Raw genomic sequence first — 55,680 nt, forward strand, 5'->3', positions numbered from 1 at the left:
GGACCTCGGCGAAGGCGACCGGACGCGCCGCGTCCCCCGTGGGAATCAGTCTTCGCATGCCGGGAATGGAACCCCCGCGCCCGTGCCGGGATCCAACAACGAACCGGCGTGATCCACAACCGTTGGTTGTCACCTATGGTGAGGGGCATGGATCTGGACGGAGCGCAGCTACGCGCCTTCGTGCGCGCCGCCGAGGAAGGGCACTTCGGACGGGCGGCGGGGACGCTCGCCATCTCCCAGCAGGCGCTGTCGAAGCGGATCGCCCGGCTGGAATCCCTGCTCGGCACCGAGCTGTTCGACCGCGGGGGCGGCGGAGTACGCCTCACCGAGGCCGGCCGGCGCTTCCTGGGACCGGCCCGGCAGACCCTGGCCGCGGCTGACGCGGCGGTGGCGGCGGCGGTGGGGGAGGACCGGCCGCTGCGGGTGGACGTGTGGGGGCACCTGTACGCGCCGATGCGGACGTTGGCCCAGGTAGCCGGTACCGGTACCGCCGAGGGGCCCGGGCAGGCCGAACGGGCCGCACCTGTCGGCGATCTGGTACTGGGCCACGGGCGTGATCTCCCGTCGGTGACGGCGGCACTGCTGCACGGCGACATCGACGCGGCCTTCGGCCGGGTCCACCCCCCGTTGCACACCGGACTGGCACACCGCCTGGTCCGCCTCGAACCGGTGGACGCCGTCCTCAGCGCGGACCACCCCCTCGCGGCCGAACCCGCCGTGCGTCCGGACCAGTTGCGCGGCAGCCTGCTCTGGGCGCCCGGTCCGCTGGACCGCCTGGACTTCCTCCACCAGTTCGCCGACCGGTTCGCGATCCGGAACAGTGCCACGAGCGTCAACCTGGGCCTCGCCCACTTCCTCGCCGAGGTGGCGGCCGAGCCGCACCGCTTCTCGCTGCTCCCCGCCGACGTGCCCCTGCCGGACGTCCCCGGGTTGCGCTCCGTACCGCTCGTCCGGCCCACGCCGCTGTACGCCTGGTCACTGCTGTGGCGCACCGGCACCCGGCACCGGGGGCTGCACGACCTCATCGCCGCCTGCGCCGAGCGGGCGGGACACAGCCGGTGGCTGGAGTACGACCCCGCCCGCGACTGGCTGCCCGAACCGCAGGCGCCCTGTCATGCCGTGTGACCCGGGGCGGGGCGCGCTTGCCGGTGTCCGCCGGGCGATGGCCTCGGTCACCTGCTCGACCGCCGGGCGATGGACTCGGCCACCGGCTCGATCGCCGTACGAGGCGAGGCACCGCAGGCGTCGTGGGACGGGCTCGGCAACGAGGAGTTCCCGGGCCAGGGGCTGTGGCTCCGCTCATGCGGCTCCGCGCGGGAGCCGGGTCACGGTTCCGGAGCCGGCGGCACGACCGTGGTGACGGAAGGCGAAGGACTGGCCCACCTCAAGGGCGACGGTCCGTTCGAGCGCGACCGTCACCGCGCCCTGGTGCAGCGGCTGGAGCGCCTCCGTGTCCTCGATCGACGTGACCACGCCCGACACCACGGCGGTGCGGACGTGGAACTGGAGCCGCTCACCCGTGCGTACTTCGGCGCCCCCGTGTACTTCGGGCAGCAGGATGATGTCCGCGGCGAAGCCGGCGTGCGCGGCGACCGAGCCCGGTGCCGCGAGCACCTGTCCCTGCTCGACCGCTCCCGCCGTCACACCGCGCAGCAGCAGTCCCACGTTCATGCCCGCGCACGCCTCGTCCATGGGCGGCTCGCCCGCGTCGATGCCGGTGACGTGCGCCGTCGCGCCGTCGAAGCCGACGAGTTCCACCTCGTCGCCCTCGCGCACCCGACCCCGCTCGATCCGGCCCGTCGGCATGATCAGCCGGCCCCGGCGGAACACGTCCTCGACAGGCATCAGGAACGGTTTCTCCACGGCACTCACCGATGCTCCCCCTCACGGCCCTGCGGACCGGTCTCGTTTGACATGGAGCGCACTCCAGTACCTAGCGTCCCAGGTGAACGGTCCGACGAGTGCAGGAGGCAGCAGCATGACCGACGTCCCCACCCGGTACCTGGGCGAACTGGCGGTCTCCGCGCAGGGGCTCGGCTGCATGGGCATGAGCCACGGGTACGGCGCCGCGGACGACGCGCAGTCGGTCGCGACGCTGCGCCACGCCCTGGACCTCGGGGTCACCCTCCTCGACACCGCCGACTTCTACGGCGCCGGGCACAACGAGGAGTTGATCGGGCGGGCCGTCGCCGACAGGCGTGACGAAGTGGTGCTGGCGACCAAGTTCGGCTTCGCCAACCGCCTGGGCGAGCCCACCCTGATCCGCGGCGACGCCGCCTATGTGCGCCAGGCGTGCGAGGCATCCCTGCGCCGGCTCGGGGTCGACCACATCGACCTCTACTACCAGCACCGGGTCGATCCGCGGGTACCGATCGAGGAGACCGTCGGGGCCATGGCCGAGCTGGTGTGGGCCGGCAAGGTGCGGTACCTGGGGCTGTCCGAGGCCGGCGCGGAAACCGTCCGGCGGGCGCACGCGGTCCACCCGATCTCCGCGCTGCAGAGCGAGTGGTCGCTGTGGACCCGGGACCTGGAGGCGGAGACCGTCCCGGTCTGCCGCGAACTCGGCATCGGTCTGGTCCCCTTCTCACCGCTCGGGCGCGGCTTTCTGACCGGCCGTTACAGCTCGGTCGCCGGGCTGGCGGAGACCGACGTACGGCGCGGCCAGCCGCGGTTCGCCGACGGCAACCTCGAACGGAACCTGGCGATCGTGGCCAAGCTGGAGGAGCTGGCCGCCGCCAGGTCCGTCACGGTCGGCCAGCTCGCCCTGGCCTGGTTGCAGCACCGGGGTGACGACGTGGTGCCGATCCCCGGCACCCGGCGGCAGCGGTACCTGGAGGAGAACCTGGCGGCGCTGGACGTCGAGCTGTCCGCCGAGGACATCGCCGCGATCGAGGCCGCGGCCCCGCCCGAGCTCATCGCGGGCAGCCGTTACGACGCGACCAGCCTCACCTTCGTCAACCGCTGACCCCGGCAGGGCCGGGTGCTGCCGGGCGGCGCCGCTCGCGCGCGGGACGCGCCGGTGGCCGCACCCGCCCGCTCACCGACCCACGGCGGCGCCGAACCACCGGGACAGGTGGTCGAGCAGATCCCGCTGGTCCTCGCCGACCCAGGCCACATGGCCGTCCGGCCGCAGCAGGACCGCGGGCACGTCCAGTTCCTCGCTGACGTCGGCGACATGGTCGACCCGGTCCGCCCAGCCCGCCGCCGAGAGCCGGCCCGTCTGGTCGAGCAGCAGGCCCCGGCCGCCGTGCATCAGCCCGTAGAGGCGGCCCCGCTTCAGCGGGACGTCCCGCAGACGCCGGCCGAGCAGGTCGTGCCCCTCCCCGAGGTCGTAGCGGACGTCGACGGCGGTGATGATCCCGGTGACGTACCGGTTCACCTCCTCGAAGTCCATCAGCCTGCCGAACAGTTCCCGCAGCGCGGTCGCACCCGGGTCGGTCCCCAACAGCGTCATCTGCGCACGGGTGTTGTCCAGTACGGCGGCGCCCACCGGATGCCGTTCGGCGTGGTAGCTGTCCAGCAGGCCCTCCGGCGCCCAGCCGGCCACCTCGGCGGCCAGTTTCCAGCCGAGGTTGAACGCGTCCTGGACGCCGAGGCTGAGCCCCTGCCCCCCGGTCGGCGGGTGGATGTGCGCCGCGTCGCCGGCCAGCAGCACCCGGCCGACCCGGTAGCGCTCGGCCTGCCGGGTGGCGTCACCGAACCGGGACAGCCAACGCGGTGTGTGTGCCCCGAAGTCGGTGCCCGCGACCGCCCGCAGCCGTGCCTTGAACTCCTCCAGGGTCGGCGCGGTCGTACGGTCCTCGGCCACCCCCTCGGCGGGGACGCCGATGCGGTACACCCCCTTGTTCCCGTCCACGTCGGGAATGGCGCCGAACCGGAGCTGGGTCTTTTGGACCTCCGCGACGACGGCGGCGATCGTCTCCGGATCCTCGGTCACCTCCATGGCACCCAGCAGCGTCTCGACCTTGGAGGGCTCACCGGGGAAGCCGACGCCGAGCAGCTTGCGCACCGTACTGCGGCCGCCGTCGCAGCCGACGAGGTACCGCGAGCGCAGCTGCGTGCCGTCGGCCAGTTCGGCCGTCACCCCGTTCGCGTCCTGGCTCAGCCCGACCACCTCCTGGCCGCGCCGGATCTCGGCCCCGGCTTCCAGGGCACGCTCGTTCAGCAGCCGCTCGGTGGCCTGCTGCGAGATGGCGAGGCCGTACGGGTGGGCCGTGTCCAGCCGTTCCGGCCACGGCTTGATGACACCGCCGAAGAGCCCGCCGACGCGGAACTTCTCACCGGCCGCCAGGAACCGGTCGAGCAGGCCGCGCTGGTCCATGATCTCCACGCTGCGCGCGTGCAGACCGCGCCCGCGGAACTGCGCGGCCGGCTCGGTCAGCTTCTCCAGCACGACCACGTGTACGCCGTGCAGCCGCAGTTCGCAGGCCAGCATCAAGCCGGTCGGTCCGCCGCCGACCACCAGCACGTCGATCATCAAGGCCCCCCATTTCCGCAGGTTCTGGTCGAGGCCGGAGATTCTGCAACACCACGGGGGCCTTGCCGCAAGGCCCCCCGTGCGCTATATGTTGAGAGTGGCAAGGAGTGGGTGACCTCCTTGCCTTTGTCATGTGGGCCGAGTCATATATGCCGGGTCATGTGTGCCGGCTTCTCCCACCCGGGCCGGGCCCCGTCGCCTCAGCGTTGGAGACGGACGGTGAAGTGCCGCTCGGTGGCGCCCGCGGGAACGGTACGGACGAATCCCCGGGCGGTGCTGTAGGCGCCCGAGCCGCCGGTGATGCCGACGTCGACGGAGGACGGGGCGGGCAGGTGCAGCAGCGATTGCGCGCTGAACTGCCCCTCGGGAAGCGCGAAGGTGCCGATGCACTGGAGGGCGGCCGGGCTGACCCGGGTGAAGGTGCAGACCGAACTGTGATCGCCCACCTTCTCGCCGTCGCGGTAGAGGTCCTCGTGCACGATCCGCTGATCGCCCACGCTGATGCCCGGTTCGCCCAGATCGACGTCCCCGGACGAGGTCTGCTGGCCGACCAGTTCGAAGGTTGTCGCGTGCGGCCTCGCGACGGTCGCGTCCGCCGACGCCGACGGTGCGAGCGCCGCACCGCCGGCGACGGCCACGGCGGCTCCGGCGGCGGCCAGCAGGTAGCGCGCCCTGCGTGTTCCGGTGATGTCCGGCATCTGTGTGCTCTTTCTGTTCAGGGGACTGTGAAGTGGGGCCGACCGCCCCGGCAGGGGCGGCGGAGTCAGGCGGTGGCGAACGCGCGCCGCCGTGCCCGGCGGCCACGCGGGACGAGGAGCACCGCGGCGACGACGGCCCACAGGGCCAGCGTCATGACGGGTCCTGCCGCGTGCGCGCCGTGGAAGTAGCTGAGGTCGGCGATGGCGCGGACCGCGGCGCCGGGTGGCAGCAGCGCGGAGACGGCCCGGGCCGCGGCGGGCAGCAGGTCCGCCCCGATGGTGGCACCGCTGGTGGCGTTGCCGACGGTGAGGAGCAGGAGGGTGGCGACCGGCAGCCCGATGGGGCCGAGGTAGGTGCCGAGCAGCTTGGTGGTGAAGGCGGCCGCCGCCGCGAGCAGGGCGAGGGTGGCGATCAGTGGGACGACCGGTGCCGGAACCGCTCCCAGCACCGGCCCCGCGATGATCGCGGCCACGGTGCCGATGGCCGCGGAGGCGCCGGTCAGCAGCCAGAACCGGTGGCGCAGACGGAGGAGACCGGCCAGGCCGACGGCGTTCGAGCCGAGCACGAAACCGGCCAGGGTGACGCCGAAGGCCAGGTAGAAGCCGGCCAGCCCGCGGGCGTCGTAGTGGGCCAGCGGCCGGACGTCCTCGGTGCTGACGCGCATGCCCGCCCCCTGGGCGTAGGCGCCGACGAGGGACTTCACGGCGGCTGTGGTGGACGTGCCGTTGGCCCCCGCCACCTCCAGGCGCAGCTCGCCCGGACCGTCGCTGCTGAGCGCGGCGACGACGTCGTGGTGCTCCAGGGCCCGGCGGGCCGCGTCGGCGTCGGCGGCGGGGCGCACCTCGACGCTGTCGCCGAGTGCCCGGTGCATCTCGCCCGGCAGGTCGGTACCGGCGACGGCGAGGGGGACGTGGTGCGGCTGCGGGTCGCGCTGGAGCCCCACGTAGCAGCTGACGAAGGCCGCAACGACGATCAGGGCGATGAGGGCCGGTTGCAGCCAGGCTCTGACCGGCGGCCGACGGTGGACGGCGGTGTGACCGGCCGGGGCGGGGGTTTCCATGATGAGGCTCTCTGACGGTGGGTCGGGGAGTGTGCGGGGGCATGTATGGGGCCGCACAGGGCGCGACCTGGCTTACGAGCATATGCTCCTATTTTGGTGGTGGCAAGAGCGGAGACCCTGTCAGGGGCGGGGAACGGGCGCGAGACCGTCGAGACGTCGGGGAACGACCACCGGGCACGCATCGCCGCGGTGACGCCGGCCGGACGTGCGGTGACCGTTCCCGTCGTGCCGCCGTTCCCGCAGTGCCGCCGTGCCGCCGTGCCGCAGTGCCGCCGTGCCGCCGTGCCGCTGTGCAGACGTGCCGCCACGGCCACGGCGGCTCAGTGCGGATGCGGATGCGGAGGGGAGTGGTCGTCGGAGTGGTCGTGGCCGGCAGGGCGCTGGGCCAGCGCTCCGGCGCGCGCGGTGACCTCCTCCGGTGTCACGGCGCACAGGCCGGTGAGGACGTCCTCCAGGGCGGCGAGCCAGAGCCGGTAGTAGTCGTAGGGCTCGTCCGGCGCCGCCGTGGACTCCCAGGCGGTGATCCGGGCGACCAGCGCGGCCTGGAACTCGGGCCAGGTGAACGCGCCCGCCTCGTACAGGCTGACGGCCATGCCGAAGGCGCGGCTCTCCCACGGCTCGGCGAACACCAGCTCGCCGTTGGAGCGCGGCGGTGCGGCCGGCCCCTCGATCTCCAGCGGCGCGCTCACGGTGCCGCCACCTTCGCCACGCCGACCATCGCGTCCCGCGTCACCAGAGGCACGAGCTCCTCCTCGGACAGGTGCTCGGTTCCGGCCGGACGCTCGGGCAGCACGAGCCAGCGGACCTCGGCGGTGGAGTCGTGGACGGTGATGCGGACGTCGTCGTCCAGGTCGAGTCCCATCTCGGACAGTACGGTGCGCGGTTCCTTGACCACGCGCGAACGGTAGGCGGGGTCCTTGTACCAGCTCGGCGGCAGGCCCAGCACCGGCCACGGGTAGCAGGAACACAGCGTGCACACCACCACGTGGTGGGTGGTCGCCGTGTTCTCCACCACCACGATGTGCTCACCCTGCGCCCCGGAGAAGCCCAGCTCCTTGATGGCCGCCGTGCCGTCCTTGAGCAGCCGGCGCCGGTACTCCGGGTCCGTCCACGCCTTCGCGACGACCTTGGCGCCGTTGAGCGGACCGACCTGGGTCTCGTAGGTGGTGATGATCCCGTCCATCACCTTCGGGTCGATCAGACCCCGCTCCGTGAGCAGCTGCTCCAGCGCCTCCGTGCGCAGGGAGGGGGGAAGGCGGTCGCCCGTTCCGCTGGTGGTGGTCATGAGGTTCGCTCCAGATAGCTCTCGTACATCTCGACGGTGAGGGCGAAGGGTGCGGCGTCGGCGCCCCACAGCTCGCGCGAGTCGAACCGCACGGAGTAGACGTGCTGCGGGTTCTCGCCGAGGAAGTGCGCGTTGGTGTCCGGCAGCACGGAGGCGGGCTGGACGCGCTCGACGACACCGACGTGTCCGCGCACGTAGGCCGGCAGCCGGGTGTGGCCGGGCACTGGCATGTCCCTGGTGCGCACCCGCTCTCCGGCGGTGAAGGCCGGGTCGGTGTCGACGGTGCGCAGCGAGCCGGCGCCTACCGGCGCCGCGGTCGGCGCGTAGTCGGGCCGCGGGGCCGGGACGGGCGGCTCCTCGACGTGCTCGCCCCGCAGATTGCGGGCGCGGGCGTCGATCGCGTCCGGAGCCAGGGTGGCGCTTTCGGTGAGCATCAGCTCCGCGCCGTTGAGCCAGCGCCCGTAGTAGCCGTCGTCCAGGTAGGCGGCCCGGTCGAGGCGCTCCATGGCATGGCGGAAGGCGTCCGCGTTGTAGCCGCCGCACGCGATGCGGCTGGCAAGGAGCGCCAGGGCGAACGCCCGGCCCTGCCAGGGTTGTTCGAAGACCGGTTCATCGGCCCTCGGTGGGTGAAGGGGGCCCCATCCCGGGGTGCCCCCCATATCGGCGATGCCGTCCATGGGTGACCTCTCGTGCATATGCCTGATAAGGGCCATTTTCGATCACATTGGGGCGAATGGCTCGATCGGCGAGGTGCGAACCCCGGTGAATCCGCCGCGGGGTGCCGTGCGCGGGGAGCGGCGGGTGGCCCGCTCGCCCAGCAGGCCGAACGTGGCGCCGAGCGTCGCCCGCAGCGCCGGCAGGGCGAGGGCGACGGCGGTGACGGCGACGGCGGCGTCACGCGGCCGACGACCCGCCACCGCCATGGAGTCGCCGGCTGCGGGACAGGGGTGGATGCGGCATGGGGGCTCCTTCGTGGGGGCCTCGGGGCAGCGGTGCCAGGTTCATCACCGGGTCGGCTCTGTGCCCGTGCCCGCGTCACCGTTGCGGCTCGGCGAGCCGCAGCAGAACGTCACACAGCACACCCGGTGACTCGGAAGGGACGCACAGGCGCACATGGCCGGCGGCGCGGACGACCGACAGGGCCGGGTCCGGGGCCGTGTCCTGCGGGGAAGGGTCCGGCCGGAGGGTCACCGACCTGCCGCGGGCGTCGAGCGACCACCGCCCCGTGCCCGCTAGCCCCGCGCCCGACGGCGTACCGACCGGCGCACCGGCCGCCGGGAAACGGCCACTCGGCGGCGAACTCGACCTGCCCGCCCCCGTCGCCCTCCGCCCTCAAGGTGCCGAGGAGCGCCGAGCGGGAGGGGGCGGTTGAACCAGGGCTTGGCGTCGTGCGCGGCGACGGCACGCCAAGGCCATGGCGCCGGCCGCCGCGGCGGCCACGCCCGCGAACACCGCGCGACGCCGCCACCGCACCGGTCGCCGCTCCTCCTCACGCACCGTGCCGCCGCTCTCCCGCACCAGTCGGTCTCCGATCCCTGCCGTGGCGATCACCGATCCGGCCGGACGGGGTGCGCGCAAGCCGCTCCCCAGGGCCGGTGGCGGTGGCGGCGGAGTGGTCTCCTGCGGGCGTGCGTTCGCCGGTTTCCGGAAAAACTGCCCCCAGCGTGGTAACAGCTGTTACCGTCGAGGTATGGCGAAGACACAGCTGGGCGCGCGCGTCGATGAGGAGATCGCGGAACTGGCCCGGGCCCGGGCCAGGGACCGCGGCCTGAGCGTCGGCGACTACATCGCCTCCCTCGTACGGGACGACACCGGCGGACTGCGGCAGCGCGGCATGGACGCGGCCCGCCGGTTCCTCGACGAGCACCAGGCCGTCTTCGACGCGGCCGAGGACGCGGACCGGGGCACCCCGGGCGTGCACGCGGCCTGATGGAGCTGTACATCGACGTCCCCTGGATCCTTGAGGTCGCGGAGCTGGCCGGGGCGCGGGACCCGGCCCCCGAGGACTACGGCGTGCCGGTGGCCGCTGTCGCCTGCCACCGCGCGGAACTGCTGGAGCGACCCGTCTACGACGGTCCTTTCGCCCGGGCCGCCGCCCTGGTGCACATCCTGGGGCGCTGCCGCTGGCTGGAGCGCTCCAACATGGCCGTCGCGGCGGCGACGGGCGTGATGTACCTGGAAGCCTCCGGCATCCCGGTCAAGCCCACCCGCGACGACGCCGTGGCCCTGCGCGACCTCCTGCGGGATCCCCAGTGCACCGCACCGGGGATCGCCGCCCTGCTGCGCACCTGGCCCCGGGCGACCTGACCGCCACGTCCGCCCGTCGCGTTCAGGACCACATCGCCTGGGCGATGGCGGCGCCGATGAACGCGGCACCGAGGCCGGTCACCACGCTGGCGATCACGTTGGCGGCGGCGAAGAACCTGGCGCCGCTCTCGGCCAGCCGCAGCGTCTCGTAGGAGAACGTCGAGTACGTGGTCAGGGCGCCGCAGAACCCGGTGCCGAGCAGAAGGTGCACCGAGTGGGAGGCGGCGCCGTAGGTCACGGCACCGGACAGCACGCCCAGGACCAGGCAGCCGGTCACGTTGACGACGAACGTGCCCCAGGGGAAGACGGTGCCGTGCCGGGCCTGTACGGCGCGGTCGGTCAGGTACCGCAGCGGCGCTCCGACCACGGCACCGGCGATGACGAGGAGCCAGTTCACTTCGCCTGCTTCTCCCTGTCCTGTCGGACGTAGTGGATGACCTCGCACTCGTCGAGGATCACCAGCCCCTCCGTGACCAGTTCGTCCAGTCGGGGAAGGAAGGCGCGGACGCGGGCCGCGTCGTCCACGATGACGATCGCCACGGGCAGGTCCTCGCTGAGCGACAGAAGGCGGCTGGTGTGGATCAGGGAGGAGGCGCCATAGCCCTCGATGCCCTTGAAGGCGCTCGCGCCGGCCAGCCCGGCCTCGTGCGCGCGGTGGATGATCTCGTTGTAGAGCGGCTTGTGATGGAAGGTCTCGCCCTCGCTGACGAAGATGGTCAGGCGGAGCGCGGAGCCGTGCAGCCGTGTCACTTCGTCCTCCTCGTCCTCCACGAGATCAGGCCGCGGGTGGCCGCTGCCGCGAGCCACACGGCCGCGAGCGCGGCGAACAGGGTGGCGGCCAGGTACGCCAGGCCGGTGCGGGCATGGCCGCCCTGCACCAGTTGGTGGATGTCGACGCTGTAGGTGGAGAAGGTCGTGAAGCCGCCCAGGACGCCGGTGCCGAAGAAGGGGCGCACCAGCCGGTGCGCGGCCCACACGTCCGTGATGACGACCATGAAGGCACCGATCACCGCGCAGCCGGCCGCGTTCACCACCAGGGTGGTCCAGGGGAAGGTGCCGGGTGCGGTCGGCCAGAGCAGGGAGGCGCCGTAGCGGGCCATGGCCCCCAGCGCGCCGCCGGCCGCGACGACCGCGATCACGGGCGCCTGCCCGTCGGCGAGTCCGCGGCGTCGCGTGGGCGCCGACGGTGTGACGCCGGGAACCGTGGGCTCCGTGGTCTGATCGCGGGGAGCTGTCATGGACGCGCGTCTCCTACTCGTGCGGCCGCCCGGCATGCGGGCGCGTGCGCTCACAAGCAGGGACTGTCGGCGGCGTCGATGCCGCGGTTCGGGTGCGGCGAGCCCCACCGCCGCGCGACCGCCTGTTCCGGGCTGCCGTCGGTGACCAGGGTAACCGGGGGCACGGAGCACCGTCGCGCCGGCTGCCGTGGAGCGGCGTCGGGGGGTCAGCAGAGGTCGAGCGCCGCCCGCAGGTTGTGCTCGGCGATGCCCGCCATCGTCGCCCGGTCGGGAAAGTCCCCGTCGAGCAGCCGCAGCGGCCCCGCCGTCAGCGAGAGCCGCTGCGCCAGCAGGTAGAGCGCGAGCCGGTCCCCGTCCAGGCCGGCCACCGCCAGCGGCCCGTACGCGTCGCCCAGGCGGATCCGCAGGAAGACGTGCTCCCATTCGATGTCGAAGTACATCGTGCCCTCGATGTCGATCACCACGGGGTGGCCGTCCGCGTCGACCAGCACGTGGTCGGGTCCCAGCTCGCCGTGGACGACCGCGTACCGCTGGCGGGGCCGCACCGCGCCCGCCAGGTCCCGCAGCCGCTCCTCCAGCCGGACGCGGGCCGCGTCGATCCGCGGATCACGCGAGGCGGCCTCCGCGAGGTCCCGCAGCGCGCGGGCGAGGACGACCCCCTCGCACGACGTCCCGCGTGACGTCCCCCCGCCGTCGACCACGGCCACTTTGCCGTAACCGGGCGCCCGGTGACGCCGCATCGCCTCCAGCGCCTCCCCGAGCCGGTCCAGGACCGGGGCGGCGGCGCGGGGGTCGCGCGCCATGAGGTGCTGGAGGTTCTCCCCCCGGACGTCCTCCACGACCGCGAGATCGGACGGGCCGTGCACGCCGGCCCGCTTGGTCAGGCGGATCGCCGGGACACGGACGCCGAGCGCGTCCAGCCGCGCGTGCGCGGCCTCGAACAGGTCCAGCCCGAGACCGGGCGAGAACGGGTCGGTGAGGTCGTCGTCGCCCGGGGCCGCCGGCCAGTAGTTCTCGCCGTGGTCCCACACATACGCGACCGCCGTCGACGCGTCGTCCATCACCAGCCGGTACACGCCCTTCTTGCTGCCGCCCGCGAGCCGCTCGACCGCCTCCAGCCGTCGCCCACCGCCCAGCGCGGCCCGCGCCGCACCTGCCAACCGCTCGCGCGTCACTGCCCTGGGTGCCACGTCCCGCCCGTCCCTCCGTCACGTCAACTCGCGCACTGTACGGGAGCGTTGGAAGCGTGGCGACTCGGAGAGGAGGACGCGCGCCCTCTCGCCTAAAATGGACCGGCAAGTCCAGAGTGTGGGGTGGAGGAGGGCACGCGAGCATGAGTGGTGGGACCGCACCGCGGCTGACCCCCAAGGGCATGGCCACCCGGCGCCGCATCGTGGAGGGCGCGGCCGAGGAGATCCGCGAGCGGGGCGTCGCCGGGACGACACTCGACGACATCCGGGCGCGCACCGCGACCAGCAAGAGCCAGATCTTCCACTACTTCCCGGGCGGGCGGGAGGAACTGCTGCTGGCGGTGGCCGCCCGCGAGGCCGAACGCGTCCTGGAGGACCAGGAACCGCACCTCAGCGACCTGACCACGTGGTCGGCCTGGCAGGACTGGCGGGACGCGGTCGTACGGCGGTACGAACAGCAGGGCGTCAACTGCCCGCTCGGCACGCTGATCCTCGAACTCGGCCACACCACTCCGGCCGCACAGGCCCTCACGGCCCAGTTGGTCAGGCAGTGGCAGGCGGCGCTGCGCATCGGCATCCAGCACATGCAGGACAGCGGCCAGGCCGACCGCCGGCTGGACGCCGACCGGCTGGCCGCCGCGCTCGTGGCCGCGGTGCAGGGCGGCGTGACCATCCTGATGGCGACCGGCGCCATCGGACACCTGGAAGCGGCGCTCGACACGACGTTGGGGCTACTGCGCACCCCCGCCCTTCCGGCGGTCCGCCCCGCGACGTGACACGACCGCGCCGAGCACGCCGTATCCATGAGGCGGTACGCCATTACATGAGTCGGCACGCCGCATCCATGAGTCCGGCGCAAGTCGGACACGGCTAGCATGCGGGCCCATCATGGATTTCACGGATGTGTCACTCACCGCGCTGCGCGTCCTCCGGGCCGTCGCCGAGCGGGGGACCTTCACCGCGGCCGCCGCGTCGCTGGGCTACACCCAGTCGGCGGTGTCTCGGCAGATCGCCGCGCTCGAACGGGCGGCGGGCGCCGAGCTGCTGGAGCGGCGGCGCGGCGGCGTACGGCTCACCGCGGCCGGCCGTGTCGTCATGCGGCGGGCGACGGTCGTGCTGGACCAGATCGACGCGACGGCCAGGGAGTTGTCGGGCCTGCCCGGGCAGGCCGGGACGGTCCGCCTGGGCTGGTTCCCGAGCGCCGGCGCCGTGCTGCTGCCGCGCGCGCTGACGGCACTGGGCCGTACCGACCCCGGTCTTCGGGTCGTCGGCCGGGAGGGCAGCACCCCGGCGCTGGTGCGCGCCCTCAGGGCCGGCAGCCTCGACCTGGCCCTGCTCGCGTCCGCGCCGCCGTTCCGGCCGCCGGACGCCGAGTCGCCCCCGCTCGTGGTGCGAACCCTCACCGAACGCGCGCTGTGTCTGGCGGTGCCCGCCGGCCATCCGCTGGCCCGCGGCGACTTCGTCGACGTGGCCGACCTGCGGGGGCAGCGCTGGATCGCGGGGTCCTCCTCGGGCGAGGACCAGCTCATGGGTGTGTGGCCGGGCCTGGACGAGCGGCCGGAGATCGCCCACACCGCGCGCGACTGGCTCGCCAAGCTCCACCTCGTCGCCGCCGGCTGCGGGCTGACCACCGTGCCGGCCGCCCTCGCCGCCGCCGCGCCACCGGGCGTCCGCGTCCTCCCGGTCCGCGGCGGGCCCCAGGAGCAGCGGCGCGTGCTCCTGGCCCGGCTGCCCCATCCGCCGGCGGACCCGGTCACCCGCGTGGCGGCGGCCCTCCGCGCGGCGGCCCTCGAAGTGGACGCGCCGTCGTCGCCGCCGTGAGGGAGGGCTGGGCGCGGCCTCGCGTCCACCGCCCCTGTCCCTTCCTCGGACCGGTGCCGGGGGCTCGACCGGGGCGCCGGTCACGGGCGCCGCATGCCGGGCCGAGGAGTCAGCGGGTGCCGCTGCGCCGGGTGGCCTCGTCGGCGTCCGTGAGGAGTCGTTCCAGGCGCGTGAGCTGACGGGCGTCGAGGGCGCCGAAGATGCGCCGGAGTATCTGGACGCCCGCCTGCTCGCCGGCGGCGAGGGCCGCGTGGCCCTGCTCGGTCAGCGTGACGGTCTTGCGCCGGCGGTCCACGGGATCGGGGGTCCGGGTGACCAGCCGCAGGCGTTCGAGGGCTTCGACGGCCTGTGTGACGGAGCGGGGCGCCTGACCGAGCGCCTCGGCGAGTTCGGCCTGATGGAGAGCGCCGCGCCGGGCGAGGAGCCGTAGCAGCTTGGTGCGGGCCAGGGACAGGCCGGCCGCGGCCATGTGCTGATCGACCGCTGTCCGGACCTGGTGGGCGACGGTCAGGAACCGCAGGCCCACGTCCGCGGGGTCGGGGCTGGTGGGCGGCGCTGTTTCGTGCTTGCTCATGACGTCGGGTATCGTCCCACACACGATTGATGAGGTACCTCACGAGTGGGGGAACGGTGACTCGTCCCGTTGCTGTGATCACTGGCGCGACCTCCGGGCTGGGCCGGATCGCCGCCCTGGAGCTCGCCCGCCGCGGCTACGACCTCGGCATCGTGGCGAGGTCCCCGCACAGGGCCGAAGCCCTGCTCGCCGAGCTCGGGGAAGCTACCGGAGGTGCGGCGCGGGCCGGCGTCTTCCTCGCGGACCTCGGAGTCGTCGCAGAGGCCCGACGGGCCGGCCGGGAGATCGCCGCGCGGTATGCGCGGCTGGACGTACTGGTCAACAACGCGGGTCTGCACGCGTTCGCCCAGCGCGTCACGGCCGAGGGGCTGGCGGAGATGACCGCCGTCAACTACCTCGGCCCGTTCGCCCTGACCCAGGCGCTGACGGACACGCTGCTGGCGTCCGGTCCGGCGCGGATCGTGAACGTCGCCTCCGAGGCGTCCCGAAGGGCGGGCAGCATCGCGCCGGCCACGGACCTGCGGGACACCGCCCCCTACACGCGGCGCGCGTCCATGGCCCTGTACGGCCGGACCAAGCTGATGACCATCATGTGGACCCAGGAACTGGCCCGGCGCCTGGACGCCACGAAGGTCACGGTGAACTGCTGCGACCCGGGCTTCAACGCCACCGGTCTGGGCCGCGACCTGCCCGGCTCCGCCGCGCTGCGGCGCGTCCTGAACGCCCTCAGGATCGGCGACCCGCGCAGGGGCGCGGGCATCATCGTCCGCCTGGCGACCGATCCGGCGTTCGCGCACACCACCGGCGGCTACTTCTCCGTACACGACGCCAAGCCGTTGCGGTGCCCCGAGCCCGGCCGTGGCGAGGACGTCCAACGGCAACTGTGGGCGGAAACGGAGTCGTTGCTCGCCCGCTGAGGTTCTGGCGCGAGCCGCTGCACGTGATGACCGACGCCGCCGGCCTCCGCCGTGCCGCCATCAGCGAGCCGCAGCCCGACCCGGCCGGCCGTGACCTGCTCCCCGACCACCAGCTCGCCGACACCATGATCGAGGTGCTGGCCTCGGCCGGCCCGGTCGCCCGCGCCTCCGCCGCGACCCCGGACGACTACCGGTACCGGCCGGAGGTCTTCCACGACGAGGCGGGCGGCGTCCTGTGACGGCAGGCGTCCCCGCCCCGTTCAGGACGGCAGGCGTCCCGCCCCGTTCAGGACGGCAGGCGTCCCGGTCCGTTCAGGACCGCAGGCGTCCCGGTCCCGTTCCGGGGGCGGACCGGGAGTCAGGGCGGTGGGCCCGGACGAGCGTGCACGCCAGGGGCGTGTCGTCGGCGGGGGCGGTGAGGACGTCGATCCGGTCGACGAGGAGGCCGTGGTCGACGAGGAGGTCTTCCCAGAGGGTGGGGGTGAGCACCCACATCCGAACGGTCAGGGAGCCGCCTCCCGCGAGGGGCAGCCTCTCGGGCCGGGCGGTGACGGAGGTCGACGGACCGTCCCCGGCGGAGCTGGTGTGCAGGGCCGAGAAGACGAGCCGGCCACCCGGTGCCAGCGCGCCCGCCAGGGCGGGCAGGAGGCGGTGCGGGTCGATGTACGGCAAGCCGTGGACGGAGTAGACGACGTCGTACGGCTCCGCCCCGCCCAGGTACTCGGCCGCGTCGGCGTGGATCAGGCGGAGGCCCGCCTGACCGCCGTAACGGGCGACCGCCCGTTCGTGCTGGGCACGGGCACCCTCGACGGCGTCGACGCAGGCGCCGTTGCGTGCGAGGTGGGCGGGGAACTTGCCGGTCCCCGAACCGAGGTCCAGGACGCGGCGGCCGGTGAGATCGCCGAGGACTTCCTCGCCGGGGCCGGCGGTGGGCCAGTACCCCCAGGAGAGCCGGTCGGCCTCGGGGATCTCGGTGCCGCGGGCCTGATGATGGGTGCCGTAGGCGTTCCAGGCGAGGAGGGTCCGGCGTTCGATGTCCAGCACGGTGGCTCCCAAGGCGGGTTCGACGGTGGTCAGGGGTTCAGGGGTGCGGCTCTTCGGTGCTGCGCTGCTGTAGCTGCCACAGGGATCGGAACAGGCCCGGCTCCCGGGTCAGGTGCGCGTACGTCCCCTCCTGGACGATCCGTCCCTGGTCGAGGACCACGATCCTGTCCGCCACGGCGACATTGGCGAGGCGGTGGGTGATCAGGAGGATGGCGCGGTCCTTGGCCAGGTCGCGCAGGCCGGAGAAGACGCGGTGTTCCGCGCGGGCGTCCAGCGCGGCCGTGGGCTCGTCCATCACCAGCAGGGCCGCCCGCCGGTGGAACGCCCGCGTGAGCACGACGCGCTGCCACTGTCCCCCGGAGAGCTGCTGGCCACCGAACCACTCCGACGTCAACAGGGTGTCGAGCCCCGACCGCAGGCCGGGCAGCATGTCGGCCGCCCCGGACGCCTCACAGGCCGCGAGGACGGCGGCGTCCGTGGTGTCGCCCTGCCCGAAGGTGATGTTGTCGCGCAGGGTCAGCGGCAGATACGTGTACTTCTGCGGGGCCAGCGCCACATGCTTCCACGCCTCCCAGGGCTCCAGGTCCGCCGTGCGCGTGTGGTCCCAGGCCACCTCGCCGGACGTGGGCAGCAGCAGGCCGCAGAGCAGACGGGACAACGTGGACTTGCCCGACCCGTTCTCGCCGACCAGCGCCACGATCTCCCCGCGCCGCACCCGGAGGGACACCCCGCTGAGGCTGTCCCTCGGAGCACCGTCGTACCGGTGGCTGACGTCACGGACCTCGAAACGCTGCGGCGGCCCGGGCAGCGTCCCGGTGCCCCGGGACGCCGTCATGGCCTGCCCGTGGGCGTTGTCGAGGAAGTTCTGCCAGTCCTGCACGTACCAGCCGGTGCGTACCAGCCGGGCCCCGCCGTCGATGATGCCGCGCACCGAGCCGGTCGCCGTCTGGAGCGCGAAGACCGCGCCGCCTCCGGCCGCCAGGTCCATGCGGCCGGAGGCCAGGAGCCACAGCAGCGCGGCCCACACCGCGGCGGACGCGACACCGCCGGCGACCGCGCCGGCCAGCCCCATCCACGCACCGGTGTCCGCGGCTGCGCGCTCCGCCGCGTTGACGGACGCGGCGAGGCGCCGGTACCGGCCGATCAGGAACGGTCCGGCCAGGCAGGCCCGCATCTCCTCGCTGGACTCCGCGTAGGCCATGTGCCAGCGGAGTTTGTGCAGCATCCGGCGCCGCCCCGAGGTCTCCAGCCCCGCCAGGTACACCACCCGCGCCGCACGCACATATGCGGCGGCCTGCGGCAGACACGCCAGGAGCAGCAGCGGCAGCAGGACCGGGTGCAGCACGGTGAGGACCGTCGCTCCGGCGGCGAGGGTGGCCGTGGCCGCCAGGACGTCCTGCGCCTCGTCGACCAGGTCCGGGGTGACCTGGGCGCCGCGGTCGGCGATGTCGTAGAAGTCGTTGTAGCCGGGCTCGTTGTTCGCCGCCAGCTCGGCGCCGAGCGCGGCCTCGATCATCGTCAGCTCCGCCGCGCGGGCCAGGACCGGCCGCAGCCGCCCGGTCAGCCAGGTCACGATGACCCCCAGCAGGGCCCGCAGGCCGGTCGCCGCCGCGATCACGGCCAACTGCGGGGCCGCCTGCCACAGCCGTTCGGTGATGTCGCCCGAGGAGATCAGCGCGGTGATCGTCCCGGTGACCGCGAGCAGTCCCAGGGCGGCGAGCACACCCGTGCCCACCTGGCACGTCAGCAACCCCACCGTGGCGGCGCGGTCCACCTGCCACGCCATCCGCAGCGAGCGCAGGACCAGCGCGGGCAGCCGCCGAGCCATCGTGCCGGTCGTCATCTGCGCGCCCGCGCGGAGCCGGGACGTGTCGCGGAACAGGAACTCCTCGTTCTGTGCCGCGCCGGTGCCGGGCGTCGGATCGTCCTGTGTGCCGGCCGGAGTCAACATGGTCCCCCTGACGGTCGTGCGGCTGGTTCGTCAGGGTCAACGACCGGGCCCGGATTTCGAACACATGTGTTTCGGTCGGGCCCGGATCCCCGGGATCGCCCGCGCGTCGGAGCATGCGGGATGCACCGACCCTTGCCGCGCAAGGACCGGCTCCGCGACGGCCGGTGGCCGAAACGCCGAGCGTGCCGCCGCGCCGTGTCCTCTCCGGACCGTGCCTACAGCGCCCGGGCCACCAGCAGGGCCACGTCGTCGTGGTCGTCGGGGTGCCGCAGGCCGTGCAGCAGGAGGTCGCAGGTCTCCTCCAGGGGCCGCTCGGGCGCGTCGAGGAAGCCGAGGAGGGTGTCCAAGCGGTCGTCGATCGAGTGCTGCCGGGTCTCGACGAGGCCGTCGGTGTAGAGCACGAGCAGGTCGCCGGGGCCCAGCTCGGCCGTGGCGGTCTCGAACCGGATGCCGCCGACGCCGAGCGGAGCACCGGCGGGCAGGTCGAGCAGCCTCGGGTCCTCGCCGGCGCGGGCCAGCGCGGGGGGCATGTGTCCCGCGTTGGCGATGCGGCACTGTCTCGTGTGCGGGTCGAACACGGCGTAGAGACACGTCACGATGTAGTGCTCCAGATCGCAGGTGATCTTGTCCAGGTGCTGGAGCACCTCGCCCGGGTCCAGGTCCAGGTCCGCGTAGGCGCAGGTGGCGGTGCGCAGCCGGCCCATCGTGGCGGCGGCGTCGATGCCGTTGCCCATGACGTCCCCGACGACCAGGGCGGTCTTGTCGCCGGTGAGGGGGATGACGTCGTACCAGTCGCCGCCCACCTCGCTGGTGGCCTGCGCCGGCTGGTAGCGGGAGGCCAGGACCAGGCCCGTGTGGTGCGGCGGATGGTCGGGGAGCAGGCTGCGCTGGAGGGTCAGGGCGGTGTTGCGCACGCTCTGGAACCAGCGGGCGTTGTCGATGGCGATGGCGGCACGGCTCGCCAGCTCGCCGGCCAGGATGACGTCGTCCTCGTCGAACGGGTCCGGAGTGCGGGTGCGTTTGAGGTCGAGGGCGCCCAGCACCTCGCCGTGGGCGATCAGCGGTACGGCGAGGTACGAGTGCACACCGGAGCGCGCGAGCAGCTCGGCGGCCTCGGCGTCCCGGGCGATCCGCCGCAGATCGCGTTCGCGGACGTGCCGCACCAGGACCGGCCGGCCGGTGTGCACGCAGAGCGTGACCAGGCGGTCCCCGTCGTAGGAGGCGAGGTCACCGGGGGCGTCGGCCGCGCACAGTGCCACGGTGGGGTGGGCCGCCCTCAGGGCGAGGGCGCGGAACAGCTCCGGGCCGCCCGCCGGCGCGCGCACGCGGCGGCAGGCCAGAGCGGAGTCGAGTACGTCCACGGCGACCACGTCGGCGAGTTCCCGGCTGGCGATCTCGGCCAGTTCGGCGGCGGTCTGCTCCACCTCCAGGCTGGTGCCGACGCGGGTGGAGGCGTGGGCGATCAGGGCCAGCCGGCGCCGGGCCCGGTCCGCCTCGGCCGCCGCGCGGTGCCGCTCGGTGACGTCGACGACGGATGTGGCGGCACCGAGCACCCGCCCGCTCGGGTCCTCCAGACGGTAGAAGGACAGGGACCAGGCGTGCTCGTGCTCGGGGTCCGAGCGGGGCCGGCCCACGTGGTACTGGTCGAGCAGCGGGGTGCCGGTGGTGAGCACCTGGCGCAGCGCGGACTCGACGGTGTCGACGTCGGGGAAGGGCAGGGTCTCCCGCAGCCGGCGGCCGAGGTGGTCCTCGGCGGGGATACCGTCGATCCGTTCCAGCGCCGGGTTGACCAGCAGATACCGCAGATCGGGGTCCATGAGGGCGAGACCGATCGGCGACTGGTTGATCAGCCGCTCGCACAGGGCGAGATCGGTCTCGACGCGCTGGAGCAGACTGTGGTCGGCGGCGAGCCCGAGGGCGTAGACGTCCCCGAGGTCGTCGAGCAGCCGCATGTTGCGGAACTCCATCAGGCGCGTGCTGCCGTCCTTGTGCCGGATGGGGAACGCGCCGGCCCAGCTCCGGCCCGTCTCCATGACGTCCGCGAACAGCTTGACGACCGCTTGCAGGTGCTCCGGGTGGATGATCAGGCGGGCCGCCGGTCTGCCGAGTGCCTCGTCCGCGGAGTAGCCGAACAACTCCGCGGCCTGCGGGGTCCAGAACACGATGCGCCCGTCGGTGTCGAGCACGAGCGCGGCCACGCTGAGCACGTCCAGCAGGCTGGTCCGCCGGGGCGGCTCGGCGCCGTACGGATCATCGTCGGGCGGGAAGGATTCGGCTGTCATCCCTGAGCCTCCTGTACCGGCCGGCGGCGCCCGGCCCAGGCCCCGGTCCCGGGCGGACCCGGTTCCTTCCATGCTCCCTCCGGTCCTCCGCGGGGGCGACACAGCCCCGTGATGCCCCGGCCACGTCAGCGAACCCGGGTGGCGGCCCCCTTCAGACCCCGGACCGTGCGCATCAACCGGACAAGCAGGACCATAGTCATGTAAAGGACGGAACCCATGAATCCTGCGCTGAACGGCTCCGATCCGCCCACGCCCGCCGCCGCGCGCGACCTGTTCGACGCGTCCTCCGACGCGGCCGTCGTGCTCTCCGGCCGTGGCATCGTGCTCGGCTGGACCCGGGGCGCCGAGGACCTGCTCGGCTACCCGGCGGCGGAGGCCGTCGGCCGGTCCGCCGCGCGCCTGGCGGCCGTTCCGGAGGACCCCGTGCGCATCGCCGGCATCGCCGAACGGTGCCGGGCCGGCATGGGATGGAGCGGCCTCGTCCCCGTACGGCACCGCGACGGCCACCGGATGGAGGTCGACCTCCGGGTGTCCGCCGTCTTCCGCATCCGCGGCGACGAGTGCTTCCTGCTCTCGGCGCGCGAGCGGCGGCAGCGGTGGTCCGTGGGCCAGTCGGTCCTCGACGGGTTCCTCACCCGCTCGCCGGTCGGCATGGCGGTGGTGGACCGGCAGCTGCGCTACGTGTGGCTGAACGACACCCTGGAACGCCTGGGCGGCGTGCCCCGGGAACAGCGGCTCGGGCGCCGGCTGAGCGAGCTGCTGCCCGGGCTCCAGACCGACACCCTCGAAGGGCTGATGCGGAAGGTCGTGGAGACCGGGGTCCCGGTCACCGACTACGAGTACGTGGGATGGAGCTGGTCCGACCCCCACCGCCAGCACGCCTTCTCCACCTCCTTCTTCCCGCTGGTGGACGCGGACGAGTCGGTCACCGGCGTCTGCTACATGGTCCTGGACGTCACCGAGCGGTGGAACGCCCGCCAGCTGCTGTCGCTGGTCAACGAGGCCGGCACCAGCATCGGCAGGACGCTGGACGTGGTGCGCACGGCCCAGGAGCTGGCCGACTTCGCGGTGCCCCGCCTCGCGGACTTCGTCGTCGTCGACCTGCTGGAATCCGTCCTCAGCACGGCGGGACACGGGGCGTGGCTGACCGACGCGGGACCGGCGTCGGCGCGGCCGGTGATGCGCCGCGCCGGGATGAGCTCGGTGCGGGAGGGCTGCCCGGAGGCGGTGGCACGGATCGGCGACCGGGTGGACTTCCTCCCTCCGCCGCGCGACCCCGGCATGCTCGTCAGGGGTGAGCCCACGCTCGTCCCGGTGCTCGACCCGTCCGACGACCTCTGGATCGCGGAGCAGCCGGACCGGGTCGGCAGCATCCGGGAGTTCGGACTGCACTCCCTCATCTCCGTGCCGATGCGGGCCCGGAACACCGTCCTCGGCCTCACCACGTTCGTACGCTCGGTCAATCCGGTCTCGTTCCAGCCCGACGACGTCCTGGTGGCCCAGGAACTGGTGGCGCGGGCGGCGCTGTGCGTCGACAACGCCCGCCGCTACAGCCGGGAGCACATGGCGGCCGTCACCCTCCAGCGCAGTCTGCTGCCGCACGCCCTGAGCGGCGGCACCGCGCTGGAGGTCGCCTCGCACTATCTGCCCGCGGACCCGACCGGCGGGGTCGGCGGCGACTGGTTCGACGTGATCCCGCTGTCCGGCGCCCGCGTGGGACTCGTGGTCGGCGACGTGGTCGGCCACGGCATCACCGCCGCGGCGGGCATGGGCCGGTTGCGCACCGCCGTACAGACCCTCGCGGACATGGAGATGCCGCCCGACGACCTGCTGGCCCACCTCGACGACCTCGTGCTCCGGCTCAGCGAGGAGGAGACCGGCGAGGGGGCGGCGGACGACGGCGCGAGCGCGTTCCTCGGCGCGACCTGCCTGTACGCCGTCTACGACCCCGTCACCCGGCGGTGCACGATGGCGCGGGCCGGCCATCCGCCGCCCGTCCTCGTGACCCCGGACGGACGCGTCGACTTCCCCACCCCGCCCGCCGGTCCGCCGCTCGGGCTGGGCGGATTCGGATTCGAGACCGGCGAGATCGAACTGCCACCGGACAGCGTCTTCGGCCTCTACACCGACGGACTGATCGAGGCGGCCGACCGCGACATGGAGGTGGGCATGGCCCGGCTCGGCGAGGCCCTGGCCCGGCCCGGCACCGACCTGGACACCCTGTGCCGGGCGACCGTCCAGCGCTTCGCCTCGGGCCCCCAGTCCGACGACATCGCGCTGCTCCTGGCCCGTACGCACGCGGTACGGCCCGACCAGGTGGCCTCGTGGGTCGTCCCGGCGGACCCGGCCGCCGTCGCCGACGTCCGGACCCGCGCCGCCCGCCAGGTGGAGGTGTGGGGCTTCGGGGACCTGGCCATGACGACGGAACTGATCGTGAGCGAGCTGGTCACCAACGCGATCCGCTACGCGGCCCCGCCGATCCGTCTGCGCCTCCTGCGCGACGCCCGCCTGACGTGCGAGGTCGCCGACGCCAGCAGCACCGCCCCACGGCTGCGGCACGCCCGCAGCACGGACGAGGGCGGCCGGGGGCTGTTCCTGGTGGCCCGACTGGCCCATCGCTGGGGAGTCCGGTACACACCGGACGGAAAGATCATCTGGGCGGAACAGGAGATCCCGTGAGACAGCGGGCCGGAGCGGGCCGGCAGGCGGGCGGTGAGTGCCTGGCCCAGCGCGAGTGTGCTCAGGCCGAACATGAGGACGCCCAGGGGGACATGGAGCGACGGGACGTGCGCGATGCCCGTCACGTAGCGGGGCGGTACGGCGCTCAGTTGAACGTGTCGGGGTCCGGACCGGTGCGCAGGCCACGGTCCAGCGCGGCCAGGCTCCGCAGGTCCTCGTCGGTCAGCTCGAAGCCGAAGACGTCCAGGTTCTGCCGGATGCGCTCGGGCGTCACCGACTTGGGGATCACGATGTTGCCGATCTGGAGGTGCCAGCGCAGCACGACCTGCGCGGGGCTCACGCCGTACTTCGCGGCGAGGTCCGCCACCGCCCGGTCGCCGAGGACCGCGCCCTGCGCGAGCGGGCTCCACGCCTCCGTGGCGATGCCGTGCCGCTCGTGGAAGGCGCGCAGTTCCTGCTGCTGGAGGCCGGGGTGCAGCTCGACCTGGTTGACCACGGGCGTGACGCCGGTGTTGGCCAGCAGCCGCTCCAGGTGGGGCACCTGGAAGTTGGAGACGCCGATGGCACGGGTGCGGCCCTCGCCGAGGATCTTCTCGAAGGCCCGCCAGGTGTCGAGGTAGAGGTCGCGGGCCGGGGTGGGCCAGTGGACGAGGTAGAGGTCGACGTAGTCGAGGCCGAGCTTGTCGAGGGAGGCGTCGAAGGCCGCGAGGGTCGCGTCGTGGCCCTGGTCCTCGTTCCACAGCTTGGTGGTGACGAACAGTTCGCCGCGCGGGATGCCGGACTCCGCGATGGCCCGGCCGACGCCCCGCTCATTGCCGTAGATCGCGGCCGTGTCGATGCTGCGGTACCCGGCCTCCAGCGCGGTGGCGACCGCCGCCGTGGTCTCGTCGTCGGGGACCTGGAAGACACCGAAGCCGAGCTGCGGCATCTCGATGCCGTTGTTCAGCGTCACGTTCGGGATCGCGTTCATGGCTGTGCCGTCCTTCCGGAGGTGCGCCGCTCACCGGGTGCGAGGCGTCCCGTCCGGGTACCCCTCGTCGCGTCGTCCGAGAGCGACCGTGTACTTTCCAGGCGCGGGCGATCCATGCGCACACGCCTTACGGTCGTCGACAATATTTGCGGACGCGGTATAAGTGCAAACGCAAGCGGTTCGGTGGTGTGCGCCTACTTGGATTCCAGCCGCCCGAACGCGTGCGGGCCGGTGGCCAGCGCGTCCTGTGCGTCCCGCCACGCGCTGTCGCCGGGGCTGAACGCGCTGCGCAGGTAGGCGGAGGTGAGCCGGGCGAGCGCGGCGACCCGTCCGGGGTGCTCGTCCGTCGTCTCGGCGGCGTCGTACCCGGCGATCCCGCCGAGGCCGTGCTCCGCGTCGAACAGGGTGAGCAGGGTCTTGGGGGCCGGGGCGAGGTGGTACGGGTCGGCGTGCCAGGCCGGACCCATGTCCGTGAAGTGCCCCGAGTCGTCCTTCTCCCCGGCGACGACCAGCGCGGGCGTGGTCATGGTGGAGAAGTCGAGGGTCCTGAAGACCGGCAGCCGTTCGGCCATGGGCCCGTTCAGGACGTCCCCGCCCCGGCCGGGGGCGGCCAGCAGTACGCCCTGTTTGATCCGGGGCTCGAAGAGGCGCACGTCGCGACCGTCGTCGGGGTCCGTGAGCCGGGCGCCCAGCAGAAGGCTCGCGGTGAAGCCGCCGAGCGAGTGTCCGGCCACGGCGACGCTGTCGTGGTCCAGGCGCCCGGCGAGCCGCGGTACGGCGTTCTCGATCACGTCGAGGCGGTCGAGGACGTGCGTCATGTCCTCGGCGCGGGAACGCCAGAAGAAGGGCGCTCCGGGAGCGTCGGCGAGCACGTGGGCGAGTGTCCTGGAGCTGAGGTGGGTGGGCTGGACGACGGCGAAGCCGGAGGCGGCCCAGCGGTGGGCGAGCGGCGCGTAACCGTTGAGGGAGGACAGGTTGTTCGAATTGCCGTGCCCGTGGGAGAGGAGGATGACGGGCAGGTCGGTCCCGGTCGCCGGTGCGGTGACGCGCACCTGGAGGTCGACGGGGCGTCCGGGTACGGGCAGCACCACCGGGCTGTACGACAGTACGGGGGTCGGCGGGGTGGCGGTGGTGGCGGGGTCGGGTGTGCTCACGGGTGCGGCCTTCCTCGGTGTTCGGCATCGGCCGGAATGAAAACGGAACGTTGTTCCGCTTGGCGACGGCTACGATACGGAACGTCGTTCCGCTTCACAAGTGCATGCGGAACATTGCTCCGCTTATCGGCGGCGAACGCGAGGAGACAGAGCGGTGTCCACTTCAGGCCAGACCGGACCGGCGCCTGCCGCGGGCAGGCGGGCCGACGCGGTGCGCAACCAGCAGAAGCTGCTGGCCGCCGCCGCCGAGGTGTTCGTGACCTCCGGCGTCGACGCGCCGATCCGCGAGATCGCGGCCAGGGCGGGCGTCGGGATGGGGACGATCTACCGGCACTTCCCGACCCGGGCCGATCTCGTCGTCGCCGTCTTCCGGCACCAGGTCGAGGAGTGCGCCGAAGCGGGCCCGCGCCTGCTGGCCGACGCCGACTCGCCGCTCGCGGCGCTGCGTCAGTGGATCGACCTCTTCATCGACTTCCTGGTCACCAAGCACGGACTCGCCGACACCCCGCAACCGGACAGCAGCGGCTTCGCCGCGCTCCACACCTACTTCCTCGACCGCCTGCTGCCCGTCGCCGAGCAACTGCTCGACGCGGCGGTCGAGGCGGGCGAGATCCGGCCGGGCATACAGCCGTACGAACTGATGCGCGGCATCGGCAACCTCTGCGTCGGCTCCGGCGACGACCCCCGCTACGACCCCCGCCGCCTGGTCGCCCTGCTCCTCCAGGGCCTCCAGCCGTCGCGGCCGTCCTGAGGATCCCCCCTCGCGGGCGCGACTGTTCGCCGGAGGCGACCGCCGGTCCCGTGGAGCGCGGCGGGGTGACGCTGACCTCCCCCCGGGCCGGAAGGACTCCACGGGGCCAGGCGCTGTGGATGCGGAGCGGAACCCCGCGGTCGCGGCGGCCACCGCCTCCGCGATCACAGGCGCCCACCAACACGGGCAGGTCCACGCCGGCGCTTCCGGCGCGGACCTGTCCGACGACCTGCTCTCCGCGATCGACCAGGCGACCGGCGACGGCCCCGTCACCGAACCGGTCCTCGCCCCGGCGCCCAGCACCGCTGACCGGCCGGGCGCCGGCGCCGTACCCGAGGTCCGTCAGGCGACCGGGCACCGTTGACCGGCCGGGCGTCGTACCTGAGCTCCGTCAGGCGACCGCCGCCCGGCCGCCGTCCCCGCGGCCGCTCCCGTTCTCGTCCTCGTGATGGATCGGCGTCTTCCCGCCGGTCAGCGGTACTCCCGTCCCGCCCCGCCGCGCGGCGACGATCTCCGCCGTGATGGACAGGGCGGTCTCCTCCGGTGTGCGGGCGCCGAGGTCGAGGCCGATCGGTGAGCGGAGCCGGGACAGCTCCCGTTCGGTGAGACCCTCCGCCCGCAGACGCCGGTCGCGGTCCTCGTGGGTGCGGCGCGAACCCATCGCCCCGACGAACGCGACCGGCATCCGCAGGGCCACCTTCAGCAGCGGCACGTCGAACTTCGCGTCGTGGGTGAGCACGCACAGGACCGTACGGGCGTCGGTCGCGGTGCTCCGCAGGTAGCGGTGCGGCCAGTCGACGACGACCTCGTCGGCGTCCGGGAACCGGTCCGGCGTGGCGAAGACCGGGCGGGCGTCGCAGACGGTGACGTGGTAGCCGAGGAACTTGCCGGCCCGGGCCAGCGCCGACGCGAAGTCCACCGCGCCGAAGACGATCATGCGCGGGGGCGGCACGTTCGACTCCACCAGCAGCGTCAGGCCGCCGGGGCAGTGCGAACCCTCCGCGGAGAGCTCCACCGTGCCGGTGCGGCCCGCATCCAGCAGGGCACGAGCCTCCGCCGCCGCCACCCGGTCCAGCTCCGGCCGACCGCCGAGACCGCCCTCGGACGTGCCGTCGGACCGGACCAGCAGGGCCCGGCCGAGGAGTCCGGCGGGGCCCCGGGCGACCCGGGCGAGGGCCGCCGGCTCGCCCCGCGCGGCGGCCGACAGCGCCGGCCGCAGGACGGTCCGTACGGGGGTGTCGCCGGCCACCGGCGTGACCAGCACCTCGATCGTCCCTCCGCAGGTCAGGCCCACGGCGAAGGCGTCCTCGTCGCTGTACCCGAACCGTTCGACCACGCTCCGGCCGGTCCGCAGCGCCTCGCGGCACAGCTCGTAGACCGCGCCCTCCACGCAGCCGCCGGAGACCGAGCCGATGACCGTGCCCGCGCTGTCGACGGCGAGGGCCGCGCCGGGACCGCGCGGCGCGCTGCCGCCGACCGCCACCACGGTGGCGACGGCGAACTCCCGGCCCTCCTCGGTCCAGCGGCGCAGCTCCTCGGCCAGGTCAAGCATCCGGCGCTCCCGCGGCGGCCGACAGGATCCGGTCGGGCCGGATGGGCAGGGCACGGTGGCGTACGCCGGTCGCGTGCCAGACCGCGTTGGCGACGGCCGCCGCGGCGCCGACGATGCCGACCTCTCCGATGCCCTTGATGCCGACCGGGTCGTCCGGGTCCGTGTCGTCGATCCAGTCCGCCTCGACGCGGGGCACATCGGCGTGGGTGGCCACGTGGTAGCCGGCGAGGTCGGCGCCGACATGGCCGCCCGAGGCGCGGTCCCGGACGGCCTCCTCGTGCAGGGCCATCGAGATGCCCCAGATCATGCCGCCCCGTAGCTGGTTGCGGGCGGTGAGGGGGTTGACGATCCGGCCCGCCGCGAAGACGCCGAGCATGCGCCGTACCCGCACCTCACCGGTGCCGACGTCCACGGCGACCTCGGCGAACTGCGCGCCGAAGGAGTGCCGTTCGGCGGGCGGCAGGGCCGCGATGGCCTCGGCGGTGTTCGTGCGGACGGTGACGCCCTCCGGCGGGATGTCGGCGCCGAGTGCCAGCCGTTCGCGCAGTTCACCGGCCGCGGCCCGGACCGCCCAGGACCAGGAGCGGGTGCCCATGGAGCCGCCGGCGATCATCGCGGGGCCGAAGGCGCTGTCCCCGATGCGCATCTGGATCCGCTCCGGCGGCACCCGGAGCGCGTCCGCCGCGACCAGGGTGAGCGCGGTACGGGCGCCGGTGCCGATGTCGGCGGCGGAGATCCGCACGGTGAAGGTGCCGTCCGGGTGCGCGGTCGCGGCGGCGGTGGACGGCGCGGCGCCCGCCGGGAACGAGGCCGCGGCCGTACCGGTGCCGAGCAGCCAGCGGCCCTCGCGGCGCACCCCGGGACGCGGGTCCCGGTCCGCCCAGCCGAACCGGCGGGCGCCCTCCCGGAAGCAGGCGGCCAGATTGCGGCCGGCGAACGGCAGGCCCGACACCGGGCCCTTGTCCGGTTCGTTGCGCAGCCGCAGCTCGATCGGGTCGATTCCGCACTTCTCGGCGAGTTCGTCGAGCGCCGCCTCCAGCGCGAACGACCCGGGTGCCTCGCCCGGGGCGCGCATGAACGTCGGGGTCGGCACGTCGAGCCGCACGAGGCGGTTGGCGGTGTGGTGGGCCTCGGCGTCGTACATCACCCGCGCCACCCCGGCGCTCGGCTCGACGAACTCGTACACCGTGGAGGTGGCGCTGACGGAGCTGTGCTCCAGCGCGCGCAGCCGTCCGTCGGGGTCGGCGCCGAGCCGGACCCGCTGGGTGGTGGGGCTGCGGTAGCCGGCCAGGGAGAACATCTGGCGCCGGGTCAGGACGACCCGGACGGGCCGCTGCAGCACGGTCGCGGCCATCACGGCGGCGACCTGGTGGGCGCGGACGCCCTTGCTGCCGAAGCCACCGCCGACGTGCTCGGAACGCACCCGCACGGAGGCCGGGTCGAGCGAGAAGAGGTTCGCGAGTTCGCCGGCGACCCAGGTGACGCCCTGGTTGGAGTCGATCACCTCAAGCTGTCCGCCGTCCCAGCGGGCGGTCGCCGCGTGCGGCTCCATCGGGTTGTGGTGCTCTTCGGGGGTGGTGTACTCGGCGTCCACGACGACGGGCGAGGCGGCGAGCGCGGCATCGAGGTCGCCCTTCTCCGTCACCGCCGGCATGTGGCCGTCCAGCGGGTACGCGTCCGGGCGCTCGCCCGTGAAGGCGACGTCGTGCGGCTCCTGCTCGTAGTGCACGACGAGGGCCTCGGCGGCCTCCCGCGCCTGCTCGGACGTCTCCGCGACGACCAGTGCCACCGGCCAGCCCCGGTGCGGGACCCGGTCGTGCTGGAAGACCGCGCAGGTCGGGTCGGGGCGCATGCCCATCAGACCGGTGTAGTCGGTCTCCAGGCGCAGGGCGTTGCGGTGGTCCAGTACGGCGAGCACGCCGGGCATGGCGAGGACGGGCTCGGTGTCGAGGGCGCGGATGCGGCCCCGGGCGACCGTGGACAGCACCAGCCAGCCGTGGGCGAGGCCGGCGAAGGGCACCTCGCCCGCGTAGCGGGCCGCTCCGGTGACCTTGTCCCTGCCCTCGACACGGGTATGGCCGGTGCCCACGGAGGGCGCCTGCGCGGGTGTTCCGGTGGTGACGGCGGTCATCGTGCGGTCTCCTCGGCGAGTTCGGTCAGGACGGCCACCACGAGGTTGCGGACGAGGTCCACCTTGTACCCGTTGTGCGGCAGCGGCCGTGCCGCGGCCAGCTCGGCGTTCGCCGCGGCGGCGTAGGTCTCGGCGGTGGCCGGTGCGCCGGTCAGGACCCGCTCGGCCGCGGCGGCCCGCCACGGACGGGAGGCCACGGCGCCGAGGGCCAGGCGCACGTCCCGGACGACGCCGTCACGGACGTCGAGCGCGGCGGCGAGGGAGCCGATCGCGAAGGCGTAGGAGGCGCGCTCGCGGACCTTGCGGTAACGGGAGCGGGCGGCGACCGGGGCGGGCGGCAGCGTGACGCCGGTGATCAGCGCGCCCGGCGGCAGGGCGGTCTCCCGGTGCGGGGTGTCCCCGACGGGCAGGTAGAAGTCGGCGAGCGGCACCTGTCCGGGCCCCTCCGCCGTCTCGAACAGGACCACGGCGTCGAAGGCGGTCAGGGCCACGGCCATGTCCGAGGGGTGTACGGCCACGCAGTGGTCGGAGGCGCCCAGGATCGCGTGGTTGTGGTGCTCGCCCTGGATGGCGGGGCAGCCGCTGCCGGGCACCCGCTTGTTGCAGGGCTGGGTGACGTCGGTGAAGTAGCCGCAGCGGGTGCGCTGGAGCAGGTTCCCGCCGACCGTGGCCATGTTGCGCAGCTGCCCGGAGGCACCGGCCAGCACCGCCTGCGCGAGCGCCGGGTAGCGGCGCCGGACCTCGGGGTGGGCGGCCAGGTCGCCGTTGGTGACGGTGGCGCCGATGCGCAGGCCGCCCTCCGGCGTCGTCTCGATCTCGTCCAGCGGGAGTTCGCGGATGTCGACGAGCCGTGCGGGCCGCTCGACACCGGTCTTCATCAGGTCGACGAGATTGGTGCCGCCACCGAGGTAGCGGGTGTCCGGGTCGGCGCCGAGCAGGGCGACGGCCCCGGCGACGTCGTGCGCCCGCTGGTAGTCGAACTCCCTCATGCCACGGCCTCCTCGGCGCTCGTCGCGGAGTGCGCGCGACCCTCGTCCGGCTGGACCCCGGCCGCGCGGGCCACCGCGTCGACGATCGAGACGTACGCGGCGCAACGGCACAGGTTTCCGCTCATCCGCTCGCGGATCTCCTCGGCGGTCAGGGGCGGTGGTCCCGCTTCGGGGCGGACGTCCTCGGTGACGGCGCTCGGCCAGCCCGCCGCGTGTTCCTCGATCATCCCGATCGCCGAGCAGATCTGGCCCGGTGTGCAGTAGCCGCACTGGAAGCCGTCCAGGTCGAGGAAGGCCTGCTGCACGGGATGGAGCCGGTCACCGTCGGCCACGCCTTCGATGGTGGTGATCTCCCGGCCCTCGGCCGCCACGGCCAGTTGCAGGCAGGCGACCGAGCGGCGCCCGTCCACCAGGACCGTGCAGGCCCCGCACTGCCCCTGGTCGCAGCCCTTCTTGGTGCCGGTGAGATCGAGACGCTCGCGCAGGGCGTCGAGCAGGGTGGTGCGGTGGTCGACGGGCAGTGTGTACTTCTCTCCGTTGATCTTCAAGGTGATGACACTGGACGTCGATGAGGCCATGGGCTGCTTCTTTCGCGTTTCCAGGACAGACGGGGGACCGGCGGCCGGGGTGGGCGGCGCGGGCTGTGCGTCGTGCGGTGTGTGCGTCGTGCGGTGTGCCGTGAGGGACGAGGCGACGGTGCGGGTGCCAAGGTGCGCGGGACCGGGGGCTGGGACCCCGGTGAGGGCGACCAGCGACTGCCGCAGGGCCGCCTCGGCCGCTATGGTGAACGTAAACGGATAACTGTCCGCTCACAGGAAACGTAACGGACACTTGTCCGCTTAGCAAGGGCGAGGTTCGGCCACGCCATGAGGAGGACGAGTGCCGCAGCAGAAGGACTCACCCCGGCGCTCGGACGCACAGCGCAACCGCGAGCGCATCCTGGAGGTGGCGCTCACCGAGCTGTCGCACTGTGCCGACGCCCCGCTGAGCGTGATCGCCAAGAAGGCCGGTGTCGGGCAGGGCACCTTCTACCGCAACTTCCCCAACCGCGAATCACTCGTCCTGGAGATCTACCGCCATGAGATGCGGCAGGTCGCGGACAGCGCGGAACACCTGCTCGCCGGCCGGGCACCCGACGAGGCCCTGCGCGCCTGGATGGACCGGCTCGCCGAGTTCGCCATGGCCAAGGCCGGACTGGCCGACGCGATACGCCAGGTCACCGGCGCGCCGGGCGGCCCCGCCAAGCCGTCCCCCACCCCGGTGGCCCACGCGGCGGAACTCCTGCTACGCGCCAACGAGGAAGCGGGCACCATCCGGCCCGGAGTCACCGCGGACGACTTCTTCCTCGCCATAGCGGGCCTGTGGCAACTCGACCCCCACGACGACTGGCAGCCCCGCGCCGCCCGCCTCCTCGACCTTGTCATGGACGGGTTGCGGAGCGGGGCGCGTGGAGGGTGAGGGGTGTGCGGCGTGGGCGACGGGGCGCCTTGGGCTGAGGCGGGCGTCCCCGGCCGGCGCCGCTGGACTGCGCACAGGGTGCCGCGGCCGGCGAGGCGCCTGGGCAGGCGATGCCGGGGGGCGGGCGAGCGCTCCGCGCCCCCTGGGTAAGACGTCGCACGGAGGGCGGTCGGAGGCGGGCACGCCTCGCGGGTGAGCGGCTGCGCCGGCGACGACCCTCTAGGGGAGGGGCGACGACGCGTGGCCGACGGCCACCGGTGGGGGAGGGGCGACGACGCGTGGCCGAGGGCCCGCCGTCAGAGCGGCACGCGCCGGGGCTGCCGACAGGGCGGCCACACCCCGACGGCCCCCGGCAGGGAGGGACGCCGCCGCGGGTGCCGCGCCGACGTCAGCCAGGCTTCCCGGCACCGTGCGCGGGCCGGGCCGGGCCGCCGGAAGGCCACCACCACATGCCCCACTCCAACCGGCGCGCGCCCGAAGACGAGGCCCCTGCAGCCGCTCGGCGGGCAGCGGCGAGGCCATTGCGGTGGGGCCGGTGTCGACGCGTCGACGTCGGGCCGGTGTCGACGCGTCGGCCTCAGGCCGTGGCCTCGTCGAGGAGTTCCAGCACGTGCCGGTACGGCCGGCCCGTGGCCCGGGTCATTCCCAGCTCGCAGGTGCGGTTGCAGGAGGCGTACGCGTCGTACGTGCCCGCGTTCAGCTCGGCGGCCTGGGCGGCGACGGCGGACGCGGTGATCTCCGGGTGGAGCAGGCCCCGGTCCCCGGCGAACGCGCAGCAGCCCCAGTTGTCGGGGACCGTCACCTCGTCGCTCACCGACGCGGCCACGGTGCGCAGGGCCGTCTCGATGCCGAGGTGCACCGTGGAGCAGGTGGGATGCAGGGCGAGGCTGCCCAGGCGCCGGGGTTCGGGCAGGGCGGGGAGCAGGTGCTCGGCGGCGAAGACGACGCTGTCGACGAAGCGCAGCGAGGCGAAGCGGGCGCGGTCGGACTCCGGGAGGGCGTCGCGGAGTTGGTCCAGGCCGTGCGTGCAGGACGAGGCGTCGCACACCACCGGCAGCCGGCCGTGCTCGCTCGCCTCCCACAGCGCTTCCAGGGTGCGGGCGGCCATGGTGCGGTACCCGGCGGTGTACCCCTTGGACTGCCAGGGGGTGCCGCAGCACAGCCCGTCCAGCCCGGAGGGTACGGCGACGGGGACCCCGGCCCGCGCACACAGGCGCAGGAAGGCCCCGGCCGCGCCCGCCGCCCCGTCAGGGCTTCCCTCCCCGCCTACCTCCGGCGCGAAGAGACTGCCGATGCACGCGGCGAAGAACACCGCGCGGGCTCCGGCCGGGTGGCGGGGTGCGGGACGGGCGGGGCCGCCACGGGGGATGTCGTCGGTCCAGGCCGGTACCAGCTCGCCCGCCCCGAGCCGGCGGAGCGCGCCGGTGGCGGTGCGCAGGACGGGGGAGGGGGCGGCGTGGGCCGTGTTCAGGGCGACGCGTACGGCCTTGACCGTGGTCCCCCAGTGCCGGGCCACCGTGTTCCCCGCGCGCTGTGCGACCGCACCGTGCCGGTCGGCGCGCAGGCGTTTCATGACCGCCCCGGTGTCGATGGTGACCGGGCACGCGGTGACGCAGAGGCTGTCGGCGGCGCAGCTGTCGACGGCCGCGTAGCCGTAGTCCTCCGCCAGTGCGCGCCGCCGCTCCTCGTCGCCCGCCGCCGCGGCCAGCGCGATCTCGCGCCGCAGGGCGATGCGCTGACGCGGTGTCGTGGTGGCGTCGGCGGTCGGGCACACCGGCTCGCAGTAGCCGCACTCCACGCACGCGTCGACGGCGGGGTCGACCTCCGGGATGCTCTTGAGGTTGCGCAGGTGCGCGCTGGCGTCGTCGTCCAGGAGCACACCCGGGTTGAGCACCGCGTGCGGGTCGCACAGCCGCTTCAGCTCGCGCATGACGTCGTACAGCTCGTCGCCGTACTGCCGGCGCACGAACGGCGTCATGGCCCGCCCGGTGCCGTGCTCGGCCTTCAGCGTGCCCCCGGCGTCCAGGACGAGGTCGACCATGGCGTCGGTGAACCGGGCGTAGCGCTCGACCTCGGAGGCGGAGTCGAAGTCCTGGGTCAGCATGAAGTGGAGGTTGCCGTCGCGGGCGTGGCCGAAGATCACCGCGTCCTGGTAGCCGTACCGGTCGAAGAGCCCGGTCAGGCCCTCGCAGGTACCGGTCAGCCGGTCCATCGGCACCGCGATGTCCTCCAGCAGCGCGGTGGTGCCGGGGCGGCGCGCGCCCGCGACGGCGGTGTACAGGCCCTTGCGCAGGTGCCAGAGCCGGGCCCGCAGGCGCGGGTCGCCCACGAGCGCGGTGTCGCTGACGGTGGGCATCCGGTCCAGGGCCCGCCGCGCGTCCGCCACCCGCTCCGCCAGCAGCCCGGGGTCCTCCTCGGCGAATTCCACCAGCAGCGCCGCGTGCCGCTCCACGCGCAGGCCGCGCACCTCGTCGACGGGGTCGGTGGACTGCTGCGCCACCCGCAGCGACGCCGCGTCGAGGAGTTCGGCGGTGCGGGCACCGGCGGCGAGCAGCGCGGGCAGGGCGTCGGTGGCCTCCGCGAGGCCCGGCAGCACCAGCAGACCGGTGGCGGTGTGCGGCAGCAGCGGGACGGTGCGGAAGACGGCCTCCCCGACGAAGCCGAGGGTGCCCTCGCTGCCGATCATCAGGTGGGCGAGGATGTCCGCCGGTTCGTCGTGGTCCAGGAACGAGTTGAGGCCGTAGCCCATGGTGTTCTTCATCGAGAACAGCCGCTCGACGGTGGCGCGGGACCGGGCCGAGCCGCGCACCCGGTCGCGCAGCCGCAGCAGGCCCGCGTGCAGTTCGGGTTCGCGCTCCCGCAGCGCCCGGTCCGCGTCGGGGAGCGCGGTGTCGACCACCGTGCCGGAGGGCAGCACGAACTGCAGGGACTCCATGGTCCGGTAGGCGTTGTCCCGGGTGCCGCAGTTCATGCCGCTGGAGTTGTTGGCGACCAGGCCGCCGATGGTGCAGGCGGACTCGCTGGCCGGGTCGGGGCCGAGCCGGCGCCCGTGCCGGGCGAGCCGCGCGTTCACCTGCCGCACGGTCAGCCCCGGCTGCACCCGGATGCGCAGCCCGTCGTCGAGGACCTCGGCGGCGCGCCACGCGCTGCGGACGTCCACGAGGATGCCGTCGCCGCCCGCCTGTCCCGCGAGGCTGGTGCCACCCGAGCGCAGCGTGAGCGGCAGCCCGGCGGCGCGGGCGCCGGCCATCAGGGCGCCCACCTCGGCCGCCGACACGGCACGCACCACCGCGCGCGGGGTGAACAGGTACGGCGAGGCGTCGTGAGCGGCGGCGACCCTGCGGGGGACGTCGGTGGTGACCCTGGCCGGGTCGTCGACGCACGCGGACAGCAGCTCGGCCAGGCGGTCGGGCCGCTCCACCGCGTGCGCGGTGGCGGAGGGGGCGTCGGTGGGGCTCATGGGTCCTCGGATGGGGTCAGACGATCCGCAGCAGGTGCGGCGGCCGGGCGACGGGTGCGGGCAGGCGCAGGGGCGCCAGGCCGGGGGTGATGCTGCCGAGCAGCGTGGCCCTGACGGCGCCGGTGGCGGAGGGGTGGGTGCCGGGCAGGCCGTGGACGGTGAGGAAGCCGAGGACGGCGAAGGCCAGGGCCTCCTTGGCGTCGGAGGGCAGCCCGAGGTCGTCGCTGCGGCGCACCGGCACGCCGGGGAGCTCTTCGTCGATCATGCGCATGAGCACCGGGTTGCGGGTGCCGCCACCGGAGGCGACGAGCTCGGTGACCCCGTGGGCCCGGCAGGCGTCGGCCACGGTCACGGCGGTCAGCCGGGTCAGCGTGGCCAGGACGTCGTCGGTGGCGGGCGTGGGTACGGCGTCGAGCGCCCGCAGCAGGTACGGCAGGTGGAAGAGCTCCTTGCCGGTGGTCTTCGGGGCGGGCCTGCGGTAGTAGGGGTCCGCCAGCAGGAAGCGGAGCAGCTCCGGGCTGACCGTTCCGGCGGCGGCCCGGCGTCCGTCCGCGTCGTAGGCGGCGCCGTCGCCGGTGAAGTGCCGTACGGCCGCGTCGAGCAGGGCGTTGGCGGGGCCGGTGTCGAAGGCCAGCGGTTCGGCGCCGGGCGCGACGACGGTGACGTTGGCGATGCCGCCGAGGTTCAGCGCCGCCGGGGTGCCGGGCAGGGCGCGCAGCAGCAGGGTGTCGGTCAGGCCGACCAGCGGGGCGCCCTGGCCGCCGGCGGCGACGTCCCTGCTGCGCAGGTCGGAGACCACGGGCAGCCCGGTCTCCTCGGCGATCCAGGCCGGCTGGCCGAGTTGCAGAGTGCCGCGGACGACGCCGTCCTCCACCCAGTGGTGCATGGTCTGGCCGTGCGAGACCACCAGGTCCGCCGCCCCCGCGCACAGCTCCCGCAGGGCCCGCGCCGCCGCTGTGGCGAAGGCCTGCCCGATGCCGCTGTCCAGCGCGCAGACGGCCTGCGTGGTCGTGGCGGCCGGCGGCAGCGTGGCGGCGATCAGGGCGCGCAGGTCGTCCGGGTAGGGCACGGACAGGTGCCCGAGGGGGCGCAGCAGCAGGCTGTCGCCGTCCAGGGTGAGGTCGGCGGCGGCCGCCTCGATGGCGTCGTACGACGTGCCGGACATCAGCCCGATCACCCGCATGGTGCCTCCGGGACCATCCCCCGCCCGCTCGGCGGGCGGAGTGCGCTGCGACTGGGACATGGTGCGTGCCTCCGGGAAGCGCTTGGGGGGAGTAGGTGCGGTCCTTGTTCGCCGGCGGAGGGCGGTCGTGCCGTCCCGCCCCCCGCCGGGCGGCACTCAGTCCTGCTGGACGGCCGCCGTGACCCGCCCCTCGTCCGGGCCCGGTTCGCCGTCGGCCGGCCGGACCTTGGCGGGTTCGGGGGCGCGGTGGAACAAGCTCATCAGACCGCCGACGACCAGGGTGACCAGCACGCCGATCGGGACCAGCCACTGCGCGGCGATGGCCGTCGGCACGGTCGCCCCGGCCACGGTCACGTCGATCTTCACCTCGCGCACGATGTATGTCATCACCGCGACCGTCACCAGGAACGCCACCACGGAGTCGACCTCACCCGCGCGCCGGACGATCCGGCCGAGCAGGAACGCGCCGAGCAGGGCGCCGTAGGTGTAGCCGGCGATGGTCAGGCCGGTGAGGTAGACGTTGCCCGTGCTGGTGCTGAACGCACAGGCGAAGACCGCCATCAGCGCCGCCCACACCAGCGTCATCACCCGGGCGAGCTTCAGCAGCGACGCCTCGGACGGCGTCGTACGGAAGAAGCTGTGGATGATGTCGGCGACCGTCGAGTTCGACATGGAGTTCAGCGCCGAGGACAGCGAGCCCATGGCGGCGCCGAGGATGCCGGCCACGAGCAGGCCGGAGATCACCACGGGCAGCCCGTGCAGGATGAAGTTCGGGTAGAGGTTGTCGGAGCTGTTCAGGCCGAGCTCCTTGAAGCTCTTGCCGTCGTTGTACGACCACAGCAGCGCGCCCACGAGGGAGAACGCCGCGAACTGGAAGGTGACGAAGACACCGGAGGCGATCATCGCCTTCTGGCCGTCGCGCAGGGAGCGGGTGGCCAGGATGCGCTGGACGATGAGCTGGTCGGAACCGTGACTGGCCATGGCGAAGATCGCGCCGCCGATGATCGCGGTGGGCAGGGCGAACGGGCTGGTGAGGATGTGCGCGAGGTCGAAGTCCGTGTCGAACAGCTTGAACTCGCCCGCGTGCAGGGCGCGCGAGAAGCCGGCGCCGCCGACGTGCCCGGACAGGACGGCGATGGCGAGGACCGCACCGCCCAGGTAGAGGCCCATCTGGATGGCGTCGGTCCAGATGACCGCCTTGATGCCGCCGAGGTAGGTGTAGACGACGGTGATCACGGTGAGCACGATGATGATGACGCGGTAGCCCGCGTGCACGCCGAACTCGTCGAGCAGGAGCTTGATGGGGATCGCGGAGGCGAACAGCCGCACGCCCTCGGCGAGGAGGCGGGTGAAGACGAAGGTGACCGACGCCAGCCCCTGGAGTTTCAGCCCGAATCTGGTCCCCAGGTACTGGTAGGCGCTGACGAAGCCGCCCCGCTTGTACAGGGGGATGAGGACGGTGGCCACGACGACGCGGCCGATGACGTAGCCGAGGGCCAGTTCGACGTTGCCGAAGCCCTGTCCGCTGTAGGCGCCGCCGGGCACGCTGATGACGGTGAGCACGCTGGTCTCGGTGGCGACCACGGAGAACGAGACCGTCCACCACGGCATGCTGCCCTCGCCGACGAAGTAGTCCTTCGACGTCTTCTGCCGGCCGGCCAGGCGCAGTCCGATCACGGCGATCGCCACCAGATAGACGACGATCACCACGAGGTCGAGTTGGCGCACGCTCTCTCCTAAGCAACGGCCGGCGGGGAGACCGGCGGGGTGGGGACAGGGGGGAAGGGGGCCGTCCGCCGGACGCGGACGACATGGGGTTCGTGCGGCCTGCGGGCGTCCAGGGCCAGCAGGCGCGCGCCGTCCAGCGGGTCGCCGAGCGGGGGGCGCGGCCGCAGGGGGCGCGGGAAGCCGGCGAGTGCCGAGCGCAGCGGTCCGAGCAGGGGTTCGCCGAGGCCGGTGAGTCCGCCGGTGACGGCGACGTCGAGGCCGTCGCCTCCGATCCGGCGGGCCGCGGCGAGCACGGCCTCACCGAGCGCGGTGGCCGCGTCCCGGAGGATCGTCGAGGCCGTGGGGTCACCGGCCGCGGCCGTACGCGCGACCTCTGGTGCGAAGGACGCGGCGGTACGCGCGGGGTTGCCGTCGCGGCCCAGGGCCAGCGGCAGCCGGTCGGGATCGCCGAAGCGCTCGGTGGCGGCGGCCAGCAGCGCGGTGTCCGGGCCGCGTCCGTCGTGGGCGCGCAGCGCGGCCCGCAGCCCGGCGGTGCCGATCCAGGCGCCGCTGCCCTCGTCGCCGAGCCAGGGACCCCAGCCGTCGACGCGGGCGTACGTGCCGTCGTCCCCGATGCCGATGGCCACCGAGCCGGTGCCGATCGCGAGCACGACGCCGGTACGGCCGCCCAGGGCGCCGGCGTGGGCGGTGACCGCGTCGCTGGTGACGGCCACCTCCTCGGCGGACAGGTCGTCCAGGAGCAGCCCGGCCAGGGCGCGGGCCGCGTCCGGTGCGGCGGCGGCACCCGCCGCGCCCACGCAGACGGCCGACGGCCGGACGGACGGCTCCCGCGCCAGGAGGGGCCGGACGGCGGCGAGCACGGCCGCGCGGGCGGTCGTCACCCCGTCGTCGGTGGCGAGCCCGGGGGCGCCGGGCACCTCGTGAACGTCTCGGGCAGGGCCGGCGCCGTGCCACAGCACGGCACGGCAGCCGGTCTTGCCCAGGTCCACCGCGACTGCTGCTGTCATGCGGCACGCCTTCGTGTGTCCAGGGGATCCGTCACGTCGAACGGTCACAGGGTGGCCAGGAGGCCAGTGGCCGGCGCGGATCGCGGTGCAGCGAGTATCAGAAGGCGAACCTCCGGATGTCAATAAGTAACCTCATCGGGTGAGGTCCGTAAATTTTTGACGCGCCTCGCGGGGCCTGGTTACTGTGGCGCCACCCAGACGGGCGTTCACCCAGGAGGAAGCGGTCATGGCCGGCCAGAAACCACCCCGCACCCCGGCCCGGCCGGCGGACGAGTCCCCCGCCGGGACCCTGGCGCGCATCCGGGCGGAACTGCCCGCCATGGCACCGTCGGAACGGCGGGTGGCCGACGTCGTCCTGGCCGATCCCGCGCAGGCGTCGGAGCTGTCCATCAGCGCGCTCGGCCGGCGGGCGGACACGTCCGTGGCCACGGTCATGCGCTTCTGCCGGACGATAGGCATCACCAACTACCCCCAGCTGCGCCTCGCCCTCGCCGCCGCCGCGGCCCGCGAACACGCCCTCGACGGCGAGCGCCCGATGCCGAGCACCGACATCAGCGCCACCGACACGCTGAGCGAGATCGTCGAGAAGATCGTCTACAACGAGGTGCGGGCCCTGGAGGACTCCGGGGCCGGGCTGGACATCGACGTACTGGGCCGCGCGGTGGACGCCGTGGCGGGCGCGCGGCGGATCGACATCTTCGGCGTCGGCGCGAGCGCCTTCGTCGGCCAGGACCTGCACCAGAAGCTCCACCGCATCGGCCACATGGCGTTCATCTGGACCGACCGGCACGCGGCCCTCACCGCGACGGCGCTGCTCGGACCCGGTGACGTCGCCCTCGCGATATCCCACTCCGGGGAGACCGAGGACACCGTCGAACCGCTCCAGGCGGCCGCCGCGCGCGGCGCCACCACCATCGCCCTCACCAACGTCCCCCGCTCCGCGCTGGCCCGCAGCGCGGACCTCGTGCTGACGACCTGCGCCCGGGAGACGCCCTTCCGGTCCGGCGCGACCGTCAGCCGCATCGCCCAGCTCGCCGTGGTCGACTGCCTGTTCGTCGGCGTCGCCCAGCGCGGGTTCGACGCCGCGACCGCGGCGCTGCACGAGACCTACGAGGCCGTCCGCCGCCGCAGGACCCCGCAGCCCGGACGCCGCGCCCAGACCGCCGACTAACGCCACGCCGGCCACCGTGCCGCGTTGCTCCCGGAGAGTTCCCCGGCTCCTGCCAGGAGCCCCTACCCCTGCGCAAGAGCCCCCGGCTCGGACCAGGAACCCTCCGACCCGCCCAGGAGCTCCCCGCCTTCGACCAAGAGCCTCCGTCCCCGCCCACGAGCCCCCGACTTCGACCGCGAGCCTTCGCCCTCGCGCACGAGCCCCCCGCCTTCGACCAAGAGCCTCCGTCCCCGCCCACGAGCCCCCCGGCTCCGACCGCGAGCCTTCGCCCTCGCGCACGAGCCCCCCGCCTTCGACCAAGAGCCTCCGTCCCCGCCCACGAACCCCCCGGCTCCGACCGCGAGCCCCCAGCTCCGATCACGAGTTCCGGCTCCCCCCACAAGCCCTCGCCCCCGCCCTCGCCCCGCCCTCAGCCTTCGGCCCGGATCCGGAGCTTCCGCTCCGCCCACGAACTTGAGTACCGCCCAGGAAAGGACAAGCCGCCATGGACCTCAGCACTCTCGGCACCGAGACCCGCAACGAGCGGACCGCTGACCTCGATCGCATGCCGGTCGGTGAACTGCTGTCGGTCATGAACGACGAGGACCAGACGGTCGCCCTCGCGGTACGCGGCGCCCTCGCGGAGATCGGCACCGCCGTCGAGGCCATCACGGCGTCCCTGCGCCGGGGCGGCCGGCTGATCTACCTCGGCGCCGGCACCAGCGGCCGTATCGGCCTGCTCGACGCCGTCGAGTGCCCCCCGACCTTCGGCACCGCCCCGGAACAGGTGGTGGGCCTGCTCTCCGGCGGTCCCGGCGCCTTCGTCGTCGCGGTGGAAGGCGCCGAGGACGAACCCGAGCGGGCCGCCGCGGACCTCGACGGGATCGGCGTGGACGACCGGGACACGGTCGTCGGGCTCGCCGCCAGCGGCCGTACCCCCTACGTCGTCGGCGGCCTGAAGCACGCCGCCGCAAAGGGCGCGACGACGGTGTCGGTCGCCTGCAACCGGGACGCGGTGATCAGCCGTTACGCCGACATCCCCATCGAGGTGCCCACCGGGCCGGAGATCCTCACCGGGTCCACCCGGCTGAAGGGCGGCACCGCCGAGAAGATGGTGTGCAACATGCTCTCGACCGCCTCCATGGTCCGCCTGGGCAAGGTCTACGGAAACCTGATGGTCGACGTCCGGGCCAGCAACGAGAAGCTGCTCGACCGTGCCCGCCGCATGGTGGTCCAGGCGACCGGCGCGGACCCCGACGCCGCCGCCGAGGCGCTGCGGGCGGCGGGCGGCCACGCCAAGACCGCCATCGTCATGCTCCTCGCGCACTGCACCGCCGAGGAGGCCGCCCGACGCCTGGAGAAGGCCGACGGCGACACGCGGACGGCGGTGGGCCGCCCCTGAACAAAGCGACCCCCGGGCTTACTTCAAACCTTGACTTAACATCACGGAATTGCTTGGATCCGGAGCGGTCGCGCGCCGCCGGCACCGTACGGCGCCGGCCCCCGACACCCCCGGAGCCCAGGGAGCAGGCGTGAGACGTCATCTCACCGCACTAGCGGCCGTCGCGACCATGACCGTGTCCGCGCTGGTCGGCGCGGGCCCGGCCGCGCACGCCGACCGAGCCGCGGGCGGGCCGCCCGGACACGGCCGGACCGTGACCGGCACCTACTCCACCGGCGCCGCGCGGGCATGGCTGCCGCTGCCGGCGGTCAGGACGGACACCGATCCCGGCGGCCCGGTCACCGCCGCCGTCGTCGCGGACCCGAACGCCGTCCGGCAGCGGTACGCGGGCGTGGGCTTCTCCCTGGACGAGACGAGCGTGTCCAACCTGTGGAAGCTCACCCCCGCCAAGCGGGAGGAGGCCGTCCGGCTGCTCGTCGACCCCGTGCACGGCGCGGGCCTGGACCGGTTCCGGCTCACGATCGGCAGCCCCGACCTCATCGAGCACCTGCCGTTCTGGTCGGAGGACGACCTGCCCCCCGGCGTCACCGACGACTTCGGGCTGAAGCACTTCTCCATCCGGCGGGACATCGACCTGCACATCATCGACACGGTCAAGCTCATCCAGCGCTACAACCCGCACGCCACCTTCTTCGCGTCGGCATGGAGCGCACCGGCGTGGATGAAGACGAACAACCGGTTCACCGGGCAGGTCGCGCTCAAGCCCGGGAGCAGCACGGAGTACTACCAGGTCGGCAAGTTGCGGGACGACTGCATCGACGTCTTCGCCCGGTACTACGTCAAGTTCGTCCAGGCGTACGCCCGGCACGGCATCCGGGTCGACGCCCTGACCCTGCTGAACGAACCGGGCATGGACGTCGTCTACCCGGCCATGGACATCAGCGTCGCCCAGCAGCAGAAGCTGGCCCTGGCGATCAAACGGGAGTTCCGGGCCGCGCACCTGAACACCCAGCTCTACGTGCACGACTTCAACTTCTGGGACTGGCGCGACCCGGGCAGCACGGCCACCAAGAACTACCACCGCATCTTCGACGACGCCCCCGACGGCTCGGTGACCGGCGAGCAGGTCCGCGAGGCGGCCGACGCCATCGCCTTCCACCCCTACTGGGGGGACCCGCGCGTCATGCGCGACGCCTACGAACAGACGGGCAAGCCGGTCCAGCTCACGGAGACCAGCGACCTGTCGCCCTCGACCATCCTCGACGACTTCCGCCTCGACGCCGGTTCCTACATCCTGTGGGCCCAGACCACCGACCAGGACGGCGGGACCCTGCACTGGACACCGGCCCGGGACAACGACGTCGACTGGGACCAGGTCGCGGCCACCACCAAGTGGCGGGACCGGCTGGTGACGGTGAACACGGCCACGCGCGACTTCACCGTCCGCGACGAGCTCTACCCGATCGGGCAGTTCGCCAAGTACCTCTCACCCGGCGACGTACGCCTCGGATCCAGTGCCGCCGAGCACGGCATCGGCAACGTCGTCTACCGCACGAAGGACGGCACCTTCGTCGCCGTCCTCGGCAACAGCACCCACACCGACGGCAAGGTCCGGATCACCGTCGCCGGCCAGTCGTTCGTGGTGACGGTCCCGGCGGACTCCTTCGCCACCTACCGCTGGAGGAGCGGCCCCGGCCACTGACGTCAGTGACCGCCCGGGGCCGCGGCCTCCAGGTCGGCGACACTGCCCGACATGATGGTCCGCACGTGCTCGGTGATGTGCTCCAGGGGCCAGTCCCACCAGGCCACCGCCAGCAGCCGGGCGACGTCCCGAGGGGTGTGGCGGGTGCGGATGAGGCGGGCCGGGTTGCCGCCGACGATGCCGTAGTCGGGCACGTCGCCGGTGACCACGGCCCGGGTGCCGATGATCGCGCCGTGCCCGATGCGCACCCCGGGCATGACCGTCGCGCCGTGGCCGAACCACACGTCGTTGCCGACGACGGTGTCCCCGCGGTTCGGCAGACCGGTGAGCAGGTCGAAGTGGCCGGCCCACGAGCCGCCCATGGTGGGGAAGGGGAAGGTCGAGGGGCCGTCCATGCGGTGGTTGGCGCCGTTCATGATGAACCGCACGCCCGTGCCCAGCGCGCAGAACTTGCCGATGACCAGCTTCTCCGGCCCGTAGTGGTAGAGCACGTTGCGCGTCTCGAACGCTGTCGCGTCGTCCGGATCGTCGTAGTAGGAGAACTCCCCGACCTCGATCAGCGGGGACTTCACCAGCGGCTTGAGCAGCACCACCCGCGGCTGCTCGGGCATCGGGTGCAGGACCGTCGGGTCGGGGGGCACGGGCACGGCGAAGGGTCTCCCAGCGGTCGGCGTGATACGGACCGCTCCATGATCGCGGTACCGGGTCGCCCCGCGCACCGATTTACTGGGGGGCGATGGCGGTCTTGCGCCATGCCTTCGGGGTCGCCGCGAGCAGGGGAGTGTCGGGACACATGGATGGGACGCCGGACAGCCCGTGGCCGGGGACCGGGCTGGACCCGCTGGCCGGGCGGGTGTTGGAGTACCTGGTGAGCGTGCCGTCGGCGGACACCGTCCAGGTGGCGGCGGCGGTGGGCGTGCCCGGACCGGCGGCGCGGGACGCCCTGCGGCAGCTTGAGGAGGCCGCGCTGGCGCTGCGCGTGGACGGTGTGACGGCACGGTGGGCGGCAGGTCCCCCGCGCGCGTCGCTCGGCGCGCTGCTGGCCCGGCGCCGGGCCGAACTGGCGCGCGCCGAGGCCCTGGTGGAGCGCCTGCACGAGACGTACGAGGAGGTGTCCGCGCCGCGCGCCGCGCACCTGGTGGAGGCGCTGGAGCACGAGGAGGAGGTGGCGGCCCGCTACGGCCAGCTGCTGAAGGGGACGTCGGCCGAGGTGCTGCACCTGGCCAAGCCGCCGTACGTGACCGGACGGCACACCTCCGCCCGGGAGGTGGGCGTGGCGGACGGGGTGCGGATGCGGTCGGTGTACGAGACGGACGGTTTCACCGACGCGGTGTCGCTGGAGACGGCGCTGCGCGGGACGGCGGAGGGCGGGCAGCTACGGCTCGCCTCCCGGCTCCCGGTGAAGCTCGTGGTGTTCGACCGGGCGGCCGCGCTGCTGCCGGTGCGCGGGGACCGGCCGACGGCGGGCTCCCTGGTGGTGCACTCGCCGGCGCTGGTGGAGGCGCTGGTGGCGCTGTTCGAGAGCGTGTGGGAGCGGGCCGAGCCGGTGTCCCTGGCGACCCGGCGCGACGGTCCGCCGCCGTCCGCGCCCCGGCCCGAGGACCCCGCGCCGGACAGCGACGCGCAGGCGGTACGGCCGGACCGGCGGACCCGCGAGATCCTGCATCTGATGGCCACCGGGATGAAGGACGACACGATCGCCCGCGTGCTGAAGGTGAGCCGGCGCACGGTGCAGAAGCACGTCAGCGAGGCCGGGACCCTGCTGGGCGCCCGCACCCGGTTCCAGATCGCGCTGCTGGCGGCGGAGCGGGGGTGGCTGGAGGAGCAGCCCTGACCGTCTCGGCGGCCCGGGCTCCGGCGCCGCCCGCGGGTCCGGGCGGTGCCGGTGGCGTGCCCCCCGACGGGACGCGCCACCGGCACCGCGTGGGTCAGCCGTGGCAGGTCACGGCCGCGCCCTGAGCGCGAAATCCCTCCCGGTGACGCGGTCGTCGTGCACCACGGCGCGTCGGGTCAGCGGCGCGTACCCGTCCGCCGTCGCGCGCAGCCGGTGCACCCCGGGTCCCGTGAACAGCGTGTACAGGCCGTCGCCCACGGCCGGGTCCTCGGGTGTGGCCACCGTGGTCGCGACGGCGTCCGGTGCCGAGGCGTCCGTGACCGTCGCGCCGACGACGCCGTGGCCGGTGCGGGCGTCCTTGACGGTGCCGACGGTCAGCCCGCCCGGCACCGGCCGAAGCGTCCGGCCCTCCACTGTCACGTCGTCGACCTCCCAGAAGTAGGCCCAGTTCGCGACGAAGTGGAAGCGCAGCCGCACGGACGGCTGCCCCGCGTACTCCCGCAGCGGCACGCGCACGGTGACGTGGTCGGCCTGGCCGCCCGTCTTGGGGCCGCCCCACACGCTCTGCCAGGTGGCGCCGTTGTCGGTGCTGGCCTCCACGGTCATGTGCTGCTGGCTGAGGTTGGTGATGTAGCCGGTCCTGAACGTGAGGGAGGCCGACTGCGCGTCCGACAGGTCGTAGGCGGGACTGACCAGCGAGGTGTCCTGGTGCGGTCCGAACGGTCCGCTGTCGCTCTCGATGACGGCGAAGGCACCGCTGCCGCCGGTGGTGTTGCCCCGCTCGTTGGGGTCGTCGAACCGCCAGCCGTTGTCGCTGCCCGCGTCGGACACCGTCCAGCCCTGCGGTGCGGCCGTGGTGGAGTCGAAGCCCTCGGCGTGCTCGGCGCGGTGGAGGTCGTAGCCGACGGCGGTGGCCGCGTCGGGGTCGGCGGTCAGTGCGGCGTTCACCGTCACGGGACCGCCGCCCACCTTCACCTCACGGGTGAGCGCCTCGTAGCCGGGGAGGGCGGCGGTGATGCCGAGACTGTAACCGGCGTTCTTCGGCAGGGAGATGTCGTAGTCACCGGTCACCGGGTCGGTCCAGACCGGCGCCTCGGGGGAACCCTCGACGGCGATCCTGGCGTACAGCGGCCAGCCGTGCCCGGAGCCGTCCCGGACGGTCCCGCGCACATGGGTGCGGGGCAGGGCCTTCAGGCCGAAGTCACGGGTCACGGTCGTACCGTCCGCGATGTCCACGGTGACCGGGGCGGGGGACGCGTAGCCGAACGCCGTGACGGTGAGACCGCCGACCTCACCCGCGGGCAGGTTCAGCGTGTACGTGCCGTCCGCGCGCGTCGTGGCCACGTCGAGCCCGGAGCCGACGGTGGCGCCGGCGACGGGCCTGCCGGTCTTCGCGTCCGTCACCGTGCCGGTGAGGGTGCCGCTCGGACCGCTGCGGAAGGCGGCCAGACCGGAAGGGGTGCCGAGGCCCGTGGGGCCGTCGTAACCGGTGCCCGCGGTGCACAGGTAGGCGGTGGCGCAGGTGCCGTTGGACCCGGAGGTGATGTCGTTCAGCCCCGGGCCGTCCGTCGCGTACGGGTAGGCGTTGGGATAGGTGCCCGGGCGGGGCGGGCCGGCCAGCGCGTAAGTGGCCGCGATCACCGGGGTGGCCGCGCTGGTGCCGCCGTAGCGCTGCCAGCCGGTGCCCAGCGAACCGAACGTCGAGTACACGGCAACGTTGTCAGCGACCGCGGACACATCGGCGACGCTCCGTCCCGAGCAGCCGGTGTCCTTCTGGAACTCCGGTTTGGCCTGGTACGACGCGCAGCCCGAGCCGGGGCCGTAGAAGCCCCGCTTCCACACGGTCTCGTCCCAGCCGCGCGGGCTGTCCGGGTCGGCGGTCAGGTTCGTGCCGCCGACCGCCGTCACGGTGGACAGGGTGGCCGGGAACGAGACGCCGTAGCCGTTGTCCCCGCTCGCCGCGACGATTGCGACGCCGGGGTGGTCGTAGGAGGACCCGTACGTCGCCTGGTCCGAGGCGAAGTCGCCCGTGCGGCCGTAGGAGTTGGAGACGTACTTGGCGCCCAGCTCGACGGCCTTGTCGACGCCGGCCGCGAGCCGGTCCAGACCGTCGTTGTCCGTCTCCACGAGCAGGATGTTCGCCCGGGGGGCGACGGCGGAGACCATGTCGAGGTCGAGGGCGATCTCACCGGCCCACATGTCGTTCGTCGTGGGGTAGTCCGTGCCGCCGCGCTGGTCGACCTTCTTGAAACAGCCGTTGGCGGTGGTGCACGGCGGCAGCCCGTACTGGGCGCGGTAGACCGCCAGGTCCGCCTCGGCGTTGGGGTTGTCGTACGCGTCGACGATGGCGATGGTCTGTCCGGCGCCGCCGTCGGCCGGGAGGCTGTAGGCGCTCTGCAGGTCCTGGGGGCCGAGTCCCGGCGGTGTCTGTGCCGCGGCCAGCCGGCGCAGCGGGGGCTCGTCGGAGCGCATGGCGTAGCAGGACGCGTGCCCCTCGGCGGGTGTGCCGCACACGGGGGTCAGGTCGGTGCCGCCGGCCTGGTCGGCGGCGGACGCGGGCGGGGTGACGCCCAGGAGGACGAGGGCAAAGAGTCCGGCGGCCACCAGGCCGTGCCGGACAGCGCGAAAGACGGTTATTCGCTCTCTGCGAAGCGAGGATGACGTCACTTCGTACCTATCGTGAACAGGCCCTCGGTCGAGGGCCGACTTCCGGCCAATTAGCGGGAACGAAATAACGACCTGTCAATACGTGCCGGGTCAACGGCGGATGAGCCCAGCTCACAGCCTGGTTCCCACTTGTGCAGGAGCACGAAATGCCCTCGCCCCGCCGCTTGTCGGGCCGCCGTTGAGGAGTTCAGAATGACGCCGGAATCGAAATGCGGGAACGGGTGGGAATTCAGGTCAGCCGGCCCGTCCGCGGTAGTCGCGGGGTGACACTCCCATGACCCGTTTGAAAGCGACGCTCAACGCGCTCTCGGATCCGTAGCCCACGGACCGGGCGATGGCGGCCATCGTCTCGGTGCCCTCCCGCAGCCGCCGGGACGCGAGCTCGATGCGCCATCGCGTCAGGTAGGCAAGCGGTCCCTCACCGACCGTGTCCTTGAAGCGTGCGGCGAGGGTCGACCGGGAGACCGCACCGACGCGCGCCAGATCAGCCACCGTCCAGGAACGCGCCGGGGCCTCGTGCATGGCGCGCAGCGCGGCGGCCACCGCGGGGTCGGCAAGACCGGCCAGCCAGCCGGACACCGCCCGGGGCTCGCGGGCGAGGTGGAAGCGCAGCACATGGATCAGCATGACGACGGCGAGGTGTTCCGCCATCAGCGTCGAGGCGGGCGGTCTGTGCAGCAACTCCCGGTCGATCGCGGCGAGCGCCCACTCCACGGCCTCCGCCTGGCCGGTTCCGGCAGGCACAAGGACGACCGGCGGCAGAGTGTCGAGCAACAGCTCGTGCGCCCGCGTGCCGAAGGAGAAGCGACCGCCGATCAACAGCACCTCGTCGCCGTGACCGACTCGGGCGACCCCGCCTTCGGCCCGGGCGAAGACCGGCCCCGCGCTGACCGGAGCGGCTTCCGGACCGCTGCTGAGGGTGAAGGCGCGCGGGCGCGTGAGGAGGTAGCAGTCACCGGTCGCCAGAGTGATCGCCTCGTCGACACCGTCGACTTCGAGCACGCAGCCACCGCGTCGTACGGCGTTGAACTTGACTCCGGTGGGCGGATCGAACCGCACGGCCCACTGCCCGCCCGCCACCAGGCTCGTGGACAGGTGACCGCGGGTCTCCAGCAGACCCAGCACATCCTCCAGGGGATCCACGAGCAGCAACTCCTCGGACGATGACTAAAACACTGCGGACGCTCGATGATAGAGCGTCCAGCGGGGCCGCCCTAAGGTCGGGAGGCGTGACAGCGATCCCGATCCGGAGAGGCACCCCGTGAACGCCGAGTCCCTTCTGACCACTCCCTTCGACTCCTCCGCCACCGCCGCGGAGGTGATCGACGGTGTGGATCTCACCGGCCGCCGCGCCGTGGTCACCGGTGGCGCCTCCGGCATCGGCACCGAGACCGTCCGCGCCCTGGCCACCGCCGGCGCGGAGGTCACGATCGCCACCCGTCGGCCGGCGGTCGCGGAGCCGCTCGTCCGCGAACTCTCCGCCGTTCCCGGTGCCGGCCCGGTGCGGGCCGTGGCACTCGACCTGTCGGAGGCGGCCTCGGTCGACTCCTTCGCGCGGACCTGGCGGGGGCCGCTCGACATCCTCGTCGCCAACGCCGGGATCATGGCCCTGCCCACGCGGACCGTCACCGCCCACGGCTGGGAGATGCAGCTCGCCACCAACTTCCTCGGGCACTTCGCCCTGGCCACCGCACTCCACGCCCGCCTGCGCGAAGCCGGCTCGGCCCGCATCGTGGTCGTCAGTTCCGGCGCTCACCGCGACGTGCCCTTCGACTTCGACGACCCCCACTTCGCGCGGCGCCCGTACGACCCGTGGACGGCCTACGGGCAGTCCAAGTCCGCCGAGGTCCTGTTCACGGTGGCCGCCCGCCGCTGGGCGGACGACGGGATCACGGCCAACGCGCTCAACCCGGGCTACATCCTCACCGCCCTCCAGCGTCATCTCGACGACGACACCATGCGCGCGTTCGGGGTGATGGACGCCGAGGGAAACCTCACCCCGCTCCCGCACTACAAGACTCCCGCCCAGGGAGCCGCGACCTCCGTGCTGTTGGCCGCGTCACCGCTGCTGAAGGGTGTGACCGGCCGGTACTTCGAGGACAACCAGGAGGCCCGGGTCGTCCACGGTGACGAGGAAGGGCCCGGTGGCGTGGCCGCTCACGCCCTCGACCCGCGGGCGGCGGACCGGCTCTGGGCCTACGCGGCCGACGCCCTCCGCTGAGGACCCTGCCCCGTGCCACGTCCTCTGTCGTGGCACGGGACACCAGAGCGGGGCTGTGGGCTTCAGCCGAGGTGGGTCACCTGTAGCACGGTGATCGTTCTGAGTGCCTCCCCGATGAGGAGGAGGGCGAACGACTGCCGGGTCACGAGCGCGCGGACGACACCGTCATCCTCGCCGTACGGCTCGGTGGCGCCGATCGGATCGTGGCAGGCGTCGGCGAGGGCGAGGGTGAGTTCTTCGCTCGCCGCCGTCGGCATCGCCTCGTGGACGGCTTCTGCCGCCTGGTCGTACTTGAGCCGATAGGTCACATGGCCTCTCAGGGTTCGAGCACCAGATCGTGGTCGCACAAACCACTGGACGGCGACGGTGATTCTGCCCGGCCCAGCGTAGCGAGCCCGGGACGGGGCGTGGCACCGGACGGCGGATCAGGCGGCGCCGCGCGCACGGATGCGCTCGGCTTCGGCGAGGACCCGGTCGGTCGCGTCGACCCACTCGCGGGCCGGCTCCTCACCGCGGGCTTCGGCCGCGGCGATCTCACGTCCCCGCTGAACCGCGGCGACGGTGTCCTTGGCGATGCGCTCCCAGCGGGCGAAGACCCGCAGCAGCTCATGGGCGGGCGCCCGGTTGATCTCACCGAGGAAACGCTGGGCGAGAGCAGGGTTGCCGAGGGCGTGACGGATGGACTCGATCGTCCACGGCTGCTCGCTCATCCCGGCCTCCGAAGGAGAAAATGTCACCGCCGCTTTCAGAGTATCGGGTCGGCGGTATCAGCCTGATACCGCTGACGGAGATTGCTGTCCGCGATGTGCTGTCGGCGATCCGCTGTCCGCGATCCGCTGTCCGCCATCTGCTTTCTGCGATCCGCTGTCCGGTATCTGTTCCCCGTGAGCCGCTGACGGCGACCGCTGTCGCGCGGAGCAGTCGGTGCAGCGGGCGCCGACGGCGCGGCTCAGGGTGTGGAGATGGTTGGCCACGCGGGCGCTGAGCGCGGCGGACGTGTCCGGTTCTCGCCGTTCCGCGTTAAATGCCTGGACTGAGAAACTCCGTGGACGGGAGACTTCCCACTTCCGAACCTCCGGGAGTGTGATGGGCACCACAGACAATCGAGGGCCGACACCGGGCAGGAGCGCGGTGGTTCTGGCACTGCGCCGCTACGGCCGGGAACTGCTGCGACTACGACTGCTGACCCTGCCCGCGCTCCTGCTGCCGGCGGTGGGCAACATCGGCATCCGCTACGTCGCCCCCCTGCTGATCGCGAAACTGGCGGGACAGGCCGCCGGTGCCGGAGGTATCACCCTCGGCTCGGCACTGCCGTACGTGCTCGGCTTCGGCGTGACGCTGCTGTCGGCCGAGGCCGTGTGGCGGGTCGGGCAGCACTGCCTGAACCGCCTGGACGCCTTCGGCATGGAGCACCTGTACGTGACCGGCATGGACGAACTCCTGGCCAAGGACGCGGCGTTCTTCCACGACAACTTCGCCGGCTCCCTGACCAAACGGGTGCTCAGCTACGGCAAGCGCTTCGAGGACTTCGTCGACACGGTGACGTACCGGATCGTCGGCAGTCTCGTCCCGCTGGTGTTCGGTTCCGTGGTGCTGTGGAGCTACGAACCGATGCTCGTCGTCGGCCTCCTTGTGATGATCGCGCTGACCGTGGTGGCCGCGACGCCCCTGATCCGCCGTCGGCAGAGGCTCGTCAACGACCGTGAGGCGGCGATCGCCAGGGTCTCCGGCCACGTCGCCGACAGCCTCGTGAACATGGAGACCATCCGGGCGTTCGCGGCGGAGCGGCGGGAGGCCGACGAACACCGCAGCCGCGTCGCGGAGTCCCGGCGCCTGACGCTGAGGTCGTGGGACTACGGCAATCTGCGCGTCGACACCCTGGTCGCCCCCATGTCCGTGCTGACCAACGTGCTGGGTCTGCTGGTGGCGGTCGCCTTCGGCGGCTCGGGCCAGGGCGTCGAGCAGATCGTCGTCAGCTTCACCTACTACTCCAACGCCACCCAGATCATGTTCGAGTTCAACCAGATCTACCGGCGTCTGGAGAGCTCGATGACCGAGGCCGCGCAGTTCACGGAGCTGCTGCTGGATCCGCCCACCGTCCTCGACCCGGTGGAACCCGAAACGCTCGCACCGCGGGACACGGGCATCCGCTTCGAGGCGGTGACCTTCGCCCACGCGGGTGCGAAGCCGATCTTCCAGGGACTCGACCTCGACGTGCCCGCGGGCGCACGGATCGGTCTGGTCGGCAGGTCCGGCGGCGGCAAGACCACCCTCACCCGGCTCCTGCTGCGGATGTCGGACATCGACGGCGGACGCATCCTGATCGGCGGTCAGGACATCAGCCGGCTGCGCCAGACCGACCTGCGCTCACTGATCGCCTACGTCCCGCAGGAACCCGCCATGTTCCACCGCAGCCTGCGGGACAACATCGCGTTCGCCCGGCCCGGCGCCACCGACGAGGAGATCCGCGCGGCGGCCGAGGCCGCGCACGTCACGGAGTTCGCCGACCAGCTCCCCGACGGCTTCGCCACCCTGGTGGGGGAGCGGGGGGTCAAACTCTCGGGCGGCCAGCGCCAGCGCGTCGCCCTGGCCAGGGCCATCCTGCGCGACGCCCCGGTCCTGCTGCTCGACGAGGCGACCAGCGCGCTCGACTCGGAGAGCGAACTCCTCGTCCAGGACGCCCTGTGGCGGTTGATGGACGGACGTACGGCCCTCGTGGTGGCCCACCGCCTGAGCACCGTCGCCGGCATGGACCGTCTCGTCGTCCTCGACCGCGGAAGCGTCGTCGAGCAGGGCACCCACGAGGAACTGCTCGCCGCGGACGGCGCCTACGCCAGGCTGTGGCAGCACCAGTCGGGTGGCTTCCTCGGTGAGAGCGCCGAGTCGGCTCTCGGACGCCCCGTTCCCCAAGCCGGCGGGCTGTCCGGACCGGCCGGCCCGGCACCGGACGGCGGCCACAGGACACCGTCGCCCGCCCGGACGAGCCCCGGGTTCACGTGAACGGCACGATTTCCGGACGTCCTCGACCGCGCTGACGTCATGCGCCGAGGCCCCGACGCACCGGAGCGCTCCCGTCGGCAGGCGGCCGTGAGGCCGGCCAGGCGCAGGGCGCGCCGGTGCGGGCCTTGATGTCCTCCACGGTCAGATCCGGGGCGGTCTCCACGAGGGCGGGGCCGTCCTCGTACGGCGCGCCATCAGCGGCCGGTTACCGCGAGGCGCGGCGCGGCGGTCCGGCACTGACCATCGCGGCGTGCCGGGACAGGGTCGCCCTGCCCGTCAGCCCGCCGTCGACGGGATGTTCGGCGGGGACGAACCGACACTGACCCGTCTCCGGGACCACCCGGACCACCGGATCACCCGGCGCCCGCCTCCACCACTACCGTCATCCGCCCCGGCTCAGGCGAGGGACAGGAAGAGCTTCTCCAGCCGGGCCCTCATCTGCTCCCGGTCTCCGGCGTCGGCGAGCTCGGAGTCGCTGAGGCAATGCTGCAGGCCGGTGGCGATGACCGCGAAGCCGGCCTTGTCCAGGGCGCGGGAAGCCGCGGCGAGCTGCGTGACCACCTCCTCGCAGTCCCGCCCCTCCTCGATCATCCTGATCACGCCGGCGATCTGCCCCTGCGCCCGGCGCAGCCGGTTGACCACGGCCTTGAGTTCGTCCGCCGCCATCCCCAGTTCCACGATCCACTCCTCCGTCATACCCCTGCGGGTATCTTACGCTCCCGCGATACCCCCTGGGGTACTCCTGTACGGTGGCCGGTATACCCCCTGGGGTACTGGTGATACGGTCGTCCATATACCCCCTCAGGTAATTCTGAGGAGAGGAGTGCCCGAGGTTCTTCGTCGACACCATCTAGCTGGAGGGGCTGGGCAACCGCAGCTATCTGGCCGGCGGCACACACACGGCCGCGGCTGTCGACCCGCCGCGGGACATCGACCGGGTCCTGGCCGCGGCCGCCCGGCGCGGGGTGCGGATATCGCACGTGGTGGAGACCCCGCCGGGCCGGGGAATCCGGGGAGGCCATGAACACCCCGCCCCACCACCACACGAACCACAGAGACTGCACGAGGGAGACATCCGCCATGACCACACCCACCACCCTGGACCCCCGCCAGGCCCACGCCCGCCTGCACGAGCTGACCGTCATCGACGTCCGCACCCCCGGCGAGTACGCCGGCGGCCACGTGCCCGGTGCCCTCAACATCCCGCTCGACCAGCTCGACCGGGCCCTGCCCGACATCCGCACCGCCGCCGGACGCGGTGACATCCTCGTCGTCTGCGCCTCCGGCGCCCGCTCGGAGAACGCCTGCCGCGTCCTCGCCGGGAGCGGCATCGCCGGCGCCACCCTCGCCGGGGGAACCGCCGCCTGGACGGCCGGGGGCTATGACACGCACCGGCCCGAGGCGACCACGAAAGCGACCTGGAGCATGGAGCGTCAGGTCCGGTTCACGGCCGGTACGGTCGTGCTGCTCGGCCTCCTGCTCGGCCTGTCCGTCCACCCGGCCTTCCAACTGCTGTCCGCAGGCATCGCGGGCGGCCTGGTCTTCTCCGCTCTGACCAACACCTGCGGCATGGCGGCCGTGCTCGGCAAGCTGCCCCACAACCGACCCCGCCGGGCCGACCTGGACGCCGCACTCGCCCGACTGCGCGGCACCGCCGAGCGATGAGCCGTCGGACCGCGTCCGCCCTGCTCGGCCACCGCGCTCGCTCCCCGGTCGGCACCTTCCGGCGGGCCGCGGCGTGCCGATCGCCCCGCCCCCGTGGATGATCGTACGGAGAGGAGGCCGGACACCGACATG

At 73.3% G+C, this 55,680-nt stretch carries 52 protein-coding genes and 1 pseudogene (1 of these 53 cut by a window edge); 20 read left to right on the top strand and 33 right to left on the bottom strand.

Annotated elements, in window-relative coordinates; translation table 11 throughout:
- A protein-coding gene (locus tag C3492_RS05720) for a zinc-binding dehydrogenase (protein ID WP_103810629.1) crosses the window boundary here: on the bottom strand, positions 1 to 58 show its 5' end (the start). It extends 863 nt beyond the left edge of the window; 58 of the gene's 921 nt are visible here — the first part of the coding sequence; the start codon lies at positions 56 to 58; its stop codon lies off the left edge, out of view.
- 89 nt (positions 59 to 147) lie between these two features.
- Here C3492_RS05720 and C3492_RS05725 point away from each other — a divergent pair, with 89 nt between their 5' ends.
- Positions 148 to 1,125 (top strand): LysR family transcriptional regulator, encoded by a 978-nt coding sequence (locus tag C3492_RS05725; RefSeq protein ID WP_103810630.1) that lies wholly within the window; start codon positions 148 to 150, stop codon positions 1,123 to 1,125.
- Positions 1,126 to 1,299: 174 nt separating this feature from the next.
- Here the strand turns inward: C3492_RS05725 and C3492_RS05730 are convergent, their stop codons facing one another.
- A complete protein-coding gene (locus C3492_RS05730) occupies positions 1,300 to 1,845 on the bottom strand; it encodes an EF-Tu/IF-2/RF-3 family GTPase (protein ID WP_103810735.1) in 546 nt (181 codons plus the stop codon).
- A gap of 133 nt (positions 1,846 to 1,978) precedes the next feature.
- Between C3492_RS05730 and C3492_RS05735 the strand changes: the two genes are divergently transcribed.
- Entirely contained in the window at positions 1,979 to 2,965 is a 987-nt protein-coding gene (locus C3492_RS05735; RefSeq protein ID WP_103810631.1) for an aldo/keto reductase, read from the top strand.
- Between the two features lie 72 nt (positions 2,966 to 3,037).
- Here the strand turns inward: C3492_RS05735 and rox are convergent, their stop codons facing one another.
- The 7 genes from rox to C3492_RS05770 form a co-directional block, all read right to left on the bottom strand.
- Entirely contained in the window at positions 3,038 to 4,477 is a 1,440-nt protein-coding gene (gene rox, locus C3492_RS05740) for a rifampin monooxygenase (protein WP_103810632.1), read from the bottom strand.
- A gap of 200 nt (positions 4,478 to 4,677) precedes the next feature.
- Complete coding sequence (locus C3492_RS05745; protein ID WP_103810633.1) at positions 4,678 to 5,175, bottom strand: hypothetical protein; 498 nt, start codon at positions 5,173 to 5,175, stop codon at positions 4,678 to 4,680.
- A gap of 65 nt (positions 5,176 to 5,240) precedes the next feature.
- Complete coding sequence (locus C3492_RS05750; RefSeq protein WP_103810634.1) at positions 5,241 to 6,236, bottom strand: hypothetical protein; 996 nt, start codon at positions 6,234 to 6,236, stop codon at positions 5,241 to 5,243.
- Positions 6,237 to 6,556: 320 nt separating this feature from the next.
- The gene (locus C3492_RS05755) at positions 6,557 to 6,925 is read right to left on the bottom strand and encodes a nitrile hydratase accessory protein (RefSeq protein ID WP_103810635.1); all 369 of its coding nucleotides are present in this window, start codon (positions 6,923 to 6,925) and stop codon (positions 6,557 to 6,559) included.
- On the bottom strand, positions 6,922 to 7,521 hold the full coding sequence (gene nthA / locus C3492_RS05760) for a nitrile hydratase subunit alpha (RefSeq protein ID WP_103810636.1): 600 nt from the start codon (positions 7,519 to 7,521) through the stop codon (positions 6,922 to 6,924). The genes C3492_RS05755 and nthA overlap by 4 nt, the downstream gene beginning before the upstream one ends.
- Complete coding sequence (gene nthB / locus C3492_RS05765; RefSeq protein ID WP_103810637.1) at positions 7,518 to 8,198, bottom strand: nitrile hydratase subunit beta; 681 nt, start codon at positions 8,196 to 8,198, stop codon at positions 7,518 to 7,520. The genes nthA and nthB overlap by 4 nt, the downstream gene beginning before the upstream one ends.
- Before the next feature lie 42 nt (positions 8,199 to 8,240).
- Positions 8,241 to 8,438, bottom strand: coding sequence for a hypothetical protein (locus C3492_RS05770; protein WP_146075654.1), 198 nt, complete (start codon positions 8,436 to 8,438; stop codon positions 8,241 to 8,243).
- A 773-nt stretch (positions 8,439 to 9,211) separates the two neighbouring features.
- Here C3492_RS05770 and C3492_RS05775 point away from each other — a divergent pair.
- Both C3492_RS05775 and C3492_RS05780 read left to right on the top strand, forming a co-directional pair.
- The gene (locus tag C3492_RS05775) at positions 9,212 to 9,451 is read left to right on the top strand and encodes a hypothetical protein (protein ID WP_030991631.1); all 240 of its coding nucleotides are present in this window, start codon (positions 9,212 to 9,214) and stop codon (positions 9,449 to 9,451) included.
- The gene (locus tag C3492_RS05780) at positions 9,451 to 9,828 is read left to right on the top strand and encodes a fic family toxin-antitoxin system, toxin component (protein WP_103810639.1); all 378 of its coding nucleotides are present in this window, start codon (positions 9,451 to 9,453) and stop codon (positions 9,826 to 9,828) included. Before C3492_RS05775 ends, C3492_RS05780 begins: the two co-directional genes overlap by 1 nt.
- A gap of 22 nt (positions 9,829 to 9,850) precedes the next feature.
- Here the strand turns inward: C3492_RS05780 and crcB are convergent, their stop codons facing one another.
- The 4 genes from crcB to C3492_RS05800 all read right to left on the bottom strand — a co-directional run bounded on the left by crcB (position 9,851) and on the right by C3492_RS05800 (position 12,256).
- Positions 9,851 to 10,225, bottom strand: a complete 375-nt coding sequence (crcB, locus tag C3492_RS05785) for a fluoride efflux transporter CrcB (protein ID WP_103810640.1) — start codon at positions 10,223 to 10,225, stop codon at positions 9,851 to 9,853.
- Entirely contained in the window at positions 10,222 to 10,578 is a 357-nt protein-coding gene (locus C3492_RS05790) for a DUF190 domain-containing protein (RefSeq protein WP_103810641.1), read from the bottom strand. The genes crcB and C3492_RS05790 overlap by 4 nt, the downstream gene beginning before the upstream one ends.
- The gene (locus tag C3492_RS05795; protein ID WP_181140220.1) at positions 10,575 to 11,066 is read right to left on the bottom strand and encodes a CrcB family protein; all 492 of its coding nucleotides are present in this window, start codon (positions 11,064 to 11,066) and stop codon (positions 10,575 to 10,577) included. Before C3492_RS05795 ends, C3492_RS05790 begins: the two co-directional genes overlap by 4 nt.
- A 206-nt stretch (positions 11,067 to 11,272) precedes the next feature.
- Positions 11,273 to 12,256 carry a phosphotransferase family protein gene (locus tag C3492_RS05800; RefSeq protein ID WP_374938326.1) on the bottom strand — a complete coding sequence of 328 codons (984 nt, stop codon included), beginning with the start codon at positions 12,254 to 12,256 and terminating at the stop codon, positions 11,273 to 11,275.
- A gap of 143 nt (positions 12,257 to 12,399) precedes the next feature.
- Here C3492_RS05800 and C3492_RS05805 point away from each other — a divergent pair, with 143 nt between their 5' ends.
- Together C3492_RS05805 and C3492_RS05810 are read left to right on the top strand one after the other, a co-directional pair.
- Positions 12,400 to 13,032, top strand: coding sequence for a TetR/AcrR family transcriptional regulator (locus C3492_RS05805; RefSeq protein WP_103810643.1), 633 nt, complete (start codon positions 12,400 to 12,402; stop codon positions 13,030 to 13,032).
- A 112-nt stretch (positions 13,033 to 13,144) separates the two neighbouring features.
- Positions 13,145 to 14,077: a LysR family transcriptional regulator gene (locus C3492_RS05810; RefSeq protein ID WP_103810644.1), complete on the top strand. Its 933-nt coding sequence runs from the start codon at positions 13,145 to 13,147 to the stop codon at positions 14,075 to 14,077.
- A gap of 109 nt (positions 14,078 to 14,186) precedes the next feature.
- On the opposite strand, the gene C3492_RS05815 is transcribed toward C3492_RS05810, so the two are convergent.
- Positions 14,187 to 14,651: a MarR family winged helix-turn-helix transcriptional regulator gene (locus tag C3492_RS05815; RefSeq protein ID WP_258055515.1), complete on the bottom strand. Its 465-nt coding sequence runs from the start codon at positions 14,649 to 14,651 to the stop codon at positions 14,187 to 14,189.
- 74 nt (positions 14,652 to 14,725) lie between these two features.
- Here C3492_RS05815 and C3492_RS05820 point away from each other — a divergent pair, with 74 nt between their 5' ends.
- Complete coding sequence (locus C3492_RS05820; RefSeq protein ID WP_103810645.1) at positions 14,726 to 15,568, top strand: SDR family NAD(P)-dependent oxidoreductase; 843 nt, start codon at positions 14,726 to 14,728, stop codon at positions 15,566 to 15,568.
- Positions 15,569 to 15,594: 26 nt separating this feature from the next.
- The gene (locus tag C3492_RS45095; RefSeq protein WP_219822061.1) at positions 15,595 to 15,807 is read left to right on the top strand and encodes a hypothetical protein; all 213 of its coding nucleotides are present in this window, start codon (positions 15,595 to 15,597) and stop codon (positions 15,805 to 15,807) included.
- A 73-nt stretch (positions 15,808 to 15,880) separates the two neighbouring features.
- Here the strand turns inward: C3492_RS45095 and C3492_RS05830 are convergent, their stop codons facing one another.
- From C3492_RS05830 to C3492_RS05845, 3 genes are all read right to left on the bottom strand, one after another.
- A complete protein-coding gene (locus C3492_RS05830; protein WP_103810646.1) occupies positions 15,881 to 16,612 on the bottom strand; it encodes a bifunctional 2-polyprenyl-6-hydroxyphenol methylase/3-demethylubiquinol 3-O-methyltransferase UbiG in 732 nt (243 codons plus the stop codon).
- Between the two features lie 37 nt (positions 16,613 to 16,649).
- The gene (locus tag C3492_RS05835) at positions 16,650 to 18,563 is read right to left on the bottom strand and encodes an ABC transporter ATP-binding protein (protein WP_103810647.1); all 1,914 of its coding nucleotides are present in this window, start codon (positions 18,561 to 18,563) and stop codon (positions 16,650 to 16,652) included.
- Between the two features lie 215 nt (positions 18,564 to 18,778).
- Entirely contained in the window at positions 18,779 to 20,845 is a 2,067-nt protein-coding gene (locus C3492_RS05845; RefSeq protein WP_103810648.1) for a SpoIIE family protein phosphatase, read from the bottom strand.
- A gap of 216 nt (positions 20,846 to 21,061) precedes the next feature.
- On the opposite strand from C3492_RS05845, the gene C3492_RS05850 reads away from it, so the two are divergent.
- A complete protein-coding gene (locus C3492_RS05850) occupies positions 21,062 to 23,524 on the top strand; it encodes a SpoIIE family protein phosphatase (RefSeq protein ID WP_103810649.1) in 2,463 nt (820 codons plus the stop codon).
- A gap of 145 nt (positions 23,525 to 23,669) precedes the next feature.
- On the opposite strand, the gene C3492_RS05855 is transcribed toward C3492_RS05850, so the two are convergent.
- On the bottom strand, positions 23,670 to 24,494 hold the full coding sequence (locus C3492_RS05855; RefSeq protein WP_103810650.1) for an aldo/keto reductase: 825 nt from the start codon (positions 24,492 to 24,494) through the stop codon (positions 23,670 to 23,672).
- A 194-nt stretch (positions 24,495 to 24,688) separates the two neighbouring features.
- Entirely contained in the window at positions 24,689 to 25,648 is a 960-nt protein-coding gene (locus C3492_RS05860; protein ID WP_103810651.1) for a chlorophyllase, read from the bottom strand.
- Between the two features lie 154 nt (positions 25,649 to 25,802).
- Between C3492_RS05860 and C3492_RS05865 the strand changes: the two genes are divergently transcribed.
- Together C3492_RS05865 and C3492_RS05870 are read left to right on the top strand one after the other, a co-directional pair.
- Complete coding sequence (locus C3492_RS05865) at positions 25,803 to 26,399, top strand: TetR/AcrR family transcriptional regulator (RefSeq protein WP_103810652.1); 597 nt, start codon at positions 25,803 to 25,805, stop codon at positions 26,397 to 26,399.
- Positions 26,400 to 26,514: 115 nt separating this feature from the next.
- Positions 26,515 to 26,763 (top strand): hypothetical protein, encoded by a 249-nt coding sequence (locus C3492_RS05870; protein WP_103810653.1) that lies wholly within the window; start codon positions 26,515 to 26,517, stop codon positions 26,761 to 26,763.
- A gap of 27 nt (positions 26,764 to 26,790) precedes the next feature.
- Here the strand turns inward: C3492_RS05870 and C3492_RS05875 are convergent, their stop codons facing one another.
- The 4 genes from C3492_RS05875 to C3492_RS05890 are packed head-to-tail and all read right to left on the bottom strand — an operon-like array spanning position 26,791 to position 31,649.
- A complete protein-coding gene (locus C3492_RS05875) occupies positions 26,791 to 27,951 on the bottom strand; it encodes an XdhC/CoxI family protein (protein ID WP_103810654.1) in 1,161 nt (386 codons plus the stop codon).
- Positions 27,944 to 30,082 carry a xanthine dehydrogenase family protein molybdopterin-binding subunit gene (locus C3492_RS05880; protein WP_103810655.1) on the bottom strand — a complete coding sequence of 713 codons (2,139 nt, stop codon included), beginning with the start codon at positions 30,080 to 30,082 and terminating at the stop codon, positions 27,944 to 27,946. The genes C3492_RS05875 and C3492_RS05880 overlap by 8 nt, the downstream gene beginning before the upstream one ends.
- Positions 30,079 to 31,071, bottom strand: a complete 993-nt coding sequence (locus C3492_RS05885; RefSeq protein WP_103810656.1) for a xanthine dehydrogenase family protein subunit M — start codon at positions 31,069 to 31,071, stop codon at positions 30,079 to 30,081. Before C3492_RS05885 ends, C3492_RS05880 begins: the two co-directional genes overlap by 4 nt.
- The gene (locus C3492_RS05890) at positions 31,068 to 31,649 is read right to left on the bottom strand and encodes a (2Fe-2S)-binding protein (protein ID WP_103810657.1); all 582 of its coding nucleotides are present in this window, start codon (positions 31,647 to 31,649) and stop codon (positions 31,068 to 31,070) included. The genes C3492_RS05885 and C3492_RS05890 overlap by 4 nt, the downstream gene beginning before the upstream one ends.
- Positions 31,650 to 31,950: 301 nt before the next feature.
- Here C3492_RS05890 and C3492_RS05895 point away from each other — a divergent pair, with 301 nt between their 5' ends.
- Positions 31,951 to 32,529, top strand: a complete 579-nt coding sequence (locus tag C3492_RS05895; protein ID WP_103810658.1) for a TetR/AcrR family transcriptional regulator — start codon at positions 31,951 to 31,953, stop codon at positions 32,527 to 32,529.
- A 577-nt stretch (positions 32,530 to 33,106) separates the two neighbouring features.
- Here C3492_RS05895 and C3492_RS05900 read toward each other — a convergent pair.
- From C3492_RS05900 to C3492_RS05915, 4 genes are all read right to left on the bottom strand, one after another.
- Positions 33,107 to 35,989, bottom strand: coding sequence for an FAD-binding and (Fe-S)-binding domain-containing protein (locus C3492_RS05900; RefSeq protein WP_103810659.1), 2,883 nt, complete (start codon positions 35,987 to 35,989; stop codon positions 33,107 to 33,109).
- Positions 35,990 to 36,005: 16 nt separating this feature from the next.
- Entirely contained in the window at positions 36,006 to 37,172 is a 1,167-nt protein-coding gene (locus tag C3492_RS05905) for an anhydro-N-acetylmuramic acid kinase (protein WP_103810660.1), read from the bottom strand.
- Positions 37,173 to 37,328: 156 nt separating this feature from the next.
- Entirely contained in the window at positions 37,329 to 38,900 is a 1,572-nt protein-coding gene (locus C3492_RS05910; protein ID WP_103810661.1) for a sodium:solute symporter, read from the bottom strand.
- Between the two features lie 8 nt (positions 38,901 to 38,908).
- Positions 38,909 to 39,907 (bottom strand): N-acetylglucosamine kinase, encoded by a 999-nt coding sequence (locus C3492_RS05915; protein WP_103810662.1) that lies wholly within the window; start codon positions 39,905 to 39,907, stop codon positions 38,909 to 38,911.
- 226 nt (positions 39,908 to 40,133) lie between these two features.
- Between C3492_RS05915 and C3492_RS05920 the strand changes: the two genes are divergently transcribed.
- The 3 genes from C3492_RS05920 to C3492_RS05930 all read left to right on the top strand — a co-directional run bounded on the left by C3492_RS05920 (position 40,134) and on the right by C3492_RS05930 (position 44,161).
- Entirely contained in the window at positions 40,134 to 41,078 is a 945-nt protein-coding gene (locus C3492_RS05920; RefSeq protein ID WP_103810663.1) for a MurR/RpiR family transcriptional regulator, read from the top strand.
- A 484-nt stretch (positions 41,079 to 41,562) separates the two neighbouring features.
- On the top strand, positions 41,563 to 42,459 hold the full coding sequence (gene murQ / locus C3492_RS05925; protein ID WP_103810664.1) for an N-acetylmuramic acid 6-phosphate etherase: 897 nt from the start codon (positions 41,563 to 41,565) through the stop codon (positions 42,457 to 42,459).
- Positions 42,460 to 42,589: 130 nt separating this feature from the next.
- Positions 42,590 to 44,161 (top strand): glycoside hydrolase family 30 beta sandwich domain-containing protein, encoded by a 1,572-nt coding sequence (locus tag C3492_RS05930; protein WP_258055517.1) that lies wholly within the window; start codon positions 42,590 to 42,592, stop codon positions 44,159 to 44,161.
- Positions 44,162 to 44,163: 2 nt separating this feature from the next.
- On the opposite strand, the gene C3492_RS05935 is transcribed toward C3492_RS05930, so the two are convergent.
- Positions 44,164 to 44,772, bottom strand: coding sequence for a CatB-related O-acetyltransferase (locus tag C3492_RS05935; protein WP_374938328.1), 609 nt, complete (start codon positions 44,770 to 44,772; stop codon positions 44,164 to 44,166).
- A 182-nt stretch (positions 44,773 to 44,954) separates the two neighbouring features.
- Here C3492_RS05935 and C3492_RS05940 point away from each other — a divergent pair, with 182 nt between their 5' ends.
- Complete coding sequence (locus tag C3492_RS05940; RefSeq protein ID WP_103810667.1) at positions 44,955 to 45,995, top strand: helix-turn-helix transcriptional regulator; 1,041 nt, start codon at positions 44,955 to 44,957, stop codon at positions 45,993 to 45,995.
- 108 nt (positions 45,996 to 46,103) lie between these two features.
- Here the strand turns inward: C3492_RS05940 and C3492_RS05945 are convergent, their stop codons facing one another.
- On the bottom strand, positions 46,104 to 48,599 hold the full coding sequence (locus C3492_RS05945) for a carboxypeptidase regulatory-like domain-containing protein (protein ID WP_103810668.1): 2,496 nt from the start codon (positions 48,597 to 48,599) through the stop codon (positions 46,104 to 46,106).
- Positions 48,600 to 48,896: 297 nt separating this feature from the next.
- Positions 48,897 to 49,805, bottom strand: coding sequence for an AraC family transcriptional regulator (locus tag C3492_RS05950; RefSeq protein WP_103810669.1), 909 nt, complete (start codon positions 49,803 to 49,805; stop codon positions 48,897 to 48,899).
- 118 nt (positions 49,806 to 49,923) lie between these two features.
- On the opposite strand from C3492_RS05950, the gene C3492_RS05955 reads away from it, so the two are divergent.
- A complete protein-coding gene (locus C3492_RS05955; protein ID WP_103810670.1) occupies positions 49,924 to 50,883 on the top strand; it encodes an SDR family NAD(P)-dependent oxidoreductase in 960 nt (319 codons plus the stop codon).
- 62 nt (positions 50,884 to 50,945) lie between these two features.
- Here C3492_RS05955 and C3492_RS05960 read toward each other — a convergent pair whose 3' ends face one another.
- Both C3492_RS05960 and C3492_RS05965 read right to left on the bottom strand, forming a co-directional pair.
- Positions 50,946 to 51,191 (bottom strand): hypothetical protein, encoded by a 246-nt coding sequence (locus C3492_RS05960; RefSeq protein ID WP_103810671.1) that lies wholly within the window; start codon positions 51,189 to 51,191, stop codon positions 50,946 to 50,948.
- Positions 51,192 to 51,308: 117 nt separating this feature from the next.
- The gene (locus C3492_RS05965; protein WP_103810672.1) at positions 51,309 to 51,593 is read right to left on the bottom strand and encodes a hypothetical protein; all 285 of its coding nucleotides are present in this window, start codon (positions 51,591 to 51,593) and stop codon (positions 51,309 to 51,311) included.
- Positions 51,594 to 51,969: 376 nt separating this feature from the next.
- Between C3492_RS05965 and C3492_RS05970 the strand changes: the two genes are divergently transcribed.
- A complete protein-coding gene (locus C3492_RS05970) occupies positions 51,970 to 53,883 on the top strand; it encodes an ABC transporter ATP-binding protein (protein ID WP_103810673.1) in 1,914 nt (637 codons plus the stop codon).
- Between the two features lie 396 nt (positions 53,884 to 54,279).
- Here the strand turns inward: C3492_RS05970 and C3492_RS05975 are convergent, their stop codons facing one another.
- Positions 54,280 to 54,561 (bottom strand): metal-sensitive transcriptional regulator, encoded by a 282-nt coding sequence (locus C3492_RS05975; RefSeq protein WP_103810738.1) that lies wholly within the window; start codon positions 54,559 to 54,561, stop codon positions 54,280 to 54,282.
- Positions 54,562 to 54,737: 176 nt separating this feature from the next.
- Between C3492_RS05975 and C3492_RS45425 the strand changes: the two are divergent.
- Positions 54,738 to 54,875 (top strand): annotated as a pseudogene (locus C3492_RS45425) (MBL fold metallo-hydrolase); the annotation flags it as partial.
- Positions 54,876 to 54,963: 88 nt separating this feature from the next.
- Positions 54,964 to 55,548: a rhodanese-like domain-containing protein gene (locus C3492_RS05985; RefSeq protein WP_103810674.1), complete on the top strand. Its 585-nt coding sequence runs from the start codon at positions 54,964 to 54,966 to the stop codon at positions 55,546 to 55,548.
- Positions 55,549 to 55,680 lie beyond the last annotated feature (132 nt).

The organism is Streptomyces sp. Ru62 (genome assembly GCF_002920615.1).
Taxonomy (GTDB): Bacteria; Actinomycetota; Actinomycetes; order Streptomycetales; family Streptomycetaceae; genus Streptomyces.

Excerpts from the sequence above, each read along its gene's own strand:
- C3492_RS05905 (WP_103810660.1), bottom strand. The coding sequence starts at position 37,172 with ATGCGGGTGATCGGGCTGATGTCCGGCACGTCGTACGACGCCATCGAG.
- C3492_RS05965 (WP_103810672.1), bottom strand. The coding sequence starts at position 51,593 with ATGAGCGAGCAGCCGTGGACGATCGAGTCCATCCGTCACGCCCTCGGC.
- C3492_RS05875 (WP_103810654.1), bottom strand. The coding sequence starts at position 27,951 with ATGCTTGACCTGGCCGAGGAGCTGCGCCGCTGGACCGAGGAGGGCCGG.
- C3492_RS05935 (WP_374938328.1), bottom strand. The coding sequence starts at position 44,772 with ATGCCCGAGCAGCCGCGGGTGGTGCTGCTCAAGCCGCTGGTGAAGTCC.
- C3492_RS05850 (WP_103810649.1), top strand. The coding sequence starts at position 21,062 with ATGAATCCTGCGCTGAACGGCTCCGATCCGCCCACGCCCGCCGCCGCG.
- rox (WP_103810632.1), bottom strand. The coding sequence starts at position 4,477 with ATGATCGACGTGCTGGTGGTCGGCGGCGGACCGACCGGCTTGATGCTG.
- C3492_RS05940 (WP_103810667.1), top strand. The coding sequence starts at position 44,955 with ATGGATGGGACGCCGGACAGCCCGTGGCCGGGGACCGGGCTGGACCCG.
- nthB (WP_103810637.1), bottom strand. The coding sequence starts at position 8,198 with ATGGACGGCATCGCCGATATGGGGGGCACCCCGGGATGGGGCCCCCTT.
- C3492_RS05795 (WP_181140220.1), bottom strand. The coding sequence starts at position 11,066 with ATGACAGCTCCCCGCGATCAGACCACGGAGCCCACGGTTCCCGGCGTC.
- C3492_RS05750 (WP_103810634.1), bottom strand. The coding sequence starts at position 6,236 with ATGGAAACCCCCGCCCCGGCCGGTCACACCGCCGTCCACCGTCGGCCG.
- C3492_RS05815 (WP_258055515.1), bottom strand. The coding sequence starts at position 14,651 with ATGAGCAAGCACGAAACAGCGCCGCCCACCAGCCCCGACCCCGCGGAC.
- C3492_RS05890 (WP_103810657.1), bottom strand. The coding sequence starts at position 31,649 with ATGGCCTCATCGACGTCCAGTGTCATCACCTTGAAGATCAACGGAGAG.
- C3492_RS05775 (WP_030991631.1), top strand. The coding sequence starts at position 9,212 with ATGGCGAAGACACAGCTGGGCGCGCGCGTCGATGAGGAGATCGCGGAA.
- C3492_RS05970 (WP_103810673.1), top strand. The coding sequence starts at position 51,970 with ATGGGCACCACAGACAATCGAGGGCCGACACCGGGCAGGAGCGCGGTG.
- C3492_RS05805 (WP_103810643.1), top strand. The coding sequence starts at position 12,400 with ATGAGTGGTGGGACCGCACCGCGGCTGACCCCCAAGGGCATGGCCACC.
- C3492_RS05780 (WP_103810639.1), top strand. The coding sequence starts at position 9,451 with ATGGAGCTGTACATCGACGTCCCCTGGATCCTTGAGGTCGCGGAGCTG.
- C3492_RS05735 (WP_103810631.1), top strand. The coding sequence starts at position 1,979 with ATGACCGACGTCCCCACCCGGTACCTGGGCGAACTGGCGGTCTCCGCG.
- murQ (WP_103810664.1), top strand. The coding sequence starts at position 41,563 with ATGGACCTCAGCACTCTCGGCACCGAGACCCGCAACGAGCGGACCGCT.
- C3492_RS05845 (WP_103810648.1), bottom strand. The coding sequence starts at position 20,845 with ATGACAGCCGAATCCTTCCCGCCCGACGATGATCCGTACGGCGCCGAG.
- C3492_RS05725 (WP_103810630.1), top strand. The coding sequence starts at position 148 with ATGGATCTGGACGGAGCGCAGCTACGCGCCTTCGTGCGCGCCGCCGAG.
- C3492_RS05855 (WP_103810650.1), bottom strand. The coding sequence starts at position 24,494 with ATGAACGCGATCCCGAACGTGACGCTGAACAACGGCATCGAGATGCCG.
- C3492_RS05880 (WP_103810655.1), bottom strand. The coding sequence starts at position 30,082 with ATGACCGCCGTCACCACCGGAACACCCGCGCAGGCGCCCTCCGTGGGC.
- C3492_RS05835 (WP_103810647.1), bottom strand. The coding sequence starts at position 18,563 with ATGTTGACTCCGGCCGGCACACAGGACGATCCGACGCCCGGCACCGGC.
- C3492_RS05920 (WP_103810663.1), top strand. The coding sequence starts at position 40,134 with ATGGCCGGCCAGAAACCACCCCGCACCCCGGCCCGGCCGGCGGACGAG.
- C3492_RS05810 (WP_103810644.1), top strand. The coding sequence starts at position 13,145 with ATGGATTTCACGGATGTGTCACTCACCGCGCTGCGCGTCCTCCGGGCC.
- C3492_RS05730 (WP_103810735.1), bottom strand. The coding sequence starts at position 1,845 with ATGCCTGTCGAGGACGTGTTCCGCCGGGGCCGGCTGATCATGCCGACG.
- C3492_RS45095 (WP_219822061.1), top strand. The coding sequence starts at position 15,595 with ATGACCGACGCCGCCGGCCTCCGCCGTGCCGCCATCAGCGAGCCGCAG.
- nthA (WP_103810636.1), bottom strand. The coding sequence starts at position 7,521 with ATGACCACCACCAGCGGAACGGGCGACCGCCTTCCCCCCTCCCTGCGC.
- C3492_RS05915 (WP_103810662.1), bottom strand. The coding sequence starts at position 39,907 with ATGACAGCAGCAGTCGCGGTGGACCTGGGCAAGACCGGCTGCCGTGCC.
- C3492_RS05985 (WP_103810674.1), top strand. The coding sequence starts at position 54,964 with ATGACCACACCCACCACCCTGGACCCCCGCCAGGCCCACGCCCGCCTG.
- C3492_RS05900 (WP_103810659.1), bottom strand. The coding sequence starts at position 35,989 with ATGAGCCCCACCGACGCCCCCTCCGCCACCGCGCACGCGGTGGAGCGG.
- C3492_RS05885 (WP_103810656.1), bottom strand. The coding sequence starts at position 31,071 with ATGAGGGAGTTCGACTACCAGCGGGCGCACGACGTCGCCGGGGCCGTC.
- C3492_RS05745 (WP_103810633.1), bottom strand. The coding sequence starts at position 5,175 with ATGCCGGACATCACCGGAACACGCAGGGCGCGCTACCTGCTGGCCGCC.